At 39.9% G+C, this 57,671-nt stretch carries 55 protein-coding genes (2 of these 55 cut by a window edge); 29 read left to right on the top strand and 26 right to left on the bottom strand.

Features of this window, described 5'->3' with window-relative positions:
* Positions 1 to 100, top strand: partial view of a PAS domain-containing sensor histidine kinase gene (locus BUA60_RS22760; protein WP_084532551.1) — the 3' end only. The gene continues 2,387 nt to the left of window position 1, outside the view; only the last 100 of its 2,487 coding nucleotides appear in the window; its start codon lies off the left edge, out of view; it ends in the stop codon at positions 98 to 100.
* A gap of 152 nt (positions 101 to 252) precedes the next feature.
* Here the strand turns inward: BUA60_RS22760 and BUA60_RS09750 are convergent, their stop codons facing one another.
* The 7 genes from BUA60_RS09750 to BUA60_RS09720 all read right to left on the bottom strand — a co-directional run bounded on the left by BUA60_RS09750 (position 253) and on the right by BUA60_RS09720 (position 9,523).
* Positions 253 to 690, bottom strand: coding sequence for a response regulator (locus BUA60_RS09750; protein WP_072861539.1), 438 nt, complete (start codon positions 688 to 690; stop codon positions 253 to 255).
* A gap of 695 nt (positions 691 to 1,385) precedes the next feature.
* On the bottom strand, positions 1,386 to 3,194 hold the full coding sequence (locus tag BUA60_RS09745) for an acyl-CoA dehydrogenase family protein (RefSeq protein WP_072861538.1): 1,809 nt from the start codon (positions 3,192 to 3,194) through the stop codon (positions 1,386 to 1,388).
* 81 nt (positions 3,195 to 3,275) lie between these two features.
* Entirely contained in the window at positions 3,276 to 4,466 is a 1,191-nt protein-coding gene (locus BUA60_RS09740) for an acetyl-CoA C-acyltransferase (RefSeq protein WP_072861537.1), read from the bottom strand.
* A gap of 40 nt (positions 4,467 to 4,506) precedes the next feature.
* Entirely contained in the window at positions 4,507 to 4,608 is a 102-nt protein-coding gene (locus BUA60_RS23265; RefSeq protein ID WP_245802521.1) for a hypothetical protein, read from the bottom strand.
* A 149-nt stretch (positions 4,609 to 4,757) separates the two neighbouring features.
* Complete coding sequence (locus tag BUA60_RS09730) at positions 4,758 to 7,148, bottom strand: 3-hydroxyacyl-CoA dehydrogenase/enoyl-CoA hydratase family protein (RefSeq protein ID WP_072861535.1); 2,391 nt, start codon at positions 7,146 to 7,148, stop codon at positions 4,758 to 4,760.
* A 34-nt stretch (positions 7,149 to 7,182) separates the two neighbouring features.
* Entirely contained in the window at positions 7,183 to 7,614 is a 432-nt protein-coding gene (locus tag BUA60_RS09725; protein ID WP_072861646.1) for a MarR family winged helix-turn-helix transcriptional regulator, read from the bottom strand.
* A gap of 136 nt (positions 7,615 to 7,750) precedes the next feature.
* Positions 7,751 to 9,523 carry an AMP-dependent synthetase/ligase gene (locus tag BUA60_RS09720; RefSeq protein WP_072861534.1) on the bottom strand — a complete coding sequence of 591 codons (1,773 nt, stop codon included), beginning with the start codon at positions 9,521 to 9,523 and terminating at the stop codon, positions 7,751 to 7,753.
* Between the two features lie 487 nt (positions 9,524 to 10,010).
* Here BUA60_RS09720 and BUA60_RS09715 point away from each other — a divergent pair, with 487 nt between their 5' ends.
* Complete coding sequence (locus tag BUA60_RS09715) at positions 10,011 to 11,120, top strand: glycoside hydrolase family protein (RefSeq protein ID WP_072861533.1); 1,110 nt, start codon at positions 10,011 to 10,013, stop codon at positions 11,118 to 11,120.
* A 99-nt stretch (positions 11,121 to 11,219) separates the two neighbouring features.
* Here BUA60_RS09715 and BUA60_RS09710 read toward each other — a convergent pair whose 3' ends face one another.
* From BUA60_RS09710 to BUA60_RS09700, 3 genes are all read right to left on the bottom strand, one after another.
* Positions 11,220 to 11,672, bottom strand: a complete 453-nt coding sequence (locus BUA60_RS09710; protein WP_072861532.1) for a GNAT family N-acetyltransferase — start codon at positions 11,670 to 11,672, stop codon at positions 11,220 to 11,222.
* 5 nt (positions 11,673 to 11,677) lie between these two features.
* Positions 11,678 to 15,364 carry a phosphoribosylformylglycinamidine synthase gene (gene purL, locus BUA60_RS09705; RefSeq protein WP_072861531.1) on the bottom strand — a complete coding sequence of 1,229 codons (3,687 nt, stop codon included), beginning with the start codon at positions 15,362 to 15,364 and terminating at the stop codon, positions 11,678 to 11,680.
* A 138-nt stretch (positions 15,365 to 15,502) separates the two neighbouring features.
* Positions 15,503 to 16,369 (bottom strand): cation diffusion facilitator family transporter, encoded by an 867-nt coding sequence (locus BUA60_RS09700; protein ID WP_072861530.1) that lies wholly within the window; start codon positions 16,367 to 16,369, stop codon positions 15,503 to 15,505.
* Positions 16,370 to 16,579: 210 nt separating this feature from the next.
* On the opposite strand from BUA60_RS09700, the gene BUA60_RS09695 reads away from it, so the two are divergent.
* Positions 16,580 to 18,391, top strand: coding sequence for an acyl-CoA dehydrogenase family protein (locus BUA60_RS09695; RefSeq protein WP_072861645.1), 1,812 nt, complete (start codon positions 16,580 to 16,582; stop codon positions 18,389 to 18,391).
* Between the two features lie 103 nt (positions 18,392 to 18,494).
* Positions 18,495 to 18,935, top strand: coding sequence for a hypothetical protein (locus BUA60_RS09690; protein WP_072861529.1), 441 nt, complete (start codon positions 18,495 to 18,497; stop codon positions 18,933 to 18,935).
* A gap of 69 nt (positions 18,936 to 19,004) precedes the next feature.
* Here the strand turns inward: BUA60_RS09690 and BUA60_RS09685 are convergent, their stop codons facing one another.
* Positions 19,005 to 20,222 (bottom strand): RsmB/NOP family class I SAM-dependent RNA methyltransferase, encoded by a 1,218-nt coding sequence (locus BUA60_RS09685; protein WP_072861528.1) that lies wholly within the window; start codon positions 20,220 to 20,222, stop codon positions 19,005 to 19,007.
* A 71-nt stretch (positions 20,223 to 20,293) separates the two neighbouring features.
* On the opposite strand from BUA60_RS09685, the gene BUA60_RS09680 reads away from it, so the two are divergent.
* Positions 20,294 to 21,325: a WD40/YVTN/BNR-like repeat-containing protein gene (locus tag BUA60_RS09680; protein ID WP_072861527.1), complete on the top strand. Its 1,032-nt coding sequence runs from the start codon at positions 20,294 to 20,296 to the stop codon at positions 21,323 to 21,325.
* 60 nt (positions 21,326 to 21,385) lie between these two features.
* Here the strand turns inward: BUA60_RS09680 and BUA60_RS09675 are convergent, their stop codons facing one another.
* From BUA60_RS09675 to BUA60_RS09665, 3 genes are read right to left on the bottom strand one after another with little or no spacing between them, the layout of a single operon-like run.
* Positions 21,386 to 21,838 carry a hypothetical protein gene (locus BUA60_RS09675; protein ID WP_245802520.1) on the bottom strand — a complete coding sequence of 151 codons (453 nt, stop codon included), beginning with the start codon at positions 21,836 to 21,838 and terminating at the stop codon, positions 21,386 to 21,388.
* Positions 21,828 to 22,349 carry a hypothetical protein gene (locus tag BUA60_RS09670; RefSeq protein WP_072861525.1) on the bottom strand — a complete coding sequence of 174 codons (522 nt, stop codon included), beginning with the start codon at positions 22,347 to 22,349 and terminating at the stop codon, positions 21,828 to 21,830. Before BUA60_RS09670 ends, BUA60_RS09675 begins: the two co-directional genes overlap by 11 nt.
* Positions 22,350 to 22,382: 33 nt before the next feature.
* Entirely contained in the window at positions 22,383 to 22,946 is a 564-nt protein-coding gene (locus BUA60_RS09665; protein WP_245802519.1) for an RNA polymerase sigma factor, read from the bottom strand.
* A gap of 210 nt (positions 22,947 to 23,156) precedes the next feature.
* Here BUA60_RS09665 and BUA60_RS09660 point away from each other — a divergent pair, with 210 nt between their 5' ends.
* A complete protein-coding gene (locus tag BUA60_RS09660; protein WP_072861524.1) occupies positions 23,157 to 23,822 on the top strand; it encodes a uracil-DNA glycosylase in 666 nt (221 codons plus the stop codon).
* A gap of 134 nt (positions 23,823 to 23,956) precedes the next feature.
* The gene (locus tag BUA60_RS09655) at positions 23,957 to 24,373 is read left to right on the top strand and encodes a response regulator (protein WP_072861523.1); all 417 of its coding nucleotides are present in this window, start codon (positions 23,957 to 23,959) and stop codon (positions 24,371 to 24,373) included.
* A 40-nt stretch (positions 24,374 to 24,413) separates the two neighbouring features.
* On the opposite strand, the gene BUA60_RS09650 is transcribed toward BUA60_RS09655, so the two are convergent.
* The 6 genes from BUA60_RS09650 to BUA60_RS09625 form a co-directional block, all read right to left on the bottom strand.
* Positions 24,414 to 25,268: a substrate-binding domain-containing protein gene (locus BUA60_RS09650; RefSeq protein WP_072861522.1), complete on the bottom strand. Its 855-nt coding sequence runs from the start codon at positions 25,266 to 25,268 to the stop codon at positions 24,414 to 24,416.
* A 142-nt stretch (positions 25,269 to 25,410) separates the two neighbouring features.
* Positions 25,411 to 26,277: a nucleoside phosphorylase gene (locus tag BUA60_RS09645; RefSeq protein ID WP_072861521.1), complete on the bottom strand. Its 867-nt coding sequence runs from the start codon at positions 26,275 to 26,277 to the stop codon at positions 25,411 to 25,413.
* A 1-nt stretch (position 26,278) separates the two neighbouring features.
* Entirely contained in the window at positions 26,279 to 27,211 is a 933-nt protein-coding gene (locus tag BUA60_RS09640) for a DUF1835 domain-containing protein (RefSeq protein ID WP_072861520.1), read from the bottom strand.
* A gap of 73 nt (positions 27,212 to 27,284) precedes the next feature.
* Positions 27,285 to 27,614: a translation initiation factor gene (locus tag BUA60_RS09635; protein ID WP_072861519.1), complete on the bottom strand. Its 330-nt coding sequence runs from the start codon at positions 27,612 to 27,614 to the stop codon at positions 27,285 to 27,287.
* A gap of 109 nt (positions 27,615 to 27,723) precedes the next feature.
* Positions 27,724 to 28,329 carry a DinB family protein gene (locus tag BUA60_RS09630; protein ID WP_072861518.1) on the bottom strand — a complete coding sequence of 202 codons (606 nt, stop codon included), beginning with the start codon at positions 28,327 to 28,329 and terminating at the stop codon, positions 27,724 to 27,726.
* Between the two features lie 81 nt (positions 28,330 to 28,410).
* Positions 28,411 to 29,361 carry an isopenicillin N synthase family dioxygenase gene (locus BUA60_RS09625; RefSeq protein ID WP_072861517.1) on the bottom strand — a complete coding sequence of 317 codons (951 nt, stop codon included), beginning with the start codon at positions 29,359 to 29,361 and terminating at the stop codon, positions 28,411 to 28,413.
* Positions 29,362 to 29,487: 126 nt separating this feature from the next.
* On the opposite strand from BUA60_RS09625, the gene BUA60_RS09620 reads away from it, so the two are divergent.
* From BUA60_RS09620 to BUA60_RS09555, 14 genes are all read left to right on the top strand, one after another.
* Positions 29,488 to 31,464, top strand: coding sequence for an alpha-ketoacid dehydrogenase subunit alpha/beta (locus BUA60_RS09620; protein ID WP_072861516.1), 1,977 nt, complete (start codon positions 29,488 to 29,490; stop codon positions 31,462 to 31,464).
* Between the two features lie 29 nt (positions 31,465 to 31,493).
* Positions 31,494 to 32,591 carry a sensor histidine kinase gene (locus tag BUA60_RS09615; RefSeq protein WP_317043191.1) on the top strand — a complete coding sequence of 366 codons (1,098 nt, stop codon included), beginning with the start codon at positions 31,494 to 31,496 and terminating at the stop codon, positions 32,589 to 32,591.
* 4 nt (positions 32,592 to 32,595) lie between these two features.
* A complete protein-coding gene (locus tag BUA60_RS09610) occupies positions 32,596 to 33,930 on the top strand; it encodes a sigma-54-dependent transcriptional regulator (RefSeq protein ID WP_072861643.1) in 1,335 nt (444 codons plus the stop codon).
* A 360-nt stretch (positions 33,931 to 34,290) separates the two neighbouring features.
* Positions 34,291 to 35,574 carry a Glu/Leu/Phe/Val family dehydrogenase gene (locus BUA60_RS09605; RefSeq protein WP_072861514.1) on the top strand — a complete coding sequence of 428 codons (1,284 nt, stop codon included), beginning with the start codon at positions 34,291 to 34,293 and terminating at the stop codon, positions 35,572 to 35,574.
* 22 nt (positions 35,575 to 35,596) lie between these two features.
* Positions 35,597 to 36,016 (top strand): GreA/GreB family elongation factor, encoded by a 420-nt coding sequence (locus tag BUA60_RS09600; RefSeq protein ID WP_072861513.1) that lies wholly within the window; start codon positions 35,597 to 35,599, stop codon positions 36,014 to 36,016.
* Positions 36,017 to 36,018: 2 nt separating this feature from the next.
* A complete protein-coding gene (locus BUA60_RS09595) occupies positions 36,019 to 36,396 on the top strand; it encodes a hypothetical protein (protein ID WP_072861512.1) in 378 nt (125 codons plus the stop codon).
* 333 nt (positions 36,397 to 36,729) lie between these two features.
* Positions 36,730 to 37,233, top strand: coding sequence for a lipocalin-like domain-containing protein (locus BUA60_RS09590; protein ID WP_245802518.1), 504 nt, complete (start codon positions 36,730 to 36,732; stop codon positions 37,231 to 37,233).
* 123 nt (positions 37,234 to 37,356) lie between these two features.
* Complete coding sequence (locus tag BUA60_RS09585; RefSeq protein ID WP_072861511.1) at positions 37,357 to 38,052, top strand: YiaD family glycine zipper/OmpA-like lipoprotein; 696 nt, start codon at positions 37,357 to 37,359, stop codon at positions 38,050 to 38,052.
* A 76-nt stretch (positions 38,053 to 38,128) separates the two neighbouring features.
* Positions 38,129 to 39,250, top strand: coding sequence for an NAD(P)/FAD-dependent oxidoreductase (locus tag BUA60_RS09580; protein WP_072861510.1), 1,122 nt, complete (start codon positions 38,129 to 38,131; stop codon positions 39,248 to 39,250).
* Positions 39,250 to 39,981: a methyltransferase domain-containing protein gene (locus BUA60_RS09575; protein WP_072861509.1), complete on the top strand. Its 732-nt coding sequence runs from the start codon at positions 39,250 to 39,252 to the stop codon at positions 39,979 to 39,981. Before BUA60_RS09580 ends, BUA60_RS09575 begins: the two co-directional genes overlap by 1 nt.
* Positions 39,968 to 41,023, top strand: coding sequence for a type III polyketide synthase (locus BUA60_RS09570; RefSeq protein WP_072861508.1), 1,056 nt, complete (start codon positions 39,968 to 39,970; stop codon positions 41,021 to 41,023). The genes BUA60_RS09575 and BUA60_RS09570 overlap by 14 nt, the downstream gene beginning before the upstream one ends.
* Positions 41,024 to 41,105: 82 nt before the next feature.
* Positions 41,106 to 41,555 carry a 3-hydroxyacyl-ACP dehydratase FabZ family protein gene (locus tag BUA60_RS09565; protein ID WP_072861507.1) on the top strand — a complete coding sequence of 150 codons (450 nt, stop codon included), beginning with the start codon at positions 41,106 to 41,108 and terminating at the stop codon, positions 41,553 to 41,555.
* Positions 41,552 to 42,829, top strand: coding sequence for a beta-ketoacyl-[acyl-carrier-protein] synthase family protein (locus BUA60_RS09560; RefSeq protein ID WP_072861506.1), 1,278 nt, complete (start codon positions 41,552 to 41,554; stop codon positions 42,827 to 42,829). Before BUA60_RS09565 ends, BUA60_RS09560 begins: the two co-directional genes overlap by 4 nt.
* A 2-nt stretch (positions 42,830 to 42,831) precedes the next feature.
* Complete coding sequence (locus BUA60_RS09555; protein WP_072861505.1) at positions 42,832 to 43,089, top strand: phosphopantetheine-binding protein; 258 nt, start codon at positions 42,832 to 42,834, stop codon at positions 43,087 to 43,089.
* 9 nt (positions 43,090 to 43,098) lie between these two features.
* Here the strand turns inward: BUA60_RS09555 and BUA60_RS09550 are convergent, their stop codons facing one another.
* On the bottom strand, positions 43,099 to 44,043 hold the full coding sequence (locus BUA60_RS09550) for a TerC family protein (RefSeq protein WP_072861504.1): 945 nt from the start codon (positions 44,041 to 44,043) through the stop codon (positions 43,099 to 43,101).
* Positions 44,044 to 44,288: 245 nt separating this feature from the next.
* Here BUA60_RS09550 and BUA60_RS09545 point away from each other — a divergent pair, with 245 nt between their 5' ends.
* Entirely contained in the window at positions 44,289 to 44,636 is a 348-nt protein-coding gene (locus BUA60_RS09545) for a hypothetical protein (RefSeq protein ID WP_072861503.1), read from the top strand.
* 108 nt (positions 44,637 to 44,744) lie between these two features.
* Here the strand turns inward: BUA60_RS09545 and BUA60_RS09540 are convergent, their stop codons facing one another.
* The gene (locus tag BUA60_RS09540) at positions 44,745 to 45,047 is read right to left on the bottom strand and encodes an HPF/RaiA family ribosome-associated protein (protein ID WP_072861502.1); all 303 of its coding nucleotides are present in this window, start codon (positions 45,045 to 45,047) and stop codon (positions 44,745 to 44,747) included.
* Between the two features lie 106 nt (positions 45,048 to 45,153).
* A complete protein-coding gene (locus BUA60_RS09535; RefSeq protein WP_072861501.1) occupies positions 45,154 to 46,704 on the bottom strand; it encodes a M20/M25/M40 family metallo-hydrolase in 1,551 nt (516 codons plus the stop codon).
* A gap of 170 nt (positions 46,705 to 46,874) precedes the next feature.
* Between BUA60_RS09535 and BUA60_RS09530 the strand changes: the two genes are divergently transcribed.
* The 4 genes from BUA60_RS09530 to BUA60_RS09515 all read left to right on the top strand — a co-directional run bounded on the left by BUA60_RS09530 (position 46,875) and on the right by BUA60_RS09515 (position 51,438).
* The gene (locus BUA60_RS09530; RefSeq protein ID WP_072861641.1) at positions 46,875 to 48,233 is read left to right on the top strand and encodes a DEAD/DEAH box helicase; all 1,359 of its coding nucleotides are present in this window, start codon (positions 46,875 to 46,877) and stop codon (positions 48,231 to 48,233) included.
* A gap of 53 nt (positions 48,234 to 48,286) precedes the next feature.
* Positions 48,287 to 48,508 carry a VF530 family protein gene (locus BUA60_RS09525; protein ID WP_072861500.1) on the top strand — a complete coding sequence of 74 codons (222 nt, stop codon included), beginning with the start codon at positions 48,287 to 48,289 and terminating at the stop codon, positions 48,506 to 48,508.
* A gap of 191 nt (positions 48,509 to 48,699) precedes the next feature.
* Complete coding sequence (gene lpxD / locus BUA60_RS09520; protein WP_072861499.1) at positions 48,700 to 49,692, top strand: UDP-3-O-(3-hydroxymyristoyl)glucosamine N-acyltransferase; 993 nt, start codon at positions 48,700 to 48,702, stop codon at positions 49,690 to 49,692.
* 186 nt (positions 49,693 to 49,878) lie between these two features.
* Entirely contained in the window at positions 49,879 to 51,438 is a 1,560-nt protein-coding gene (locus BUA60_RS09515) for a DEAD/DEAH box helicase (protein ID WP_072861498.1), read from the top strand.
* Positions 51,439 to 51,556: 118 nt separating this feature from the next.
* Here the strand turns inward: BUA60_RS09515 and BUA60_RS09510 are convergent, their stop codons facing one another.
* The gene (locus BUA60_RS09510; RefSeq protein WP_084532550.1) at positions 51,557 to 53,029 is read right to left on the bottom strand and encodes a c-type cytochrome; all 1,473 of its coding nucleotides are present in this window, start codon (positions 53,027 to 53,029) and stop codon (positions 51,557 to 51,559) included.
* A 145-nt stretch (positions 53,030 to 53,174) separates the two neighbouring features.
* Positions 53,175 to 53,885, bottom strand: a complete 711-nt coding sequence (locus tag BUA60_RS09505) for a pirin family protein (protein ID WP_072861497.1) — start codon at positions 53,883 to 53,885, stop codon at positions 53,175 to 53,177.
* Positions 53,886 to 54,119: 234 nt separating this feature from the next.
* On the opposite strand from BUA60_RS09505, the gene BUA60_RS09500 reads away from it, so the two are divergent.
* The 3 genes from BUA60_RS09500 to BUA60_RS09490 all read left to right on the top strand — a co-directional run bounded on the left by BUA60_RS09500 (position 54,120) and on the right by BUA60_RS09490 (position 57,529).
* Positions 54,120 to 54,680 (top strand): LemA family protein, encoded by a 561-nt coding sequence (locus tag BUA60_RS09500; RefSeq protein WP_072861496.1) that lies wholly within the window; start codon positions 54,120 to 54,122, stop codon positions 54,678 to 54,680.
* Positions 54,680 to 56,374, top strand: a complete 1,695-nt coding sequence (locus tag BUA60_RS09495; RefSeq protein ID WP_072861495.1) for a DUF2207 domain-containing protein — start codon at positions 54,680 to 54,682, stop codon at positions 56,372 to 56,374. Before BUA60_RS09500 ends, BUA60_RS09495 begins: the two co-directional genes overlap by 1 nt.
* Positions 56,375 to 56,590: 216 nt before the next feature.
* Positions 56,591 to 57,529 carry an EamA family transporter gene (locus tag BUA60_RS09490; RefSeq protein WP_072861494.1) on the top strand — a complete coding sequence of 313 codons (939 nt, stop codon included), beginning with the start codon at positions 56,591 to 56,593 and terminating at the stop codon, positions 57,527 to 57,529.
* Between the two features lie 132 nt (positions 57,530 to 57,661).
* Here BUA60_RS09490 and BUA60_RS23370 read toward each other — a convergent pair whose 3' ends face one another.
* A protein-coding gene (locus BUA60_RS23370) for a hypothetical protein (RefSeq protein WP_258364888.1) crosses the window boundary here: on the bottom strand, positions 57,662 to 57,671 show its 3' end. Its footprint extends 122 nt past the window's final position; only the last 10 of its 132 coding nucleotides appear in the window; its start codon lies beyond the right edge, outside the window; the stop codon is at positions 57,662 to 57,664.

Genomic DNA, 57,671 nt, shown 5'->3' with positions numbered 1-57,671 from the left:
AATAAAACGTATCGTAGAAAACCACTATGGCGTTATTACGGCACAGGGTGAATTGGGCAAGGGTGCTACTTTTAATATATATCTTCCTGTGGACGACTAAAAGGCGCTAATTTGATCTGTAGTACCCTGAAGCTATGGGGTAGTTGGGATTGGAATATACCTTCTTTTGATTGGGGTTAAATACCATTCCATTAAATTTAACCAATGCGATTAGTTTAGACAGTAGGAACCAGGTGTACAATTGTTGCAATTCTAGACAATAACCATAAAATTTAAATCGCCATTCGTTTTTGAGGTTGTATTTTGAAACGGTTTTAGAGATTTATATAAGACGGTTTTTAATTGATTGTACGAGTTGGGTTTCTTTATATAAAGATTCGCCCCACTCTCTTTCAGTTGTTCTACTTCATTTTCATTAAAGGATGTGGAATAAATGATTATTTGAATTTCCGATAATTCGGGAATGCTACGAATATCCGTTAGGCATTCAAAGCCGTCCATAAGTGGCATACGCAGGTCCAAAAAAATAGTGTCTGGCTTGGGGTTGCTAGAGTAGAGTTCAGCCATTAGATCAACGCCGTTTTGAAATTGTTTTACCGAAGTTTCAATGGGTAATTCGGACAAAGCGTCCATAAAAAGTTCTCGATCATCTTGATCATCGTCTGCTAGAAAAATGTTAATAGGATTCATAACTGTATATTTTAATTGATTATCTACCGACTAAAAATATTTTATTTAAACTGATTTATGAACTTAAATCCTGAATATCACCCTATGGTTTGTCACCATTTCAACCTGGCTTATTGGTTTCCCATTATAGCATTCTCAATTTTTGTAGGGCCCTGAAATTTCTTATAAGCTGTTTAATTACCACATAATCATAAATTTAAGGAAATTCTAAATAATGTATGTGCCAAATGAATTGAATATTAACTCGATAAATATTTTGGTCTAACGGTATAAATACAAAGGATTGGGAAAATGGGCCGATTAATAGTCGTTAGTCTTCACTTTTATGTTTGATAATGGATGTAGCTTACCAGCTGTTGTTTTAGGTTATTTGATAAGTATTTGGATTATGGCCCTTTGATAGTTCAGGGCTGAATGGATCTACTAATTTGAGCTCCTAACCAAAGATTGTGTTCTTTACCAAGGAACCTACACTAACGATATTCAACTGTACAAAGGCCAATCATATGTCTCTTGTGGTATATAAAACATAAAGGAAGGGACAGTTAGGGAGTATCAACGTCTTTAGACTACAATTGGAAAGTATTGATGAATGAAAGGGAAAAAGTGGTCATAAAATAAAGAACCGCTCTGAAAAGAGCGGTTCTTCGGTTTCGCTTCATTACGAAGCATGAGCTTGAGTTAGTCAATCTTCACTAAAAACAATACTTGTTTTCAGCCTTGAGTTTATCGGCAATTATATTTCGCAGTTCAACTACGTTGGGTTGGTTTGTATATTTCGTAAAGCGCTTTAGGCCCATAAGCATCATACGTTGCTCATCACCCTCGGCCATTGAAACTATAGCTTCCTTGCCATTTTTAATAACAGTGTCCACGGCATTGTACAGGTACAATTTGGACATAGCTATTTGTTCTTTTTGGGCCTCTTCCCCAAATCGTTTTACATTTTTTTCAGTTCTTAGGATTGCAGATTCTGCCAAATAAATCTCTATTAAAACATTGGATGCAGCCAGCAGCAGCATTTGATGTTCGTCTAGGGCAGGTCCATATTTTTGGACCGCTGACCCCGCTACCATTAAGAACACTTTCTTAAGTTTTGCAACCATTTCTTTCTCTTCGGACAATAATTCCGAATAGTCGGGGATGTCAAAAGAGGGGATGCCCATTAGTTCATTCCCTACGGCCGTGGCCGGGCCTAGTAGGTCTACATGACCCTTCATGGCTTTTTTAATCAACAGACCAACAGACAACATTCTGTTTATTTCATTGGTGCCCTCATAAATCCTGGCTATACGTGCATCTCTCCATGCGGCTTCCATTGGGGTTTCTTCCGAGAAGCCCATACCACCAAAAATTTGGATCCCCTCGTCCGAGCAGTTCTGCACGTCTTCGGATACGGCAACTTTTAGGATGGAACACTCAATGGCATATTCTTCCACACCTTTAAGTTCGGCTTCTTGATGACTATTACCAGCTGCCATACGCAGAGCAATGCGGTCCTCAATGTTTTTGGCAGCTCTGTAGGAAGCAGCTTCCCCGGCATACAAACTGGTGGCCATTTCCGCCAATTTGGATTTAATTGCTCCAAAATCTACTATGGCCGTTTTAAACTGCTTACGTTCCGTAGCGTACTTTAAGGCATTGGTAGTGATTCGCCTTTGCGAATCCAAACATGCGGCCGCCAATTTAATACGTCCAATATTTAGGGCGTTCATGGCAATTTTAAAACCGTTTCCCCTTTCAGAAAGCATATTTTCAACGGGAACTACGGTATCGTTAAAGAATACCTGTCTGGTAGAGGAGGCGCGAATTCCCAATTTATGTTCTTCTTCCCCTAAGGTAATGCCATTACTTGGGTCGTTTTCAACAATAAACCCAGTAATATTTTTGTCATTTTCTATTCTTGCAAAAACGATAAATAATTTACAGAATCCAGCATTGGAAATCCACATTTTTTGGCCATTGATCTTGTAACTCTTGCCATCAGCGGAAAGGGTAGCCGTGGTTTTGCCCGAATTGGCATCACTACCGGCACCTGGTTCCGTTAAACAGTAAGCTCCGAACCATTCACCAGTGGCCAATTTTGGGACATATTTTTGTTTTTGGGCTTCCGTACCGTATAGTGTAATGGGCATGGTCCCAATACCGGTATGTGCACCAAATGCTGTACTAAAAGATCCACTTCCACTAGAAATATATTCGCATACGATCATGGTTGATATAAAGCCCATTCCCAATCCCCCATAAGCCTCAGGAACGGCAACACCCAAGAAGCCCATTTCTCCAGCCTTGGTCATTACCTCCTGTGTTAGGGCATAATCCTTGGCTTCAAACCGATCCCTGTTGGCCACAATCTCCCGATCGTTGAACTCAATAACGGAGTCGCGCATCATTTTTTGCTCCTCGGAAAAATCCTCGGGCGTAAAAATATCCTCACAGTTGGTTTCCTTTACTAGGAATTGTCCACCCCTTAATATCTCTTTAGTTGTTGTTTCTGTACTCATTGTTCGTGTTATTAAGTTTTATAATAGGCATTGAAGGGTATGTCGCAATAACAATAGCCTCAATATATAAGTCTTGTATTTTTAGTTCAAAAATTCAAAAATCCCCGCTGCTCCCTGACCAGTACCTACGCACATGGTCACCATGCCGTATTTCCCTTTCATATCCCTCTTTCTCATCTCATCAAAAAGCTGAACGGACAACTTGGCTCCAGTACAGCCCAATGGGTGGCCAAGAGCAATGGCACCACCATTTACATTGACAATATCATTGTTTAGGTCTAGCTCTCTAATTACAGCCAATGACTGTGAGGCGAAAGCTTCGTTTAACTCTATCAATTCAATGTCGTTCTGTTTAAGTCCTGCTTGTTTTAATGCCTTGGGAATGGCTTTTACAGGGCCAATACCCATAATTCTTGGTTCAACGCCGGCAGCGGCATAGTTGACCAATCTGGCTATAGGTTCCAATTTTAGCTCTTTTACCATATCCTCACTCATGACCAGTACAAAAGCAGCTCCGTCGCTCATCTGTGAGGAATTACCGGCAGTAACACTTCCTCCTGCCGCGAAAACAGGTCGCAGTCCTGCCAAAGCTTCCTTGCTGGTTCCTTTACGAGGTCCCTCATCTTTGGTCACTGTGTATTTTTTTGTTGCCCTCTTTCCGTTATCGTCAACGTAGGTCTGTTCCACTTCAATAGGTACGATCTGACTTTGAAAACGATCCTCTGCTTGCGCCCTAAGTGCTTTCATATGCGAATTATAGGCGAACTCGTCCTGATCTTCACGGGATACATTAAATTGTTTGGCTACGGCTTCCGCAGTATTTCCCATGCCCCAGTAATAATCTTCGTGTCCTGCCTTTGCCAGGTCATAGTTGAGTTCCGTTTTATATCCGGTCATGGGAACCGCACTCATGCTTTCCGCACCACCGGCAATAATACAGTCGGCCATACCAGCTTGGATTTTCGCGGTGGCAATACCGATAGTTTCTATACCAGAGGAACAAAATCTATTTACCGTAACTCCTGGCACATCAACAATATTAAGCCCCATTAAGGAGATTAATCTGGCCATGTTGAGACCTTGGGAACCCTCGGGCATAGCGTTTCCAACAATAACGTCATCAATGCGTTTTTTGTCCAATTGTGGCAATTCATTCATCATGTACGCTATGGTTTCGGCAGCCAGTTCATCCGTTCTTTTAAAACGGAAAACACCTTTCGGAGCTTTCCCTACCGCAGTCCTATATGCTTTTACTATAAAGGCTTGTTTCATTTTATTTTAGTATTGAGTATTGAGATTTTAGTATTGAGAATTATAATTTTCTTTGAAATGAATAGTTCATTTTTTGGATTTCAATACATGTTTCAATAACTGGTTGTACTTTTTCTTTTGTAACTATATTTAAATCTATCAATAATATTAATTGAGTTTGGAGTTCATAGTTCAGAGACAAGAGGAAATACAGTTTTAGCCAATTCTATAGACTTCTTCCATATTTTCAAATCCTCAACTTTATACATTGATCTCTAATTACTAAATACTCACACCTCAATACTTGAGCACTTAATTTCGCAACGGCTTTCCTGTCTTCAGCATGTGTTGTATCCTTTCCAAGGTATTTCTTTCCGTACAAAGGGATAAAAACGCCTCCCGCTCTAGATCCAAAAGGTATTGCTCTGTGACCAAAGTTGGCTCGGACAAGTCGCCCCCGGCCATTACATAAGCCAATTTGTTGGCAATCTTATGGTCGTGTTCACTTATATAATTGCTGTCTTCCATGGCATCTGTTCCTACCAAAAACATTCCTAGGGCTTGTTTACCAAGCACTTTTACGTCTTTTCTCTTAGGAGGTTGTGTGTAGCCCTGTTCTGCCATTAGTTTGGCGTAGGCCTTTGCCGTTGCAATTTGTCTGTCCTTGTTAACGACCACTATATCCTTCCCTTTTTCAAGTACGCCCATATCAAAGGCCTCGTAGGCCGAAGTAGAAACTTTTGCCATTCCAATAGTGAGGAAATATTCTTGAAGCACATTGAGCTCCACATCATTTTTCCTAAAGGTATCCGATGCCCTTAAGGCCATTTCCTTGGATCCTCCACCTCCTGGTATAACCCCCACTCCAAATTCTACCAATCCCATGTAGGTTTCAGCTGCGGCAACAACCTTGTCCGCATGCAAGGACAGCTCACAACCCCCACCCAAGGTCATCCCGTGTGGGGCCGATACGGTAGGAATGGCAGAGTAACGCATACGCATCATGGTATCCTGAAACATCTTTATGGCCATGTTAAGCTCATCGTATTCCTGTTCTACGGCCATCATAAATATCATTCCAATATTGGCGCCGACAGAAAAATTGGGTGCTTGGTTGCCCACCACCAGACCTTGAAAGTCTTTTTCTGCCAAATCTATGGCCTTGTTCAGTCCGGCTAGGACATCACCCCCAATGGTATTCATTTTGGACTGGAATTCCACATTTAATATACCATCGCCCAAATCCTCAATGACAACACCGGAGTTTTTCCATACCTCGTTGGATTTTCTAATATTGTCCAAAATGATAAATGAATCCTGACCTGGTATTTTCTCCATCGCCTTTTTAGTGATGTCGTAATAATAGGTTGCACCGTCTTTAATGGTGTAGAAAGATTTATTTCCTGTGGATATCATTTCGGTAACCCAGGCGGCCGGTTGAAAGCCTTCTGCCTTCATCATCTCTATGCCTTTTTCAACCCCTATGGCATCCCAAATTTGAAATGGACCGTGTCCCCAGGCAAAGCCTGCTTTCATGGCGTCATCTATCTTATATAATTCTCCAGTTATTTCGGGAATCCTATTGGACGCATATTCGAATAATGAAGAAAAACTTTTTCTGTAAAAGGCACCTGCTTTGTCCTTACCCGTCACCAATACCTTAAATCTGTCTATTACATTCTCTATGGATTTGGTGAGTTCAAGAGTGGCAAAACTAGCCTTTTTACTGGGCCTGTATTCCATGGTGTTAAGGTCTAGGGCCAATATTTCCCGACCTTCCTTTTTATAAAAACCCTGCCCAGTCTTACTTCCGAACCATTTATTTTCCATCATTTTTCCGATAAAATCGGGAAGTGTAAATTGCTCCCGTCTTTCATCATCCTTGCAATTTTCTGCAATACCATTGGCAACATGTACCAATGTGTCTAAACCAACAACATCTACCGTACGGAAGGTGGCCGATTTTGGCCTGCCTATTACCGGACCGGACAGTTTATCTATTTCCTCAACGGTAAGGTCCATTTCCTTTACAGCATGAAACAAACTCATAATGCTAAAGGTCCCTATTCTATTACCGATAAATGCTGGAGTGTCTTTGGCTATCACGGAGGTCTTGCCTAAAAACTGTTCCCCATAGCCATTTAAGAAATCCAATACTTCGGGGGAAGTTTTTGGACCAGGAATTATTTCAAAAAGCTTTAAATATCTAGCCGGATTAAAAAAGTGTGTTCCACAAAAATGTTTTTGGAAATCCTCACTTCTGCCCTCACTCATAAATTTAATAGGTATTCCCGAGGTGTTGGAGGTAATTAGAGTTCCTGGTTTTCTGTGTTTGTCCAGTTTTTCAAAAACTATTTTTTTGATATCCAAGCGTTCCACAACCACTTCAATGATCCAATCTACCTGTCCCACTTTGGAAATATCGTCCTCAAGATTGCCCGTAGCGATTCTCTGGGCAAATTTTTGATGATATATGGGGGAAGGTTTGGATTTTAACGCCGCGGCCAAGGAATCGTTTACCAATCTATTTCTTACAACCTTATCCTCTAGGGTAAGGCCATTTGCCTTTTCTTTATCATTAAGTTCCCGTGGTATAATATCCAAAAGCAATACTTCCACTCCTATGTTGGCAAAATGGCAGGCTATACCACTTCCCATAATACCAGAACCAATAACTGCTACTTTTTTAATGTGTTTGTTCATCAATAAAAAGGTGTTAACTAGTTTTTTAACTTTCTTAATAAATTTTCTTTTCTGTAATCAATTTGTTAATGATCTCCGTTACCTCAAAAAAGGTATTCAATTTTTCTGTGGGCACATGTGCCTTGACCACATCATTAAAACGAAGTACAACGTCTTTTGAATCCTTCCTCTTTTCCAGTCCAAATGCCGTGAGGTGGATAAGTACACCCCTACCATCATTGGGGTTGGGCCTACGTTCAATGAGTCCCTTTTCCTCCATACTTTTCAATATTCGCGAGAGACTTGTGGCCTCCATACCCATTTTTGGGCCAAGGGCGGTAGATGGCGTTCCAGTTTTTGGGTCTATACTTAACAAGGTAAAACCTACGGCCATGGTACTATTGAATTTCCTCGCCTCCTCGTTATACATCTTTGTTACCGCTTGCCAAGTTGCCCGGAGCGCGTAATCTATCGTTATGTCTTGCATGTTGTTTTGTTGGTTCTTCCAAAGATAGGAAAATATATTATGCATGCATAATATATTTAAAAAAAAATAGGGGTCCCCATAAAATAAAACAGCTTCCGGTTAAAGAAGCTGTTTACGATTTAGTATTGGACAATCCTCAATGCCCGTATATGTCATTATAAAGATCTAGATACTTCTCTTTGACTATTTTTCGTTTTAGCTTCATGGTAGGGGTAAGGTGCCCTTCATCTATACTCCAAATATCCGGGGTAAGTCTAAATTGCTTTACTTTTTCCCATTTGGCAAAACTTTCATTGGCAGCATCCACTTCCTCTTGGAACCTTGCAATTACTTCTTTATTTTGGACCATTTTTTTATTGTCGCCAACCTCTATATTGTGTATTTTGGCCCAATTGCGTAAAAATTCGAAATCTGGTTGTATCAAAGCTGCTGGCATTTTTTCCCCTTCACCTATTACCATTATTTGCTCGATGAATCTGGATTGTTTAAAGCGGTTTTCCAAAAGTTGGGGCGCAACATATTTACCTCCAGAGGTTTTGAACATCTCTTTCTTTCTATCGGTAATCTTAAGAAATCCGTCGGCATCTATCTCTCCAATATCGCCTGTATGAAAATATCCATCCTTAATGACTTCAGCTGTTTTTTCGGGATCCTTGTAATAGCCTAGCATTACCTGTGGTCCCTTTACACATATTTCGCCGTCTTCGGCAATTTTCACTTCGGTGTGATCTAAAAGTTTACCCACGGTGCCAATTCTAAATCCACCGTTCCTCATATCGTTGACCGAAACAACCGGGGAAGTTTCCGTAAGGCCATAACCCTCCATGACCCCAAATTCGGCAGCATTGAAAATACGGGCCAAGCGAGGTTGTAAAGCCGCACTACCAGATGCTATTAATGAAAGATTTCCTCCCAGACCTGCTTTCCACTTACTGAATATCAATTTTCTGGCTAGGGCCAATTTCCTTTCGTACCACCAACCATTTTGTCCATATGGTTCGTATTGCAGGCCAACTTCAACGGCCCAGAAAAATAATTTCTTTTTTATGCCGGTAAGTTCGGTTCCCTTGGCAATGATCTTATCGTACACTTTTTCCAATAGCCTGGGGACGGCGGTCATTACATGCGGAGCACATTCTTTTAGATTGTCACTTATTTTATCCATAGACTCTGCAAAATAGATGGTGACACCAGCGTATTGGTAGAGGTACATCATCATTCTTTCATAGATATGGCATACGGGCAAAAAGCTTAAACATGAGATATTGCCATAATCTATGGGCAAGCGTTTAGAGCTTTCTATGGCATTGCAAACCACATTGTGGTGGGTGAGCATAACCCCTTTTGGTCTACCAGTGGTCCCGGACGTGTAAATCAAGGTCGCCAAATCATCCGGCTTAACCTTATTTTTGAGTCTTTCCACCTCATTTTGGTTGGAGGTATCCGCACCCATTTCCAAGATTTCGCTCCAGTTTTTACAGTTTTCCAGTACATCAAAAGAGTATACGTCCTTTAAATGTGGGGTATTTGCTTTTACCGCATTAACCTTGTCAAAAACTTCCGTACAGGACACAAATACATATTTGGCCTCTGAATGGTTTAGAACATATTCATAATCTTCTTCGGATATAGTAGGGTAAATAGGCACATTTTGGGCACCTAACTGAAGTATTCCAATATCCATTATGTTCCATTCCGTTCTGTTGGCCATGGAAATAAGGGCAATCTTGTCATTAGGTTTTACTCCAAGTCGCAACAAAGCCCTGCTTATAGCATTTGCCTTGTCAATATATTCCTGGGTAGATGTTGCAACCCATTCTCCGTTATACTTTGTTACTAGTGATTCTTTTAAATTGAATTTCTCTAATTGATAGTAAGGAAAGTCAAAAAGGCGGGTGATTTCTTGCATATTTAATTTACTGTTCGTAATCGCAAATTAAGAAAAGGGAACGGTATTTTAAAATCACATTCGTATAAAAAATGTAAAAAAATTATGGAGTCTTCATTTTAACTACTAATATATGTACTTCATTGGCTTTGTTTATACGGGCTGATGAGTTGTAATTGAGGTGTTTTAAATTAGTATTTTGATCTTGGAGGGCTTAAATTTATGTGTGATTTTTGTTCATTTTTGAATAAGGTTCCATGAATTTTGGTAAATACCTGCCCTTATTAAAGTGTTTCCAAGTAGAATTAATTATGGGGTATAATAATGTTGTTTGTATTAATTCTGAGGTTACTTAGCTAAGATTTATAGCTTATAAACTACAAAATGATTAAGTTCAATCTTTAATGCACCATTTTCCAAAATATACGTTTCAACCTTTTAAAATCAACAGAAATGTTTTTGGTGCTTAATTTTATTTGTAACAATTACTAACAATTAAACTAAACCAATGAAAAAGCTTTTTGTAACGGCAGCAGTTATTTTTACCATGATTTCCTGTGCCGAAAAATCCAAAATCCCTGTTTATGCATGGACTGGTGGTCCTGGAGAGGCTACCGATCAAGAACTGATGGCAACTTTTAAGAACTATAAGGAAAAGGGGATTGATGGACTAATGTATAATGGCGGACATAATCCGGAAACGTATAAGCGGGTAGGTAAATTGGTGAAGGATGCAGGAATGGAATTCCATACTTGGGTACCCACAATGGTTCAGGGAGACAATCCAAAATTGCCAAAGGATCTTTATGCTATCAATAGAAATGGCGAATCGGCTTTTGATAAACCGGCATATGTTTCCTATTATAAATTTCTTTGTCCCAACAAGGAGGGTTCTTTTACCTTTTTGTCCGAATTGTATGGCAATATTGCCGCTGTGGAAGAGGTAGACGGAATACATTTGGATTACATCCGTTTTCCGGATGTAATATTGGCGGAAGGCCTTTGGGATAAGTATGGACTGGTAATGAACGAGGAATATCCCGTAGCCGATTATTGCTATTGTGATAAGTGTGTTGCTGATTTTAAAGAACAATCAGGAATAGACATCAAAGAGGTGGAAGACCCATCTAAAGTTCAGGAGTGGAAGCAGTTTAGATATGATTTGATTACCAATATCGTAAACCGTTTGGCCAAGGTGGTCCATGAAAAAGGTAAAAAGATAAATGCTGCAGTTTTTCCAGGCCCTAGCAATGCTATGAAAATGGTTAGGCAGGAATGGAACAAATGGGATCTGGACGCTTTTTATCCCATGAACTATAATGATTTTTATTTAAAAGATCCTGAATGGGTGGGTGAAATAACCAAGGAGGAAGTGGCTTCCGTTAATGGTGAAAAGCCAATTTTTAGTGGACTTTTTATATGTCCAAACCCGGAGAACAAAACAAATGAAAATGACCCTGAAAATCACGGATTATTACCTTCAGAAATAGAAACGGCCATTAGGACTTCCATGGAGAATGGAGCTGCCGGAATATGTCTTTTTACTCCCGAAAGAATGAAACCTGAGCACTGGGAGGCCTTTGATAAGGCAATCCATGCCGATTATTCCAAGAAATAAACAATTTCATTAGCTTCCATTAGGGGAGTAGGAATCTTTTTATTGAAAATCCCTTGACTAAAAGTCCAACTTTTAGTCAAGGGATTTTAATTTGAGATATTATAGGTGTAGCTTAAATCCTTCGTGCGTTGCCTTGAATCCAATGCCTTCATAAAAACGAATTGCATTGGGGCGTAGTTTGTTGGAGGTCAACTGTATCAAATGGACGTTTTTTTCCTTTGCCCTTTCAATAATCCATTGAAACATTTGTTTGCCAATTCCCTTGCCCGTTTGGTCTTCCCGTACATGGACGTTTTCCACAAGACAGCGTATGCCGCCTAAATAGGTTAGGTATTGGAGAAAGCTTAATTGAAAGGTGGCTACGACTTCGCCCTGGGAATTCTCTATAACGATCAATTCCTGATTTTTGTCCGTATTAATTCTTTCAAAGGCACTATAATATTCCTCGGGAAGCGGGTCCTCAAACCTTTCCCGCAACTGGCCCAAGGCATCATTGGCAATCATTTCTATTATTGCAGGCAGATCTTCCTTTGTAGCTTTTCTATAAACCATGATGATTATCCATTATTAATTTCCAGCCATTTCCTGGCATTGACAAATGCCTCCAACCATGGTGAAACCTCATCTTTTCTTCCTTCAGGATAATGTGCCCAGTTCCATTGGAAAATGGAACGTTCAATATGGGGCATTGTCACCAGATGTCGGCCAGAGGTGTCACATAGCATAGCTGTATTAAAATCGCTGCCATTAGGGTTTGCAGGATAACCTTCATAACCGTAATTGGCTACTATATTATAATTTTCCTTGGCCAAGGGCAATATAAATTTTCCTTCACCATGGGATATCCATACCCCTAAATTGGCTCCTTCCAAACTTGAAAGCATAATGGAATTGTTCTTTTGAACAACCACGGAAGTAAATCCGCTTTCGTGTTTATGGGAATCATTAAAGGTCATTTTTCCGTGTTCAGAGTGCTCTGGATTAATCAATTCCAATTCCATAAATAATTGACAACCGTTACAAATACCTATGGATAGGGTATCCGGTCTGGCAAAGAAATTCTTTAATGCCTTATTGGCTTTTTCGTTGTATTTAAAGGCGCCTGCCCAACCTTTGGCACTTCCCAATACATCTGAGTTTGAGAATCCGCCTACTGCACCAATAAATTGAATATCTTCCAAGGTCTCCCTGCCAGATATAAGATCGGTCATATGTACATCCTTTACATCAAAACCGGCCAGGTACATGGCATTGGCCATTTCACGTTCCGAGTTACTGCCTTTTTCACGTAGGATGGCCGCTTTTGGACGGGAAGTTGCCTTACTTGGCAGCTTGCCATCAAAATGGGCAGGGAATGTATAGGATAAGGGTTGGTTTTTATAATTACTGTACCTTTCCTGGGCCAGGTTGTTGGCCGTTTGTTTTTTATCAAGAAGGTAGGAAGTTTTAAACCATGTATCCCGAAGGGAATTAATGTTCAGTCCCATTTCCATACCTTGATTCTTAATGGTCAGGGTAGCTTTTGTGCTCACCGATCCAATTTTGAAATGTTCAATTCCGGCATTGGCCAACACCTTTTCTGCACTGTTGTCCTTGGCTTGAAAAACAATTCCTGCATTTTCTGAAAACAATAATTTAATGGTATCGGATTCACCTATGGCGGTTAAATCCAATATGGCACCCAAATCCAGGTCGGCAAAACAAAGTTCTAAAAGTGTGGTAATCAATCCACCTGAAGCTACATCGTGTCCGGCAAGAATTTGTCCGTCTAATATCAAACCTTGTAGCGTATTGAATACGTTCTTAAAATTATCGGTATTGTTTATAGTAGGCGCTTCGTCACCAATGGTATTCAAAATTTGGGCAAAGGAGGATCCGCCTAATTTATAGGAGTCCTGGGATAAATTGATGTAATATATATCCCCGCCATTTTTTTGTAAGACCGGTTCCACTACCTTGGTAATATCGGTACAGTTTCCGGCAGCGGAAATGATTACGGTTCCAGGGGCTATAACTTCAGCGTCCTTGTAACGTTGTTTCATGGACAGGGAGTCTTTTCCAGTAGGGACATTGATACCCAGGCCGATGGCAAAATCCGAAATGGCCTGCACAGCTTCATATAGCCTTGCGTCCTCCCCGGGATTTTTACAGGGCCACATCCAGTTGGCTGAAAGTGAAACCGAGTCCAAACCGTCTTTTAAAGGTGCCCAGACTATATTGGTCAATGCTTCCGCAATACTATTTTTACTTCCAGCAGTGGGGTCTATTAATCCTGAAATAGGGGAGTGGCCAATAGAGGTGGCAATTCCTTCCTTTCCTTTATAATCCAACGCCATAACGCCACAATTGTTCAAGGGTAACTGTAACGGACCGGCACATTGCTGTTTGGCAACCTTGCCTCCAACACAGCGGTCTACCTTGTTGGTAAGCCAATCTTTGGCGGCTACAGCTTCCAATTGCAGCACTTGGTCCAAATAATCATGGAAGTGTTCCAAGGAATATGACGGGGCCGAATATTTTCTTTTTATTGTGGAATCGTTCATTACGGTTTTAGGGGAACTCCCGAACATATCGGAAAGTTCCATGTCCATCGGACTTTCTCCCGTTGTGGCAGATTTAAAGGTAAAACGGTTGTCTCCAGTAACATCACCAACCTCATACATGGGCGATCGTTCCCTATCTGCAATTCGGTGCAGCATGTCGACATCCTTTTTTCCTATGACCAATCCCATACGTTCTTGGGATTCGTTCCCTATGGTTTCTTTAGCCGATAGGGTTGGGTCTCCAATGGGCAGTTTGTCCATATCTATCAATCCCCCCGTATCCTCGACCAATTCGGAGAGACAATTTAAATGTCCGCCCGCTCCATGATCGTGTATGGAAACAATTGGGTTATGGTCGCTTTCTACCATACCTCTTATGGCGTTCGCTGCCCTTTTTTGCATTTCAGGGTTGGAACGCTGAATGGCATTCAATTCTATAGTTGCTCCAAATTCTCCGGTATCCGCACTGGATACGGCCGCCCCGCCCATACCAATACGGTAGTTGTCACCACCAAGTATAACGATTTTGTCGCCTGTTTTGGGCAGATCCTTTATGGCTTGTTCGGCCTTTCCATAACCAATGCCTCCCGCCTGCATTATTACCTTGTCATATCCTAATTTCCTAGCCTGGTCCGTTGCAGAATTTTCATTGGCTTCATCATGTTCGAAAGTAAGTACGGATCCGGCTATTAAAGGTTGCCCAAATTTGTTTCCAAAATCGGATGCTCCGTTGGAAGCCTTTATTAAAATATCCATTGGGGTTTGGTACAACCATTGCCTTTCGGGCATTCCTTTTTCCCAAGGTCTATTTTCCTCCAAGCGGGAATAGGCGGTCATATACACCGCGGTTCCTGCCAAGGGCAAGGAACCTTTTCCCCCAGCCAAACGGTCCCTAATTTCTCCACCGGCCCCAGTGGCTGCACCATTAAAAGGCTCTACTGTGGTTGGGAAGTTATGGGTTTCTGCCTTCAAGGAAATAACCGATTCAAAAGGTTTTTCCTGATAGAAATCTGGCTTGTCAGCACTTTTTGGGGCAAACTGCACCACTTTTGGCCCTTTAAGAAAGGCCACATTATCCTTATAGGCGGAGACGATATCCCCTGGATGTTCCTGGGATGTTTTTTTAATAAGCTTAAAAAGCGATGATGGTTTTTCAACTCCGTCGATGACAAAGGTCCCGTTAAAAATTTTATGCCTACAGTGCTCAGAATTCACCTGACTAAAGCCAAATACTTCAGAATCTGTAAGTTTGCGACCAATTTTTTCTGAGACATGTTTAAGGTATGCAACTTCTTCATCGCTCAGGGCCAATCCCTCCTGTTCATTATATTTGGCAATATCCACTATCTCCAAAATAGGTTCGGGCATTATATCAACCTTAAAAATATCCTGCGAAAGGCCACTATATTTTTGGGAAAGCATGGGATCGTACCCTTTTTCATCTTGGTCCACTGCGGTAAATTCCTCAATTCTAATAATACCTGAAATTCCCATATTTTGGGTTATCTCCGTGGCATTGGTGCTCCACGGGGTAATCATTGCTGCCCTAGGACCAACAAAAAAGGCGTCCAATGACGCCGCGTTCAACTTAGGTTGGTTGCCGAACAACCACGTAAGTTTTACGCTATCTTCCTGGGTAAGGTCGTTTTTGGTTTGAACCGCAAATATCTTAGTGCTAAGGTCTCCGAAGAAATGAATCATCTAATATGTAAATTGTAAGGTTGAGAAAGGTGCAAATTTACGGTTTTAATGTGTAATTTTTAATTAGAATAGTTAACAGTTTTGGACAACAATTGTTAATTTCTGTATGTGGTCCTTTTAAAAACCCGCCCTACTCAATTATTTTGGTTCTATATGAATCAATACATGTCCAATGTTGGGTATATCCCTATGTAGCCTATCTTTGAGTTTATGGGAGAGGTCATGCCCTTCTTTAACACTAATGCTGCCATCTACCTGGGCATGCAGGTCTATATGATACTTTGTGCCCGCCTTTCGGATAAAACATTTTTCGGTTCCCAATATACCATCAACGGTTGAGGAAACTTCGCGAATTTCATCTATGAGGTCATCATAAAGATGTTCGTCCATGATCTCCCCAAGGGCAGGTCTAAAGATTAGATATCCATTGTAAAAAATAAAAAGTGAGGCCGCCAAAGCTGCCCAATCATCGGCTGTTTCATAACCCTTGCCAAAGATCAAGGCAATGGAAATTCCTATGAATGCCATAACGGAGGTGATGGCATCGCTTCTATGGTGCCACGCATCTGCCTTTAGGGAAGAACTGTTGGTCTGGATACTTTTTTTGAGAACTACCCTATATGAAATCTCCTTCCAAAGAATAATAGTGCCCAAGACCAACAGTGTCCAGGATTTGGGTGTTTTATGCGGAGTCAAAATGTTCATTATGCTTTCATAGGCTATGATCGTAGCCGAGGTAATTAAAAACCCTACTACCAAAAAAGTAATCAGGGGTTCAATCTTGCCATGTCCGTAAGGGTGATTTTCGTCTGCCGGTCTTTTGGCATATTTAAGTCCGAACAATACCAAAAGGGAAGAAAAAATATCGGTTGTGGATTCAATGGCATCTGCAATTAAAGCGTAAGAATTGCCGAAAATACCCGCCAAACCTTTGATTACGGCCAAAACAATATTTCCAGCTATGCTAAAATAAGTGGTCCTTATGGCCGACTGCTCGTTGTTCATTCTTTTCCTAAGATGGATAAAAAATTAAAGGTAAGAAACTAAGGTAAGAAACTTATGATTGCTTTTGGATATAGGAAAGCAGAATATTGGATACCGGATTTTAGCGCCCATATTTCTCGAATAGCTCCATTTTTTACTAGTGGCATTTAATAGCTGAGTAAATTGTATCTTAGGAAGGTAGTACCAATATTCATTAAATATATAAATACCATGGCAAAGGAATATGTAGATATCGCAACATTAAAATTTTTGTTATACCAAGTACACAAGGTAGAGAATTTGCTATCGGCAGAACGTTTTCAAGATTACGACAAGGATTCCCTGGACCTATTTTTAAATGCAATCAAGGAGTTTTCCGACCGTGAATTGTTTCCCTATTTCAAAGAGATGGATGAAACTCCGGCCATGTATAAAAATGGGACCATCATGGTACATAAACAGGTTGATGTAATGATGAGGAAGGGCGGGGAAATGGGAATTATTTCCGGTCCTTTTGATTATGGGGATGGGGGATTGCAGTTACCGTTTATAATCCATACTGCTTCGGCCTATATTCAGGAGGCCGCCAACAATCATTTGCCTGGTTATGCTGGATTGACCCAAGGGGCTGCTGAGCTGATAGTTCATTTTGCCAATAGAGACCTTAGGGAAACCTATGTTCCCAAAATGTTATCCGGTGCCTGGGGAGGTACCATGTGCCTTACAGAACCCCAGGCAGGTAGTTCTTTGTCGGATATCACTACCAAGGCAACCCCTACACAGGAAGGATATTATAAGATATCCGGACAAAAGATATTTATATCGGGCGGGGATCATCAATATGCGGAAAATATAGTCCACCTATTGTTGGCCAGAATAGAAGGGGCTCCGTCGGGAACCAAGGGCATATCCTTATTTGTGGTGCCCAAACTTAGATTGGATAAAGATAGGAATTTAATAAATAACGATGTAATGACGGTGGCCGATTTTCAGAAAATGGGTCAACGGGGTTATGCCACCACACATCTGGGATTTGGAGATAAGGACAATTGCCATGGCTGGCTTGTAGGGGAGGCTCATAAGGGACTTAAATATATGTTCTTAATGATGAACAGTGCCAGGATAAGTGTAGGACGTGGGGGTGCGGCTATAAGTATGGCAGCTTACCAGGCATCATTGGAGTATGCCAATGAACGACCCCAAGGACGAAAGCTTTCCAGTGACGGAAAAAAAGATCCAGATGAAAAACCTTGTCTAATAATAGAACACCCCGATGTAAGGCGCATGTTGTTATTACAAAAATCGATTGCCGAAGGGTCCTTAAGTTTGGTGCTATTGGCAGCCAAGTATTATGATATCATTGCATCCACCAAGAATCCGGAAACCAAGGAAAAATACAGCTTATTATTGGAAATGGTCATTCCTATTGTAAAAACCTATCCCACAGAAGCTGGAACTTTGTCCGTGAGCAATGGGGTGCAGGTATTGGGCGGATATGGATTCTGTTCAGATTTTATTCTTCAGCAATATTATCGAGATATTCGGATATTTAGTATTTACGAGGGCACCACGGGTATACAATCCCAAGATTTATTGGGGCGTAAGGTTCCCATGGAGAATGGCAGGGCTTTGGAATTATTGTTGACTGAAATTTTGCATACCATTACCACGGCAATGGAGTTTGATGACTTACGCTCTTCGGCCAAAATATTGGGGGAAAAGATTAAGTTGACAAGGAGTGTTCTTGAATTTCTGATGCCTTTTGCCAAAAAGGGGAACTACGAACGCTATTTGTCCGACGCCAATTTATTTATGGAATTTTTGAGTCATGTCGTAATAGGATGGCTATGGTTGGATATTACTGTAAATGCACAGCGAAATTTGCAGGAGGGGGACACAGCTTATTCCAAAGCATTCTATGGAAGTAAGATACATACAATGAAGTTCTATTTCAAGTATGAGTTACCAAAGACCAACAGTTTGGCAGAATCGCTGATGCATCCTGACGTACTTACCATAAATACCAAGAAGGAGGTTTTTTAAATATCTTTTTTTGCTAAACTAGGTAGGGTAATTCTTCATTTGGTTGTTCTATATACAAACAGTGCTATTAAAAGAAACACAGTTTAAATAAAACAATTAAGTTATGAAGAGACTACCATTTTTAAGTTTAGCGATCCTACTTTTTTCTTTTGTTGGGTCTATGGCCCAAGAAGTAGAATCCACCGAACAGGAAAAACTTACTTATTACGAACAAAGAGCCAGGGAGGACGCACAATTTGAACAATCACAAGAATTGGCTGAAGAAGAGGAGGAAGAATTCTGGGAATCACAGAAGGATTATGAAAGACAATTGAAAAAAAGGGATAAAAAGGCTTACAAAGCGTATATGAAAGGTAAGAGGGATGCCTATGCGGAACACCGCAGTCATTGTGATGATCACTGTCACCATAGTGACCATTACCATACCCATGCCAGTTTCTACTATTACCACAACGAGCCTTATCGCTATAGAAGCTATTCCAGGGGGACAACTATCCGTACTGGAGTTGGGATAAGTGCACCAAGTGTTAGAATAGGCCTTTAGGATCCAGAAATAAAAAAGAGGCTGTCCGTAGACATGGACAGCCTCTTTTATTTAATCATTTTTTATTTTCTAAGCTGGTTTTTTTTCCAAAAGGGCCATATAGAATCCGTCAAATCCAGTTTTACAGGCATAAATATTGCTATCCTTGATAAGACTAAAGTCCTTACCCGCCTCCGAACTTAGGAATTTTTTTACTTGTTGAATATTTTCTTGGGGCAATATGGAGCAGGTGGCATAGACCAATTTCCCACCTGGTTTAACTATTCTACTGTAATCCTGAAGAATTTGTTGTTGCGTAACCATTATTTTTTCCAAGAAATCTGGTTGCAATTTCCACTTGGCATCGGGGTTTCTCTTAAGGACCCCTAATCCAGTACAGGGGGCATCTATTAGTACCCTATCGGCTGTATCGTATAGTTTTTTAATTACCTTGGTGGAATCTATGGCCCTAGTCTCCACATTATGGGCTCCGTCTCGTTTCGCCCTTCTTTTTAATTCCTTTAGTTTGTTGCCATAAATATCCAGTGCAATCAGTTGACCCTTGTTTTCCATTAGTGCCGCCAAATGAAGTGTTTTTCCACCAGCTCCTGCACAGGTGTCTACCACACGTTGACCAGGTTTAACATCCAAAAATGGAGCCACCAATTGGGAAGAGGCATCCTGTACTTCGAACCAACCGTTTTTAAAGGCTTCGGTAATAAACACATTGGAACGCTCCTTTAACCTTAAAGCATCGGGATACCCTTTAATGGATTCCGTTTCAACTCCGGCCTCGTGGAGAACACTGCTTAAATTATCCTTGGTTGTTTTTAAGGTATTTACCCTTAAAATTACTTCTGCCTGTTCATTTAGAGCATGTATTTCTTTGGTCCAAAGGGCCTCGCCCAAAGATTTTGCACAGAGCTCGTCCATCCAATCCGGTACGGATTCCCTATATTTTCTTATTTTGGAGAGTTCGTCAAATTTTCCTTTGATCCTTCTTTCCGGAGTAGGCTCTATTTGTTTCCAGTCCGGTAGCTTAATACCTTTAAGAACGGCCCAAACGGCGAACATTCTAAATAGGTTTTGTCTACTATATGGGGCCTTTACCTCTGCAATCTCTGCATATAATCGCCTCCAGCGTACCATTTCGTAAGTGGTTTCTGCAATAAAACCTCTATCCCGGGCACCCCATCTTTTGTCATATTTTAATACTTTTTCTACTACCTTGTCTGCATATTCACCTTCATTAAATATATAATTCAACGCATCAACAACCGCAAACACTAGATTTCTATGTAATCGCATTTTTAAAAATTAAGATTGCAAAGGTATTGTATTAGAACCTATTCCTCTTATTTTTGGGGAAAATTATAAGCATGCGCAGTTATTTGGTGATTCTAATTCTATTTGTTTTGGGCTCCTGTTCCGAAATGGAAGAAAAGAGAGTGTTTAGCACGGTAAAAATAGAGACCATTTATACCGATTCATTAAGCTTTAGGGCCATCGAAATTATGGACGGTGGCAATATGGCATTTGCGGCCAACAAGGGAGCTTTTGGGTTGGTAGACCTTAGGTCCAACAAAGTAAGGGTAAATACCCAAAAACACGACAGTATACTTCCGGAGTTTAGGGCCGTAGCACAAAATTCAACCGATTTTTTTATGCTTTCCATTGGTAATCCGGCCTTATTGTACAAAACCGGTGATCAGGGCAATATGGAATTGGTATATAAGGAAGAGGATGAGAAGGTGTTCTATGATGCTATGACCTTTTGGAACGATCAGGAGGGGATTGCTGTTGGGGACAGTATGGATGGGTGTCTATCCATAGTCATTACTAGGGATGGCGGCAATAGCTGGAAAAAAATCCCATGTTCCTCTTTGCCAAAGTCCGAAACCGGGGAGGGGGCCTTTGCGGCCAGTAATACCAACATAAAGGTGTTGGGTACCATGGCGTGGATAGCAACTACACATGGAAATGTATATTACACCAACGATAAAGGGGTGAATTGGGAAGTTGTAAAAACCCCAATAAGCAGTGAAAAAACTACGCAAGGTATCTTTTCCGTTGATTTTTATGATGAAAACCTTGGCGTTGTTTTTGGCGGGAATTATACCGACCCGGAAATAAATAACGGCAACAAAGCGGTTACTACGGACGGAGGTAAAACTTGGAAATTGATCGCCGATGGCAAACTACCAAATTTTAGGAGTTGTGTGCAGTTTGTGCCAAATTCCAAGGGGAAATCCCTCGTTGCCATAGGCTTTGAGGGAATAGCTTATTCCCATGACACTGGTGAAACCTGGAAACAACTATCCGATGAATCTTTTTATACCCTTAGGTTTATGAACGACACTATTGCGTATGCCGCCGGAAAGGAAAGGATTGCGAAACTTATTTTTCGCTGAGAGGTCATGAAAAAGATAATGCTTTAATCCTGTTCCTTTGGCATTGAGCCTGGATGAAAATTACTGGCCACCCTTTTTCTGTCTATATTGTTTGATAAGCTGACGTTTAAAATCCTCTTCCGAACGCATCAACAGAATGGTCTTCTTGGCCGAAATGGTCTTGGATATTTTTTCTATATAGGATTTTTCCACCTTATATTTTTCTTCTTCCAACCTTTGCATACGGGCCAAAAGTTCGACTGCTTTTGTGTCAGATAGGGCATCCAGATTCTTTATCTCGGAACCTATTTCAAAGCGCTCCTCCCTAAACAAACTTTCTCTTTTGGATTGATGTTCGTTATAAATAGGCCAGAAGCTTTGGGCCTCTTTTGGGGTGAGGTTCAATCTTTCTGTAATGAAAGCTATTTTTAGGGACTTTATTTTATCCCAATCCTGCCTTTCCTGTGAGCTTAATGAAAGGGTAGCTGCAAGGAATAGGAGGGAGGCAAGTATATTTATTTTCTTAATCATCATTGTGCATATTTAATTCTTCAAAATCTTCAATATGGGAATCCAAATAATCTATGATATTATCATTGTCCAGTCTACTTTCCAATATATCGTTTAGGTCCAAATCATGTATTGGAAGTATTTCTGCCAAATCATAGGAGGAAAGTTCCAAATCGTTAAATTCAAAATATTGTTCTATGTCGGAATTGGCCAAATCCGAATAGGATGGCGTTTTATCGTTATTAAATTGAACCAAAATGAACAACAATACAACAGCAGCTACGGAAGCGGCCGCATAAAGGTGTTTTTTATAAGATTTTAAAGGGATTACCTTGATCTCCTCCGCCTGAATGTTTTCCAGCTGCCCAGAAAGCCTTGCGTTGAAAGTTTCAAAATACCCATCCGGAACCTTGAAACCTTCATTTGGAGGCATGGAAAAATCTTCCTTCGCTATCTTTTTCATGATATCGCTGGAAAGGGTGTCGAAATACCCATCCGGAACCTCAAAGTTTTTATTTTTATTTAATTTATCCATTTCAATAGTTTGACCTTGAACATTATAAAAGGTTTAATTCTCTTTCAAAAAAGCTTCAATCTTTTTTGTAGCCAAATGATAGGAGGCTTTTAATCCACCTACGGAGGTCTCTAATATTTCTGAAATTTCTTCATACTTCATCTCCTGAAAATATTTCATATTAAATATTAATTTTTGCTTTTCAGGAAGGGTGGCAATGGCCATTTGTAATTTTAGTTGAATTTCATCGCCTTCAAAATAAACATCGGCCCTCAAATCTTCAACGGCCTTGGTTATCAACTTCTCGTTGTTGATCTTAAGTTTTTGTGATTTGGATTTCAAAAATGACAACGCCTCATTGGTGGCTATCCTATACATCCAAGAGTATAATTTACTATCCCCTTTAAAGCTATCGATATTTCTGAAAACCTTTATAAAGGTATTCTGCAATACATCATCGGTGTCATCATGGTTCAAGACAATCCGTCTTATATGCCAATACAAACGTTCCTTGTAGGTGTTTACCAACACCTCAAACGCTTTGGCCTGATGGTCCTTTTGCTTTAATTGTATTACTAAAGTTTCTTCCGCAATCAACATTTTGGACTTAAGTTCCATTATTGGACTATAAAAATGGGAAAAGGTTTATTTATAGCTTTATTATTTTTTTGTAACCTATTGCAAAGGTAAGGAAGTTTGGGTATTGCCCTATTTTTTTAGGTTATGGTCTTTTAAAGAAAATTATTTTTATTTTTTGGCTATTTTTGATGTTATTCCTTGCAATAAGGTATCAGTTCTTTGTTTAATAATTATAAAATGAAATCATAAGTGACCATTAGTGTGCATGATAGTTGGCACAAACTTTTACTGGACGAGTTTAAGAAACCTTATTTCGAATCCCTTATGGCATTTGTCCGGGAGGAATATGCAAAGAAGACCTGCTACCCAAAGGAGAACAATGTTTTTGCTGCTTTTAACCATTGTCATTTGGAGGAAACCAAGGTGGTTATTATTGGTCAGGATCCGTATCACGGACCAAATCAGGCCAATGGACTTTGTTTTTCCGTAAATACGGGCGTAGCGCACCCACCTTCTCTGGTAAATATATTCAAGGAAATTGCCTCCGATTTGGGGACGGCCTATCCGGAAGATGGAAATTTGGCACATTGGGCGGACCAAGGGGTTCTTTTGCTGAACGCCACATTAACGGTACGGGCAAGTGAAGCTGGGAGTCACCAGAACAAAGGATGGGAGACCTTTACGGATACTGTTATTCAAAAACTATCAGAAGAAAAAGAGGGCTTGATATTTTTGTTATGGGGTGGTTTTGCAAAGAAGAAGGCTAAGTTGATCAATGCCAAAAAGCATTATATTTTAACTTCCGGACATCCGTCCCCTTTAAGTGCCAATAGGGGGTATTGGTTTGGGAACAAGCACTTTAGTAAAACGAACAAAATATTATTGGAAAATGGAAGACAAGCAATTAATTGGTGATAGGTATACATTTATGTTACTTTTTTGTCCAAAAGCGAAAATGTACTATTAACTAAATCTATATTTGTACTTTTTTTTGAATCTGAATTATTAAACTTACACGAACATTTGTGATATTAAATATTAATAGGTTAATGAATTCTACTAGATTAAAATGGGTATTGTTGGTTGACGACGACGGAACGACCAATATGCTGAATAAACTATTTTTAAAAAAACTTATTCCTGACCTGGATATTGATACTGTTACGGATGGTCATAGGGCATTGGATTTTATAGAGGCCAATATTAATGATATAGACCAAGGTAGTTTTCTTTTGATTTTGGATATTGAAATGCCAATAATGAACGGATGGCAATTTTTGGAGGCTTTTGACATACTTTTTAGAAAGGAAGAAAAAGAAAAAATTGTAATAGCCGTATTAACAGCCAATAGTTGTGAAGAAGTGACTTACAAGGCCCTGGCCAATCCACGTGTTAAGGAATGTCTTCAAAAACCACTGTCGGATATCAATTTCAGAAGTATCATCCAAACCTATTTTTACGACTAGGGCGATCTGCAATCGAAAATAATAAAATCTGTTTGTTCCTCTAAGTTTCCTTGTACAATATCTCCATGCTTGGGCTTACCTTTTCAATAAGCTTTAAGTCCTTTAAAGTATTTTGTACCAATTCCAAATTCTTTTTGCTGATATTATTTTGTCCCCATTCCGTAAGGGATAGCCAATGTTTAATATCTTCCAATTGTTGGTTGTAAGTGTTGGCCAAGGTCCGGTCTATGCTGGGAATTCGTTTAAAATCGGAGGTATATATATTGATGACATCCAAAACATGTTTCAAGGTTCCAGGATTTTCGGTTATAAACTTATCCGTTGCGGCAATAACGAAGCAAGGCCATGGGGTAGGGCAGTCTGTAATTCTTCTAAATACCCCTTGATCGACCAAAGGTTTTGTGGTAAATCGCTCCCACATAAAATAATCTGCCTTACCCTCTGTTAAACTGGCCACCGCACCATTTAAATTATCGATTACCTCAAATTTTAATTCTTGGGTGTCCCAACCTTGGTTTTGTGCGTTTACGTATGCCATAAGATGGCTGCCGCTTCCATATCTGCTTATAGCCCCGGTTTTATTTTTTATATCGGCCAAGGTTTTATAATTGCTTTTGGCCGCTACGTGGATGCCCCATAAGAGGGGAGTAGCTATATATTCCTGAACTATTTTCGAAGGATTCCCTTCGCTTATACTTTTTACGATCCCTTCGGTCAAAATAATAGCCAGATCAGTTTCGTTATCTTTTAATAATTGAGCCATTTTACCGGTTCCTTCCGGAATATCTGTCCATTTTAGGTTTATTCCACGGGCTCCGAAAGCGCCTTCTTCTATGGCTAAATGCCAAGGAAAATTAAAGTGTTCGGGAACGCCAACGATATCTACATTTTTCAAATCAATATTTTTTATTTGGTTTGGAAACTAATTAAGGATTCGGGTTTTGTTGATGCTTTTAACTATTGTTTTATATGGAATAAAATATATTGTTTGTAATCAATTAGTTATCATTTTAATTATCATTTTAATTATTACGCTTTTAGGCTATCTTGCTCAGGGTATATTTAATGAGTTCGTCTATCGCCGAATCCGGTCTTGATGAAAACTGTCCATTGGGCCTGTTTGCTACAATACAGTTTAAGGAAACAGCCCTGTGCCCCAATAATTTTGCCAAGCCATAAATTCCGGAGGTCTCCATTTCCATATTGGTAATACGTTTATTATTGTAATTAAAACTGGCCAGTTTGGCATTCATGTTTTCATCTTCCAATTTTAAACGTAAAATTCTACCTTGGGGGCCATAGAACCCAACATTGGTAGCGGTAAATCCAAGTTGCATTTTGTCCGAGATGAACTGGGTTCCCAAAGTTTTGTCATATTCCACAACATAGGGGTTGGACTTATCTTTCGACCAATTAGTGTGTTTTAAAAATGCTTGCTGAATCTCCGGGTGTTGAATATGGGCACTGTCGTAAAAATGCATAAGACTATCCAAGCCAATAGCGTACTCGCTTAACAAAAAGGAATCTATGGGAATATCTGGCTGAATGGCGCCGGAAGTGCCTATTCGAATAATATCCAATTGGGTTTTGTCTTTCTTTATGGTCCTCGTATCTAAATCAATATTGACCAAAGCATCCAGCTCATTTAGTACGATATCTATATTGTCCGTGCCGATACCTGTTGAAATTACGGATATGCGCTTATTGTTCAGCCAACCTGTATGGGTTAGAAATTCCCGTTTTCCTTTTTTTAAATCAATTTTATCAAAATACCGCGAAACGTGTTTAACCCTGTCCGGGTCTCCAACGGTAATTACGGTATTTGCAAGGTCTTGAGGAAGTAGATTAAGATGGTATACGCTATGGTCTGCGTTTAGGATTAGCTCTGAAGAACCAATTTTCATTTTACAATTTTAGTATGCGGTTCGTTTCAGAGTTATATAAGAAATTGTATTTTAAGGCTCCGCCCAAATAGGCATCATTTTCTTGAATACAGGAATAATAGCTGGTTTTGCCTTCCAGGATTTCCATACCTTTTTTAGAAAGCTTAACAGGGTTGAAATTGGTAAAAAGTGGTTTTAACTTGGTTATTACACGTTCATATTGAGTGTCACCAAAACCATAACGCCCTTGATTTCTCAAGACGGTGTTCAATAACTCCAATTTGGTCTTTGGTTTGGCATTGCGCGCCAAACGTAATATATTGTTTTCTACTTCATTGAGTCCGTTTCTAATGGTAGGGAAACGCATCAAATGGGCTTCTATAGCACCGGAAAGGTGGGAGAACTGAAAACTGTCAAAATCCTTAAGGTTTTCCAATCTGATGGGGTTGTCGCTACAGTACAACTGCCAGACATAATCTGCATATTCAATATCGTCCTGAGTTAAAAGAGTGCGATTGGTATATAATTTACGAAGTTGTTCATCTGTTAATTCTCCTAGTCCCATTATATCCAAGGAATCTTCATCTCCTTCACTGGATACCAAAGATATTTCGGCATATGGCCTATGGGTCTTTAACCAACTGATTACCGCCAACATGTTTATTTGATCAAAAAGATCGAAATCGAACCAGAGAACAATACGGTCTTCCTGCTTGTGATTACAAAGGGTGCGGTATTCTTTTAACGTCTTATCAATAAACCATGATTTGGAAATCTTATAGTTCTTATTTAAAAACTCGAACCTTGTCTTCCAAAATGATTCGCTGCCAACATTGGTTTCGGTCTTACCTTCACATAACATTTCGCGCCAGGTAATAATATCCCCTTCCAATTTAAGGGTGCTTAATTTGTTGGTGAGTACATCACCGTTTGTTATGTGTAATTGGGAACTCATTGTAATGGTGGTTTAGGTTGTGGCTAATAAATGTAGTGTTTTATCTTAATATCAAAAAATAATTAACAAAAATCTAACCTCCAACGCGTTTTACTTTAAATCCTTTTTCCTGTAATATTTTCATTATTTTATCTCTATAATCTCCTTGTATGATTATAGAATTTTCCTTAAAACTTCCGCCTACACTAAGTTTGGTTTTAAGCTCCTTGGCCAATTTTTTAAAATCTTCGTCTGCGCCGGTATACCCTTCTAAAATGGTTGTTGGTTTTCCCTTTCTTTTTTCATACTTGCATATTATAGGTTCTTCCTGCATCCAAATATCCTTGTCTACATCCTTTTTCGGTTCTTCCTCCGTTGGTTTATGATCCGGAAATAGATTCTTCAATTGATCCTTTAAATCCATCTTACATTTTAAAAATTATGCTAAAATAATATTTCAACGCCAAAATCAAAACCCATCCTTCACAAATTGGGATTGTGGTAAGAATGGGTTCTTTTATTTTAGGTGCTGTTTAATCCATTGGAAAGTCCTCGTCGTCCATAACCTCCTCCATTTGTTTTATGTGCCTTTCCGTATGACCGGACATGAATAGAAGTATTTGATAGGCATCAACAGTCCCAAAAGGAAGCTGTTGGTAACGGTTTCGAAGGTCGTCCTGAGTACTTTTAACATATTCTATATGTTCCTTCCTCTTGGTTTTAAATTCATTTACCGTTTCTTCAAAATTGCCATATTTCCCGGATGGTTCAAAAGGCTCGCTTGTTTTTACTTTGTTGCTGCGGTCTTCTATCATGGCAATTAATCCTTCATCAGTAACTTTTACTTCTGAGCGTTTGGAAGAGTCTGGCTCTTGGGCCAAGGTACCCTGCATCATGCCAAAGATCATGTTTTCTGAAATTGCAATATGCTCTGCACATTCGGCTATGGACCAAGAATCATCCGTTACCTTGTAATTGAGTTGTTCCTCATTTAGGCCCTCCAAGGTGTTTAAAAAATGATCATGGGATTTTGTCAATTCTTTTACGGCAAATTCCCTTTCGGCGTCTGTCAGCGTAGATTTAACTACTGTAAATGCAAAAAGCGCCAAAAATACGATTGGTAAAATTACTTTTTTCATAGTGTCCAAGGTTAAATTGTTAATACTAACTGTCTATTCATCAAAGGTATAGGCAATAATTAAGCTTGGATTACTTCTAATCTACTTCGTAATTAAGCCTAAGTCGATCAGTCTTTCATGCAAAAATTCACCAGCGGTAATATCCTCAAATTGTTTTGGATGGTCTTTGTCAACACAATTCTCCAAACAATTTAAAGGCATTTCGCTAATGGGATGCATAAAAAACGGTACGGAATACCTAGAGGTACCCCATAGTTCCTTGGGAGGATTAACCACCTGGTGAATGGTGGATTTTAATTTGTTATTTGTCAATCTGGATAGCATGTCCCCAACGTTGATCATCAATTGATCTGGCTGGGCAATTGCATCTACCCATTCCCCGTCGTGGTTTTTTACCTGAAGTCCCTTTCCATGGGCCCCCATCAATAGGGTAATTAGATTAATATCTCCATGGGCTGCAGCCCTAACGGCATTTTTGGGTTCTTGCTGAATTGGAGGGTAATGTATTGGCCTTAATATGGAATTTCCATTCTTAATATAATTGTCAAAATAGGTTTCCTCCAGGTTTAAATGTAGGGCTAGGGCGCGCAATACAAATTTTGCCGTTTTTTCCAACATTTTATAGGTTTCCTTGCCAGTGGCATTAAAATTATCCAACTCTTGTACCTCTACATTGGCAGGATATTCTTTTTCCAATTTTGGATTGTTTTCCACATACTGGCCAAAATGCCAGAATTCCTTTAAATCACCTTCCTTTTTTCCCTTGGCATGTTCTTTACCAAAAGAAGTATAACCTCTTTGTCCCCCTATACCAGGAATTTCATATTTATCCTTGACCTCTTGTGGCAGGTTAAAAAATTTTTTGATTTCAGAATAAAGATCTTCCACCAATTTTTCGGACAAAAAATGACCACTTAATGCTACGAATCCAATATTCTCGAAGGCACTTCCTATCTCTCTTATGAATTTTTCTTTTCTGGTTTTATCGTTGGATATAAAATCTTCAAGATTTACACTTGGTATTGCACTCATCATCATTATTTTTATGAAAATCAAAGTTAATAAATATGGGCAATCTTCTTGAAATATTATTCGACTTTGTTTTTCCGTTTTGTTACATTTATAAATTATTTAAGCCGAAAAGTATAAAAACATAACATGCAATATAAAGGAGATAGTGTTGATAAGGCAATGCAATTGAAACTTTATCAACGGATGCTAAAACCGCGCTTGATAGAAGAGAAAATGTTGATTCTTCTACGTCAAGGGAAAATATCCAAATGGTTTAGTGGTATAGGTCAAGAGGCAATATCGGTAGGTGTTACCAGCGCCTTAAAACCTGATGAATACATCTTGCCCATGCACCGTAATCTTGGAGTTTTTACATGCAGGAATATACCATTGTACCGACTGTTCTCCCAATGGCAGGGGAAAGGCAACGGCTTTACCAATGGTAGGGATAGAAGTTTTCACTTTGGCACCCAAGAATATAAAATTGTTGGAATGATATCCCATTTAGGTCCCCAGTTGGGGGTGGCCGACGGGATAGCTATGGCAGACCTCTTAAAGCACAATAATAAGGTAACTGCAGTTTTTACGGGAGAGGGGGGTACTAGTGAGGGCGATTTTCATGAAGCCTTAAACATTGCAGCGGTCTGGAATTTACCAGTTTTGTTTTGTATAGAAAACAACGGTTATGGTTTGTCTACCCCGACAAACGAGCAATACAAATGTGAAAATTTGGCCGATAAGGGAATGGGTTATGGAATGGAATCCCATATTTTGGAGGGCAACAATATCTTGGAAGTGTATTCACAGGTCGATCTTATTTGCCAGAGTATGCGGAAAAACCCTAGGCCTGTTTTGTTGGAATTTAAAACCTTTAGAATGCGCGGTCATGAGGAGGCCAGTGGTACCAAATATGTCCCACAGCAATTGTTGGACAAATGGGAAGAAAAGGACCCCATAGTTAATTTTGAAAACTTTCTTTTGGAAGAAAAGATTCTTTCACCCCATTTGATAGAAACATTCAAAAATGAAATATATGCCGAAATAGACTACGATCTAAAAAAGGCGTTTGCCGAAAATGAGATCGATGTAGATGAAACCAAGGAATTAAAAGATGTTTATAAAGATTTTGATTATCAGCAAATTAACCATAATTCTATAACTAAAAACATTAGGTTGATAGATGCGGTTTCCCAAGGATTAAAACAGTCTATGGAAAGACACGGGAACTTGGTGGTGATGGGGCAGGATATTGCAGATTATGGTGGAGTATTTAAGATTACCGAGGGTTTTGTGGAGGTCTTTGGCAAGGACAGGGTTCGGAATACCCCAATATGCGAATCGGCAGTGGTTTCTGCTGCAATGGGCCTTTCCATTAACGGTGTAAAATCGGTAGTGGAAATGCAATTTGCCGACTTTGTAAGTACTGGTTTTAATCCTGTGGTAAACTATTTGGCCAAGGTTCATTACCGATGGGGCGAGCATGCAGATGTTGTAATAAGGATGCCCTGTGGGGCGGGGATGGGGGCAGGACCTTTTCATTCCCAGACCAACGAGGCCTGGTTTACCAAGACTCCGGGTTTAAAAGTGGTCTATCCGGCCTTTCCTTATGATGCAAAAGGCCTTTTGGCCACTTCTATTAATGATCCCAATCCGGTATTGTTTTTTGAACATAAAGGACTCTATAGGAATATTTATCAAGACGTACCCGAGGATTATTACACCTTACCTTTTGGCAAGGCTTCCTTTTTGAGGGAGGGCGGGGATATAACAGTGGTTTCCTATGGTTTGGGTGTGCATTGGGCCTTGGAAGCTCTAGATGACAATCCGGATATAAAGGCCGATTTAATTGACTTGAGGACGTTGCAGCCCATGGATATGGATGCAATTTACAACTCTGTAAAAAAAACCGGTAAACTTATTATCTTACAGGAGGATAGTTTGTTTGGGGGAGTGGCCAGTGACATTTCAGCCTTGGTGGTGGAAAACTGTTTTGAGTACTTGGATGCACCCGTGAAGCGGGTTGCCAGTTTGGACACTCCCATCCCTTTTGCGAAAAATTTGGAAAATAATTATTTGCCCAAAGATAGATTCGTAAAGGAGCTTATAAATTTGTTGACCTATTAAGTATCTCGCAAAATTTAAAAAGGATTAATATGCAGATGATTACAGCAGAAGAAAAACTTAAAGAGCGCATAAAGGAGCTTACTTGTTTATATGAAGTAACCTCCATAATTGTGAATTGCGACTATGACCAAGTTGAAGATGCCCTAAAGGGAATTCTGCATTGTTTGCAGAAAGCTTGGCTTTTTAGTGACGCTGCCCAGGTAAAACTCATATCTGACCAGTACAATATTGTCACACCGGATTTCCCGGATGATCCTGTGTGTTTGGAGTCCAATGTTATGGTATTTAATAAAAAGGTGGGTGAAATACACGTAGCCTATCCCAGGCCAAAATATAGCGAAGATGATTTTTTGAAGGAAGAAGAGAAATTGCTTAGCAACGTGTGTTTGGAGGTCGGCAATCTTTTGGAAAGAAAACAGATCAAGGACAATGAGATAATTATAAAACGTAAAATGGAAAGGGCGGACCGCCTGGGTATTTTGGGTGAAATTACAGCAGGAATCGCCCATGAACTAAATACCCCTTTGGCCAATATACTTGGATTTGCCGAATTATTGAAAACTAGGATAACCCAAGATACCCAAGCCTCCAAGGATGTTGATAAAATTATTAACAGCGCCATATTTTCCAGGGAAGTGGTTAAAAAGCTAATGTTCTTCGCTTGTGAAATGCCCCAACAAATGTCGTTGGTGAATATAGGGCCCATAATTGCCAATGCCGTTAACTTAATGGAACCCAGTTTTAAGAAAAAGAAAATTGTTCACAAGCTCAACATAAGTGCAGAACCAATTTTACTTAGGGTAGATACGATTCAGTTGACACAGGTAATCTTTAATTTGGTGCTCAATGCCATATATTTTTCCCCGGTAAAAGGTGAGATTAAGATCGATGTTAAGGAAACTGAAAGTATGGTGGAGATAACCATAACGGATGAAGGACCAGGTATAGATCGTAAAATTAGAGATAAGATCTTTGAGCCGTTTTACAGTACCAAACCGGTTGGTGAGGGTTCTGGATTGGGTTTAAGTGTTGTGCATGGTATTGTAAAAAGTCATAAAGGGACCATTAAGTATAGATCCAACAAACCTAAAGGAACTATCTTTACCGTTGATTTCCCGAAAAATTAAATTTATGGGCCTTAATAAAGAGAACGTATTGATCGTAGATGACGATGTAAATATATTGGAACTGATCCATAGGCACCTTCAATCCTTTAATTACCACACCTACAAAGCCGTATCCGTAAAGGAGGCCTTGGTGATTTTAAAGGATTCCAAAATAGACCTTTTGATTACGGATCTTAAAATGCCGGATGTGGATGGACTGCAGTTGGTCAAATACGTTTCAGAACATTATCCCAAATTGCCAAAATTAGTGGTTACCGGCTATCCTTCGGTAGATGACGCAATGAGTGTTATAAAATCAGGAGCCTTGGATTATTTGGTCAAACCTTTTACCAAAGAGGAATTAAAGCAGGCAGTACTAAAATCCTTCACGGGCAGTTCCCTAGGAAAGGTAGCTGCCAGTGGTCCATCGGTATCCAAAAATAATAAGGTTGATGCTTATGGGGAACTCATTGGTAGATCTGAGGCCATAAAAAAAGTGACTGACATTATAGATAGGGTTAAGGACAACAAGGCAACGGTACTGATAAATGGGGAAAGTGGCACTGGAAAGGAATTGGTTGCCCGATCCGTACATTATATGGGAAAATTTTCCAGGGCTCCGTTTGTTGCGGTGAACTGTGGGGCCATTCCTGAAAGTCTATTGGAAGCCGAGCTTTTTGGTTATGCCAAGGGGGCTTTTACAGGGGCCAATGAAAACCGCAACGGTTTTTTTCAGGCTGCGGACAAAGGGACCCTATTTTTGGATGAAATAGGCAACGCATCCCTCTCCGTACAGTCCAAATTGCTGAGGGCGTTGCAGGAAAAGGAAGTGATAAAGGTAGGATCACAAAAAATAGAAAAAATAGACATCCGGGTCATTGCGGCCACCAATAGCAATTTATATTCCCAGGTACAAAAAAAATTGTTCCGGGAAGACCTTTATTATAGGTTAACGGTTGTGGAGATCAATGTTCCTTCCCTTCGGGAGCGCAAAGAAGACATTCCTTTGTTGGTAGACAAATTTCTTTTAAAATATGGGGTAGAGTACAAAGATAGATTGGTGACCATTGCACCCGAGGCCTTGGAGCTTCTGATGCGTTATCCGTGGCCGGGGAATATTAGGGAATTGGAAAACGTAATTCAGAGGGCTGTAATTATGTGCGATAAAAGAATCGAAATCGACAATTTGCCTGACAATTTGAAATTTAAGATAGATTTTCCCGAAGACAATCTTTTGCCATTAAGGGAAGTTGAAAAAAGATACATATTGAAAGTTTTGGAAGCTACCGACAATAACAAATCCAAGGCGGCAGAAATTCTACAGATCGATCGCAAAACGCTGCGTCAAAAAATTCAATAATCCCCATGTTCCAGATGGGTAATTCCTACCCATCTGGGGAAAAAATCCCAAATGTATATTGGAGTAAAAATGCTTTTACGTAATTTAAAATACTGATTATCAGTTGTTTAAATTAATTATAAGCAATACTACGGTTTTATGGCACTCTAGTTGCCCATGCTGTGTAACTAAAATACACGGTTATGGAAAACAGCACTAGTTTATGTCCAAGTTGTGAGTATTTCAAAACATGTGTACTGACAAAAAATAAAAAACATATCTGGAACTGCAATGAATTTGAATCCGCGGATTCAAGGGCGGTACCTGGAGGAAATCAAATGGTTTTTAAGAGAGAAGTGAGATTGTTCTAAACAGAAATTTATGATTACAAAATCAAAAACACAATTGAAACAGGGCATGTTGGAGAACGTGATGCGTCAATTCAATCATGCTGCCGATATTATTGGCCTAAATAGTAATATCAGAAAAATACTAAGCATTACCAACAATGAATTACTGATACATTTCCCGGTTAAAATGGACAATGGGGATGTTGAAGTTTTTACAGGATACCGGGTGCAGCACAATAATGCCTTAGGACCATATAAGGGTGGACTTCGTTATCACCCTACCGTAGATATTGATGCGGCAAAGGCGCTTGCCATGTGGATGACCTGGAAAACCTCTTTGGCAGGTCTGCCCTATGGTGGTGCTAAAGGAGGGATTCAAATTGATCCCTCCAAATATTCCAATGCGGAATTGGAAAGGATTACCAGAAGATTTACATATGCATTGGGCGATAACATAGGGCCGGAACACGATATACCTGCTCCGGACGTAAATACAAACTCACAAACCATGGCTTGGATCGTGGATACGTATATGTCTACAAAGTCCCCGGCGGAGAGGTCCAAAAATCAGCATGTGGTAACAGGGAAACCCTTGGGTTCCGGAGGTTCTGAAGGTAGGGACAGGGCTACGGGCTACGGTGTTTTTCTCAATATAAAACTGTGGGCCGAAAAGAAAAAGGTAGACCTAAAGAACAAGAGGTTTATTGTTCAGGGATTTGGGAATGTAGGTTATTGGACTGCCCATTTTTTGGAAAACGAAGGAGCTAAATTGGTGGGGGTGCAGGATGCCTATGGAACCATTGCCAATAGCGATGGAATTGAAGTATCCCAGTTGTACCATTATATGCAGGGCAACAAGGGCAGTATTGTAGGCTATACGTTGGCGCAAGCTGTAGATAAGGACCATTTTTTTGAATTGGATTGCGATATATGTATTCCTGCTGCCTTGGGAAATCAAATTACAGCTGAGAACGCTGCTAAGATCAAGGCATTTTTAATAGCGGAAGGTGCAAATGGACCAACCGATGTGGAAGGTGAGGAGATATTGTTGAAAAATGGAGTGGGAATCATACCGGATATACTATGTAATTCAGGGGGGGTAATAGGTAGCTATTTTGAGTGGCTACAGAACAGAAACGGGGAGTTATGGCAATTGGAGGAAGTGATGGCCAAGCTGGAAAAGAAGATGAAGGAAGTCTTTGAGAAGGTATATGAAACTGCCGAAAATAGGGATGGGGATATGAGAACTGCAGCCTATATCATTGCTATTGAGAGAATAGAAAAGGCTTATGTTCAAAGAGGGATATTTCCATAAATAAAATAAAAAATACAGAATTATGAAGTACGGAAATCTAGTGTTGGAGGAGAAGGAGTTCGTCTTGTTAAAGCGTCTGGTAAATGTATCCGGGTTTTACACGGATAATACTTATAAGAGTTCCATTGAAAAGTTGACCGAAGAGCTGAAGTCTGCGGTAGTTTATAATGAGGAGGAAATGCCCAAAGATGTGATCAGGTTCAATTCTATCGTCACCATCCAGGCAGTCAATGGATGGTCCAAACAATTCCAATTGGTCATTCCTTCCCAAGGTGACTTCAAGAACAGTAAAATTTCAATTTTAACTCCTATGGGGGCCGCAGTTATAGGCTATGCCAAAGGGGATGATATTGTATGGGAATTTAGGAACGGGGAGCAGACCCTTAAGGTTGCGGATGTGAAGCAAGAACTTAATACCATTAATTCTGATATTTTATTGTAATTATGGAAGTGTTTTATGAACATGATTCGGACGATAGGTTAATTGCCAAAAAAGATGCCCTGGAGCTCAATAATTGGATAGATCATTTGGTTGACAACGGCAGGGAGTTGGAAATTTTGATCAACATTGCCAAAAAATTATCGAATGACGATGATATGGGCAGTAGGTTGAAAGAATTGGCCATGGAAAACAAATTGCATCTTGGTGTATTCTTCAGGTATAAGAGCTCTATGGTAAATTTACATGAATGCGAAGATATGGAGTGCGATATATACTATGTTAACAAGCACGAAGAGTATCGTAATCTATACAAGGCTATTTTGCAGGAGTCGCACAAATTGAAAGAAGAACTATATACGAAGATTTTGATAAAATTATGAGGTTGTTTTGTTAGCAGTCTGTTTGTTGGTTTTAATATTAGAGTTTTGGCTGTTAATGCACAAGGGGAAGCAATGCTTCCCCTTGTTTTTTTTAGGAACATGGAGTAAAATATTTAGGTAGGTACCTTTGGATTCTAAATGTTCCCCAATTGGGGTAAAGTCAATTATTTTTGGATAAGAGCAAAGCCACTTTTGTCATTTACAATAGTTTTGGGAAAAATAAGTTGTTCGGAGTATTCTGTGCCTGAGGGTATTAGTTTTTATCTTCTTAATTAAAAGAGGTGCATCATACTTTTTTTACACTTTCAACGTATATATGTTCAAATTATAAATATGAAAACAATGCATTTAAAAAAGCTTTTAGTTTTAATGTTAATTTCTGCCGGTATTGTTACCTCCTGTTCCGTATCCAAGGCGGCAAGACAGGACAGAAGTGTTTTGAGCGGTAACTGGATTTTGAACAGTGTTTCCTATCAAGGCGGCCAGGGAAAATTCAAATCGGTTCTTTTTAATGATTCCGATGCCACTTGTTTTGAGGGCAGTACCTGGTTTTTTAGAAATAATAACAGTACAGGGAGTTATATGTTGGGCAATGGTGCTAATTGTGATGGCGCTGAGCGCTTTATCCGTTGGTCTGTTGTGGATAGGCCAGGGATGAACAGTCAGTTGCAATTTAAGTTTATAGACGAGAAGTATAAGGATATTTCAGGAGGTTTGGGATATAGGTTGGACATTGAACAACTCACCGATCAACAGTTGAGAATGACCTCAAAAGTATCTGTGGATGGACAGCCGTTGACAGTAGTTTATGAATTTACCAAAAACGACCTGCCTTAATTTCTAATTACCTGAAATATATAATCAAGCCGATACGCAAATAAGTCGGGATTGGCATGATTTCTGTTTTAAGGGATATTCGTCCTTGAAATATTTGGGATTAACATTAAACAATAAAATCAAATGAAAAAAATAATAGTAAGTAGTTTATCCGTAATTATGATTCTTGCTACGTTCAGTAGTTGTCAAGCAGTAAAGAACACCAATCACAAGCAAAGGGGTGCGGCAACTGGTGCTGCCGGTGGAGCGGTAATAGGAGGAGTTCTTGGCAATAATGTTGGAAAAGGTAATAATACGGCCTTGGGAGCAATCATTGGTGCAGTGGTAGGTGGTGTTGCCGGTGGTTATATCGGGGATAGAATGGACCGTCAGGCAGAACGAATTGAAGAAGAGATTCCTGGAGCTGAGGTTGTTAGGGTAGGTGAAGGAATAAATGTAACCTTTAATGAGGATGCCGGTGTTTACTTTGATACCAATAAATCCGATGTTAAGGGTACTTCGGCAGCAACATTGGATAGATTGGTAGGGATTTTAAAAGAATATCCGGACACCAATATATTGGTGGAAGGCCATACCGATAGTGCCGGACCCGATGACTATAATCTTAACCTGTCCAAGCAACGGGCACAGTCTGTAACCAATTACCTAATTACCAATGGTATTTCAGGGAGTAGGTTAACAACAACCTGGTATGGTGAGACGCAACCAAAAGCCGACAACAGTACGGCTGCCGGTAAAGCTAAAAACCGTAGGGTAGAATTGGTAATTGTGGCCAATGAGGCTTTACAACAGGAAGCTTTACAAAAGGCGAAACAATAAATAAAACAAAAACACCCTTGTGTAAAACCCGACGTATATCGTCGGGTTTTTTGTTTATTTTCAGTACCTTTTGTTAATGGATAATTTTGATGTCATTATTGTAGGGGGAGGCCTTGCAGGTCTAACTGCCGCCATACACTTGCGAAGGGAAAACTACGATGTGGCTGTTTTTGAAAGCAAACCATATCCCCACCATAAAGTGTGTGGAGAGTATATCTCCAACGAAGTGAAACCTTATTTAGAGTTTTTGGGGGTTTCTTTGCCGCGAACCTTTCAATTTAATGAAATGCTCCTGAGTATTGAGCAGGGGAAAGCCTTGAAGGCTAATTTACCCCTGGGAGGGTTTGGTCTTAGTAGATATACTTTTGACCACCTTTTGTATCAGAGGGCATTGGAATTGGGAGTCAATGTTTTTGTTAATAGTGTAAACTCCATAAGATTTGAAAACGACATATTTAGGGTCGGTTTGGAATCGGGTCAGGAATACACCAGCAAATTTGTTATTGGAGCATATGGGAAAAGGGATGTGTTGGATAAGGATCTAGGGCGTTATTTTATTCAGAAAAAATCCCCATGGTTAGCTGTAAAGACCCATTATAAATTAGACTCCTTTCCAGATAATTTGGTAGCTATCCATAATTTCAGAGGCGGTTACGGCGGGCTGTCCAAAACGGAAAGTGGGGCGGTAAATTTTTGTTATCTGGTTTCTTATGATAGTTTTAAAAAAGAGAAGGGTATTGCTGGCTTTAATCAGAATATTATTGCTAGGAATCCTTATCTAAATAAATTTCTTAATGATGCGGAGATGTTATTTGAGCAACCACTCACCATAGGGCAGATTTCATTTCATAAAAAGAAAGCCGTGGAGAATCATGTTATCATGTGCGGGGATACAGCGGGTCTTATACATCCGTTGTGTGGCAATGGAATGGCTATGGCCATCCATAGCGCCAAAATTGCCTCGGAGGCTATCAATTCTTATTTTAAGACCGGATTATGGAATCGATCCCAGTTAGAGATGGAATATGAAACCCAATGGAAGCATTTGTTTGCCAAGAGGTTATGGATGGGTAGGCAGCTGCAGGCTATTTTGCTGAACCCAAGGCTATCCAATTTATCCATGGGGATATTGGCTAATTCTCCCTATATTGTAAATAAGCTTATCAAAAATACCCATGGACAAATTATCCAGAATTAATGAATTTCAAAAGACGTAGTTGTAGCAGAGAGCTTATGGACGATCCTTTATTGGATACCATTTTGTTGCAGAAAGTTTATACGGATATAAATAGGGTCAATACCGTTTTGCAGGGTTTTTCACTTACTTTACGGGCCATTGAAAAAATAATTGAAGAAAACCCTCGGAATTCATATACCATAATGGATATGGGGTGTGGGGATGGGGCCATGTTGACTAAAGTTGCTGCGTATTACAAAAACAAACCTGTGAGCCTGGATCTAATAGGGGTAGATTTAAATTCCAAATCCATTGCGCTGGCCAAAGAAAATGCTAAGGAATTTTCCAATATAAGTTTTTTGGAATTGGATATTTTGGGGCCGGAAGCAAAGAACCTACAATGTGATATTCTACTCTGCACCTTAACCATGCATCATTTTGATTCTAAGGATATACCCCTTTTTCTGGATCAATTTGTAAAACTGAGCAGATTGGGCATTGTTATTAATGATTTGCAGAGAAGTAAAGTGTCCTATTATCTTTTTCAGCTGTTTAGCCTTATTTTTATAAAAACAAAGATTGCGAAGCATGATGGTTTGGTTTCCATAAAAAGCGCGTTTACCAAATTGGATTTGGAAGCTTTTTCCATTAATCTACCCCATGTGGAACACGATATTTGTTGGAGATGGGCATTTAGATACCTATGGATAATGAGAATAAAGGGAAAACAGTTGCCATATGGAAGGGACTAGGATAGTTGCAGTAACCAAATCATTGCCACAATACAGTAGGAACACAAAGGATATTTTACCCTTTGTGGAGCAATGGTTGCACGGTCAGGATGTACGGTTTCAGCGTAAGGTGCTTAAGATTTTTGAAGGGGCCGCTGTAGACAAACGCTATAGTATAATGAGTCCTGAAGAGGTTTTTGAAGCTACCTCTTTTGAAGATAAAAACAATGTCTTTATCCGTGAGGTCAAGAAGTTGGGAAGAACTGTCCTTCAGAGGGCCCTTGATAAAAGTGGGTGGCCGGCAGACAGTCTGGATTATATAATTACGGTTAGCTGTACGGGAATTATGATTCCGTCCTTGGATGCTTATTTGATTAATGATCTGGACCTTAGAAAAGATATTGTTCGTTTGCCTGTTACGGAGATGGGTTGCGCTGCAGGTGTTTCCGGTTTAATATATGCCAGTAATTTTTTAAGATCCAACCCAGGGAAGAGGGCAGCCATTGTAGCTGTTGAAAGTCCAACTGCGACCTTTCAACTCAATGATTATTCCATGGCCAATATGGTAAGTGCCGCTATTTTTGGAGATGGGGCAGCCTGTGTATTGGTATCTTCGGAAAAGGACGCCAAGGGACCAAGAATCGTTGGGGAAGAAATGTACCATTTTCCCGATGCTACACAAATGATGGGTTTCGATTTAACCAACTCGGGCCTAAAAATGATTTTGGATCCCCTGGTGCCGCAGGTGATTTCCGAACATTTCCCAGAAATCATCCATCCATTTTTAAAACGGTATGGAAGTAGTATTGAAAAAGTGGACCATTTAATTTTTCACCCTGGTGGAAAGAAAATAGTAGAGACTGTAGAGCAGTTGTTTGGTAATTTGGGCAAGAATTTGGAGGATACCCGGGAAACCCTACGGCTATATGGTAATATGAGCAGCGCCACGGTACTTTATGTGCTGGAACGATTTATGGAAAAGGATATTCCGGAAGGGGAGCAAGGTTTATTATTGAGTTTTGGCCCTGGATTTTCTGCCCAACGGATATTACTGGAATGGTGATATAACCTGAAATTTAAAAAAAGTATTGGATATTGCTTCAACCAATATGTGTAAAGTAATAGTTTAATTAAAGTATTGTTGGATGCTTATTATAAATGATATAATAAATAAATTACCGTATACAGATCCCTTTTTATTCGTTGATGAAATAAATATGGTGAGTGATAATGCCATTGAAGGTCGCTATACTTTTAAAAAGGATGAATCCTTTTATAAGGGACATTTTAAGGAACAACCTGTTACGCCGGGAGTGATTCTCACAGAATGTTGTGCTCAAATCGGATTGGTATGTTTGGGGATCCATTTACTCAATTCGGAAAAGGTGGGAACAAGGGATTTCCAGGTAGCGCTAAGCAGTTCCGATATGCATTTTCTCTTGCCTGTCTTTCCACTGGAGACGGTAATTGTAAAAGCGAACAAGCTTTACTTTCGCTTCAATAAGTTGAAATGTGAGGTTAAAATGTACAACCAGGAAGCCCAGTTGGTTTGCAAGGGTGTTTTGTCTGGGATGATAAGGAATAATAGCATATGAATAGGAGGGTAGTGGTAACCGGACTTGGTATATGCGCGCCTAACGGGGTGGGGCTAACCAATTTTTATGAGTCAATGCTCAATGGTAGTAGTGGAATTACTTTTCATCAAGAGTTGGCCGACTTGGGATTTGGATGTCAAATAGCAGGAAAACCGGAAATACGGGAAGGTTTAAAGGAATCTTATTTTACTTCATTACAACTTAGGGGTTTAAACTCAAGCGGTATTGTTTACGGTGTTATGGCCGGATCGGATGCCTGGAAGGATGCGGGTCTGGAAAAGGCAGATAAGGATCTACCTGACTGGGACAGCGGAATTATTTTTGGCACTGGAATTTTGGGAATAGACAAACTAAGGGAATCCATCCATTTAATAGATAATAACAATGCCCGCCGTTTGGGCAGTAATTCTGTAATGCAGACTATGGCCAGTGGTATCAGTGCTTATCTCGGTGGCATTTTGGGATGTGGAAATCAGGTGACCACCAATTCATCGGCATGTGCTACGGGCACTGAAGGGGTAATTATGGGGATGGAGCGGATAAGGGCAGGAAAAGCAGAAAGGATGTTGGTAGGGAGTTGTAACGACAGCGGACCGTATATTTGGGGTGGTTTTGATGCTATGCGCATTTTGCCCTCCAATTACAATGATAATCCCCAAGAGGCCAGTAGGCCCATGAGCTCCAGTGCTTCCGGGTTTGTTCCTGGTAGTGGGGCAGGTGCCATGGTGTTGGAGTCATTATCGAGCGCTTTGGAGAGAGGGGCCAAAATATATGCGGAGGTTTTGGGAGGTGCAATCAATAGTGGCGGACAACGGGGTGTAGGAAGTATGACCGCTCCAAACAGTCAAGCGGTACAGAAATGTATTTTGGAGGCGCTTATGGATGCGGGAGTGGATAAATCCGAAGTGGACGTTATTAATGGACATTTAACGGCTACATCAAAAGATGTAGAGGAAATTAGAAATTGGAGCGAGGCTTTGGGACGAACAGGTGTCGATTTTCCCATAATAAACGCTACAAAAGGGCTGGTAGGCCATTGTTTGGCCGCTTCCGGCAGTGTTGAATGTGTGGCTGCCTTGCTACAATACCGCGAGGGATTGGTTTTTGGGAATCGAAACTGTCAGGACCTACATCCTGAGATCTTGGCATTGGTAGATGCCTCCAGAATACCCTTAAAAACCATTTCCCATACACCGGGAATAATGGCAAAAGCAAGTTTTGGTTTTGGAGATGTAAACGCCTGTGTTATCTTTAATGATTATAAAGTGAAATAACTGTGGAGAGTGATCAACATTTTGGGCAATTGAAGGATATCGTTAAGATGTACCTTCCTGATGATGTTTCTGTGGATGCCATTGAGGTGGATAGTAATTTCGTGAAGGAACTCAATATTAATTCGGCCAATTTGGTCGATATTGTCCTTGATGTAGAGGATGCGTTTGGGATACGTTTGGAAAATGAAGATATGGACAAAATGCAAACCGTACAGGATGCCCTAATTATTATTGCCCAGAAATTGCAGGTTAAAAAATAACTGGCACTTTCACTTCCCTTTTTCTTCGGTGATGAGTAGTGAGAAAATTATTCCCCCAACCAAGGATACGGATATCACTGTAAGGGATACCCACTCTGGGATTTCTATGTGGTGGGAAAACATCATTTTTAAACCTACAAAAGCTAAAATCACTACTAGGCTATAGTTGATATACCTGAATTTCTCCAGCATTCTGGAAATTAGGAAATACATGGATCGCAATCCCAATATGGCCAAAATATTGGAGCTAAAAACAATAAAAGGGTCGGCCGTAATGGCCAAGATAGCAGGGATGCTGTCCATTGCAAATAGAATATCCGTTAATTCAATAATTACCAAGGCAACAAATAGTGGGGTAGCGGCAGTAACGCCCATACGTTTTACGAAAAAATCATGGCCATTAATGCTTGCCGTAATGGGGTATATTTTTTTTAATCTTTTAAATATGAAGGACTTTTTTGGATCAAATTCGCTGTTGTCCGATTTCAGCATTTTAAAGGCCGTATACAATAGGAATACTCCAAAGACATAAATAATCCAATCAAACTTGGTAATCAGGGCAACCCCGAACACTATCATAATGGCCCTAAAAACTATTGCCCCCAATATTCCCCAGAACAGTACCCGGTGCTGGTAAATGGCCGGAATCTTGAAAGCACTGAATATTACGGCAATCACAAAAACATTATCTACACTAAGCGATAGTTCAATAAGATAGCCGGTTATGTATTTTAGAACAGCATCGTTTGGGGTTAAACCGGTAGGGTTGTCAATGATATTATTGGAGAACAGCCAATAGATAACCCCACTAAAGCTTAGTGCCACGGTTACCCAAACTGCGGTCCAAATACTGGCTTCCTTGGTTTTAATTACGTGTTCATGTTTGTGAAAAACACCTAAATCCAGAGCCAAAAAAATAATGATCAGACCAATAAAAGAACCCCAAACCAACATACATTTTTGTATTTAAAGGCACAAATGTAAGTATCATTTTTCAATCACTAGTGCGAACATATAACATTCTTTTTTTGGGAATAGAGTATTGCATTTTGCCGGATTTTGAGGTTGTTGTAACAATGGATGGATGTGGATTATCGATAGAAGGTTATAAAACACGATATACTGTAAGTCTGGGCTGGATTTATGGTGCGGCAGGATGAATAAAATGTTATAACTTTAAACAGACACTTTTATGAAACATGATTAAAGATATATACAGCGCTGTAATTGTGCTTGTTATGGTTTTTTTCTTGGTGGATGGCAATGCCCAATCCAAGGAGAGTGACACTTTGGGAAAAAAGCTGAAGGTGGAAAAATGGACGGTATTGGAGGAGTATGAGCCAGACATGATTTTATCTGCCGAAGATCGGATGGCTTTAAAGAAGAAGCGGTTTGTTGAGGTCAAAAGGAGAAAAGGTATTTTGGATACTATGGACATTTCAGATCGTAAAAGAAAAAGGTTGATGAGGGATTTGTACAAAAACCCTTTCTCGGATAGATTGATGAAAACCTTGGCCGATACCCAATTTGAGGACGATGGGGATTAAAAAAAGGAAGCTTATAATTTATCGTCATAAAATGATAAATAAAAATGCCCCGGGAAGATTCAACTCTTTACCGGGGCATTTTTTGTGTTTTAATTGTAATTAATTAGGCTAATGTGTTTTCATTTTGCCTTTTCTTTTTTCCAATTGCCTTTCAAGTTCTTCTACTGAAGCGGCAATGGAAACTTCAAATTTAGAGTTGTTGGACTCTGCAAATAATCTGGGGCCAGGTGCACTTAGCCGTATGTTACAAATTAAACCGGTATCAGGTGAGGAAGTGTTCTCTTTTTTAAAGAAAACATCGGCGCGCACTATAAAATCATATTTGTCTTCTAGTTTTTCTAACTTCTTGGTAGCCAATTCTTCTAAACGGGCACTGGCTTTTACATCATCATATACAAAATTGATATTCATATTTAATTGTTTTTAGGTTAACAGACCTAGCAAGATCTGGTATAAATTCTGGAATTTAAGTTAGTCTTTATTTTTAATAAACCCAAGGGAAATTAATGGGAAATTCTTACAATCCTCCTTTCCTTTCGGGAGAACGCTGTGCTGGCCAAATGGATTGTTCCCCAGTTTTAGGGTTGACCGGCAATATTCTTTTTTCCCTAGAGGCCATTTCCGGATCTTCACTTGCCATATAGGCCAATATTGCTGTAAGAATTACATTGTTCTTTAAATCGTCAAAAACAATTTTATCATAAGTATCCCTATTGGTGTGCCAAGTATAATTCCAATAGGACCAATTTAAGGAACTAAGTCCAAAAGCAGGGGCTCCGGCAGCTATAAAGGAAGCGTTGTCCGACCCTCCGCCAGCAGGCATTCCAGGAAATGTGGTCTCTATATGTTGGGTAATATCGTCCGGAACGGCGGATAACCATCTTGGAATGTAATTATAGGAATTGGCAAACCCGCCTCCGGATATTTGCACCACTCTCCCCGTACCATTGTCTTGATTAAAAACGGCTTGTACATTACCCACAATTTCAGGGTGGTCCTCTACATAAGCCCTGGAGCCGTTCAATCCCTGTTCTTCGCTTCCCCAATGTCCGACCAAAATGGTCCTTTTGGGATTGGGATATAATTTTTTGAGCACGCGCATGGTTTCCATCATTACCAAGGTGCCCGTTCCGTTATCCGTGGCCCCCGTACCGCCATCCCAAGAATCGAAATGAGCCGATAGTACAACATATTCATTGGGTTTTTCTGAACCCTTTATTTCTGCTATGGTATTAAAAGTGGGTACGGCACCAAGCTCTTTGGACTCTGCCAAAATTTTAATTTTGGGGCGATCTCCATGCTCCACCAATCTGTAAAGCATGGTATAGTCTTCCAGTTCCAAATCGATAATTGGAATTTTGTCCGTATTGGCTCCAAAAATTTTGTTGGCGCCAAACCCCTTGGACCAATAGGAACTAACTATTCCCGCTGCTCCAGCTTTTTCCAGGGCAATAGGGAGCGAACGCCTATCGTATCCTATGCGTTGCATATTTGTTGACCATTCATTTTCTTGGGCCTCCCTATCTTTTTTCATTTTATAATAAGACTCCGGCGTTGCAAATTCTTCCCAGTTATAATCCGGTCTACCGGTAGGTTCCTTCATAGAGATCATTACCAGCTTACCTTTAACAGTAGGTAGCCAATTGTTGAATTCAGCGGAATCGGCAACGGTAGGCAATACCATTAACTCTGCCGTAATACCTTTACGTCCGGTACTTGGGCTCCATGCCAGTTGGGTTCCTTTTAAGGTTTGTACTCTAGGTGATACCATGTCTATATGTGTTATTCCCCGTTCCCAGCCCCTCCATTGGCCCCATTGTTCGTTTGTTGCTGCGATTCCCCAGTTGGTGTATTGGTTCACTGCCCAATCATGGGCTTGTTGCATCTGCGGTGTGCCGACCAGCCTAGGGCCAATGACATCCAATAATTGGTGCGCCAAGGCTTCCAACTGCGAATTTTCATGGACTTCGGATACTATTTGAGCTACAATTTTATCGGTAGTCTGAGTAAATCCGGTCTGGATGAAGCTTAATAGGGACAAAGTAAATAGAAGGTAGGTTTTTTTCATTTTTTGGAATTTAAATTAGTAAGCGGCATCAAAATAATAATAATCGCATAGTTAAACTCTGGAATTAAGTTTTAATTATGAATCTACGGTTGCCTTTGAATTATATCAACAATTGCAAAAACGGTAGTAATCAAGATTATAAACTCTACCTTTGTCCAAAAATATTGGGAATGAGTACTTTTTCGGATTTTAATATATCTAAGCAATTACATTATGCCATAGAGGATTTGGGATTTGGTTCCCCGACACCTATTCAGCAAGAGGCCTTTTCCGTAATCATGTCAGGTAAGGATATTGTAGGGATTGCACAAACAGGTACGGGGAAGACATTTGCCTATATGTTGCCTCTTTTGCAGGAGTTGAAATTTTCGAAACAACCCAATCCCAGAATATTGATATTGGTACCAACAAGGGAGTTGGTGTTGCAGGTGGTAGCCAACATTGAAGCCTATTCCAAATATATGAGTGTTAGGGTTTGCGGTATTTACGGTGGGGCAAATATAAATACACAGCGACAAGCAGTTGCACAGGGGTGTGATATCTTGGTGGCTACACCCGGTAGATTGTATGACCTAACACTGGATAGGACAGTTAAGCTCAAGGATATCAAGAAATTGGTCATCGATGAGGTCGATGTTATGTTGGATCTTGGTTTTCGATTTCAGATTACCAATATTTTTGAGTTAATGCCACAGAGAAGGCAGAACATCATGTTTTCGGCTACCATGACCGAGGAGGTTTCCAAATTGATAGAGGACTTTTTTATTGCTCCGGTAAAAATATCGATTGCAGTAAGTGGCACCCCATTGGAAAATATTGAACAAGTGGTCTATGCCGTGCCAAACTATTATACCAAAGTAAACCTTTTGGCTTTTCTTTTGAAAGATAAAACCATATACAAAAAGGTGTTGATCTTTGTTTCCAATAAAAGAAGTGCCGATAGATTATTTGAAGCTTTAAAGGAAGATTTTGGGGATGAGGCAGCAATAATACATTCCAATAAAACACAGAATTATAGAATTAGGTCCATCAAACAATTTGATGAAGGTAAAAATAGGATACTGGTCTCCACAGATGTAATGTCCAGGGGATTGGATCTAGAGCAAATTACCCACGTTATAAATTTTGATACCCCAACATTCCCGGAGAACTATATGCACCGTATAGGTAGAACGGGAAGAGCGGAGAAAAAAGGAAACTCTTTGTTGTTGTATACCGAAAAGGAAGAGGAGTTTAAAAATGCCATTGAGAAATTAATGGATTACGAAATACCGTTGTTGGAGTTACCAAAGGAGGTAAAAATATCAGAGGAGTTGGCGCCGGAAGAACGCCCCAAAAATTTGGAACACAACAATCCTGTGAGCGCGTCCGAAGCAGAGGCCCGTGGCGCCGCCTTTCATGAGAAAGCGGAAAAAAATAAAAAGGTAAACCAAGGGGGGTCTTATAAAAGGGTAATTGCAAAGAAGTATAAAAAACCGATTACTAGGGGCGATAAAAGATTAGCCCAAAAAAACAAAAAAAGAAAATAACATTTAACTTAAATTGAGTTATATAATTAATTCTATTTAATGTATTGCTTTAAATGAATAACGATAAGAACCCTTTACATGGCATTACCTTGGCCGATATTTTGGAATCCCTGGTGTCTCAATATGGTTGGGAGGAAATGGGTGAAAGAATCAATATTCGCTGCTTTAATCACGACCCCTCTATCAAATCCAGTTTAAAATTCTTAAGACGGACTCCTTGGGCACGGGAAAAGGTAGAACAATTGTATATTAGGTCGCAAAGGAAAAGTAAATAACAGTTATTGGTAAAGGGTATTTGGCGCAAGAGAATATACAATTTAATCATTGCTGTCTATAGTCTTGTTTAATGTTTTTGTCCCAGCAACCTTAATAATTAACAATATAGTTTGAAATTTAACGCTATATTTAAATATTTGACAGAAAATAAATCAATGTTTTAGAAATAAAACAATTACAAAAATATTATATGAAATCATTTACCGTTGCAGAAATAAGTGACCTTTTGAATGGGGAGCTTATAGGGGAATATAATAAGTCGATTATTGGCGCCGAACAAATGGACAGGGCCAAAGATCAGCAAATTACGTTCATCTCCAGTAATAAATATGCGCGACAATGGGATTCATGCAGTGCTAGTGCTGCCATTGTGACCAATGCAGTAAAAATACAGCCAGGTGCGGATAGGGCTTTTATCAAGGTGGCAAATGCGGATTTGGCCATGGCCAAATTGCTGGAGGCATTTCAGCCGGAACCACCTGAAATGATTGAAGAGATACATCCTAGGGCGGTAGTGCACGAAACTGCGGTTTTGGGTAAAGGTTGTAAGATTGGAGCCGGTAGTTATGTGGGTAAAAATGTAGTTTTGGGAGATGGGGTTATCCTTTATCCCAATGTTACTGTTTTTGATGAGAGTACCATTGGCCATCATACCGTGGTATGGTCGGGTACCGTTATCAGGGAGCGCAGCATCATAGGGAATAACTGTATTTTTCATACCAATGTGAGTATTGGTGCCGATGGGTTTGGCTATAGGCCAAGCGAAGACGGCAGGGGTTTGGTGAAAATTCCCCAAATAGGAAATGTGGTGATTGGCAATTATGTGGAAATTGGGGCCAATTCCTGCGTGGACCGCGGAAAATTTAGTTCCACAATAGTAGGTGATGGATGTAAAATCGACAATTTGGTCCAAATAGCCCATAATTGTGTGTTGGGAAGGTCCTGTATTATGGCCGGGCACAGTGGTTTGGCTGGTTCGGTGACCCTGGGCGATGGTGTAATCATAGGGGGGAGCGCTTCCATTAAAGATCATACGACCATCAATTCGGGTGCCGTAGTGGGGGCTGGTTCGGGTGTGATGAGCGACGTTCTTCCTGGAAAAACCGTACTGGGATATCCGGCTACGGATTCAAGGGAAATGCTCAAACAATGGGTGGCGTTAAGAAACCTTGTCAAAAACTAATATAATGCGGGGTCAAGATTTTATTAGGCACTTAATTTTTTAGGTATTTTGTTTTGAAATGTGGCTTAATAACCACTTTAATTGGCCGGTGATGATGATGTTCAAAAAAAATAATCCTTAAATTTTCTAAAAATATTCGTCAAACACCCAACAAAGGGCTTAGTTTTGCAATCCAAAAAAGAGATTATGTCGGAGACTTTGATTGCCAATGCCATTGTAGAAAGAAAAACGGATAAGGAGCTGTACAGCTATCAAAAAGGAGCAATAGACCAGATTTTTGATAAATTTGAAACTGCCCCCGATGATTATCATCTTTTGTATCAATTGCCCACTGGCGGAGGTAAAACCGTCATTTTTTCTGAAATCGTAAGGCAATATCTCAAGCACCACAATAAGAAGGTGCTTATCATGACCCACCGTATAGAGCTTTGTAAACAAACTTCTACCATGCTTACCAGTTTTGGGGTAACCAATAAAGTGGTGGACAGTAAGGCAAATTTGGATGATCAGGAGCAGTACAGTTGCTTTGTGGCCATGGTGGAGACATTGAATAACAGGCTTCAGGACGATAAATTGGATATTTCCGACGTTGGGTTGGTAATTATTGATGAGGCACATTATAATTCCTTTACAAAACTGTTCAAGTTTTTTGAAAATTCATTTGTTTTGGGCGTTACCGCAACCCCTTTGAGTTCCAACAAGGACTTGCCCATGAAGGACAACTATGATGAATTGATTGTAGGGGAGACCATTGAATCCCTTATTGAGAATGAGTTTTTGGCAAGGGCGGAATTTTATTCCTACAATATGGGGCTAACTTCTTTGGAAGTGGGTTCCAATGGGGATTATACGGTTAAATCTTCGGAGGATCTTTATAATAATAGTCAAATGCTCAGTAAGCTTTTGGAAGCTTATGAAAAACACTCCAAAGGTAAGAAGACCTTGATTTTCAATAACGGTATTAACACTTCCCTGCACGTTTACGAGACTTTCAGAGCTGCAGGCTATCCAATTGCACATTTGGACAATACCGCCACCAAGAAGCAGCGTAAGACCATCTTAAAGTGGTTTAACATGACTCCTAATGCTATTTTGACGTCCGTAAGTATTTTGACTACCGGTTTCGATGAACCTACCATAGATACCATTATATTGAACCGTGCCACTAAATCCTTGACCCTGTATTACCAGATGATAGGACGTGGTTCCAGGATTTTAAACAATAAATCTACCTTTTCAGTAATTGACCTCGGAAATAATTTCCATCGATTTGGTCCGTGGGGGGCAGATTTGGATTGGCAGACTATTTTTAAATCACCAAATTTTTACGCTGATAGACTTCTAAGTGATGAAGAGCTGGAAAGCAATTTTAAATGGGAAATGCCCGAAGAATTGCGGGCAGAGTTTGCTAAATCCGATGAAGTGTATTTCGATATCAAGGAAACCTATGTAGACTCCATTAAGAATGGGGAGTCATCAAAGGTGGTGTTGGAGCGTTCCATAGCCCAACATGCCAGGATATGTGTTGAAAATAGTGAGGATGTATATGATGCCTTGGCACTTTCCAAGATGTTGGGCCCGGACATTGATGATAGAATACAACGTTATGCCAAGTGTATTAGTAAAAGCACTTATAACTTTCTTAAGTGGCTAACGGATGACTATCATAAGAAGTTAAGTACTCATCTACGTCAAAACTTCGATACCATTTACGAAGATATTCACGGTAGACCACCAGAGGAATAATAGTTATTTGGTTGGTTGCACTAAAAGAAAACACCAATATCTACGCTTGTTAATTTACTTGATGCAAGGTGTATCCAGTTACCTTTTTGGTTTAAATAATAGGTTTCAAGGTGTTGAATTACAGTGTTTTTAAATATTCCAATAAGGCTGATCTTTCTGAATCTGTCAAATGGTCGCCAAAGGTGTGACCTGAATTTCCATATCCCTTTAAAGTAGTATCGTAGGTGTTTTTGTCAACTTTGGTCTGTTCATTGGTGTAGATCCAGCCTACTTTTGATTGATCGTAATCGGTATTGTCAAAAGACCTGCTCCATCTGGCGGGCCTGTTCTTACTGTTCAAGACATCTTCCAGGGTGGGAACCGATCCATTATGAAAGTAGGGGGCCGTGGCCCATATGCCATCCAAGGGCGGGGCAATATAACCGCCTTCCGCTTTTATCTGTAAATTATTTCCATAAGTACCGAACCATCCTGTATTGAACCAATCCATAAAATAATCGTTCATTGTGGAGGATTTTGTGTAATGGTTGGATAGTTCCGGGTCGGTCCCAACAGACTCCAGGGTTACTAGTAAATTTGGATAGGTTGGGCTGTCCCCATAGGTGCCATGGCAGGTTGCGCAAGTATTTTCAAATATTTGTTTACCTTGTAGTGATAAATCTGAATCTACGGAAAATGGATACTCAGGTGCTTCCAAAGTCTGTATATAGGCCAGTACATCTACCATTTTAGCGTCTATTTCAACGGCCTTGGTTGCGTCACCTAGGGTTAGAAGACTGGAGCCAATAAATGACTTGCAATAATCAAGTCGGCCTATTGCGTGGTAAAACATAGCATTCTTTTTCTTTAGCAGCCACCATGCCGGCACATCTGAAGGAATCACCTCTTCCGGTATTTCTACTAAAGGTGTATCCTGCCAGGCCAATGTATTCTTATCCCGATGTGCTATTAATACCTGGGTAATTTTATCAGCGGGATTGGCGCCCCTGGTTTCTGTAATAGTCCTAGGGCCAATAGCTACAATGCTTTTCCTAAATTGGTCGTATGCCAGCCATTCTGCGCTTTCCTCACCGCCGTACAATGCTCTAATGCCGGAATTTAATAGAGCAATATTGCTTGCCCGGTTAACTGTAAAATCCGCGTCATGGCTTCCTAGGCCAATAATAAATTCATTGTTTATGGTGGAGGCATGGCATGCCATGCAATTAGGGGCAACGACTCTTGCTCCGTTGGAAGCTGTTATAGCCGTGTAATCATATGGCAAGTTTGCATTGTCCCCGGTTCTGTTGAGGCGGTTATCCGGATTTACGCTGGTCCCCAGTAAAAATGCATCATAGGGAACCCCAGAACTCATATAATTGCCGGAAATTAAATATTCGTATCCTACCGAGGCGTTCCCCGTTCTTTGGGGATTGTCAGGGATTGGGCTACTTTCTATTAAAGGTGCTTCCACCTCGGGCTCTTCCTCCGGTTGATCGGTAGGTTTTTCATTGACCACAATATCTATCAGTTCCTCCTTGCCCTCTTTAGAGCATGATATAGCAAGGAGAAACAGAAATACGACGGAAAGAAGGAGTTTATTTTTTTTCAAAACACAGGTCTTATGGATAAAACTAGTACCCTTAATTTAGGGATAATATAGGATATATAGTCCTGTGCTTATACTAAATTCGATAAACCACCGACCACCTCGCCAAAAGGCAGAATGTATTGGGTAGGGTAATGGAGTTTAGGTGTTAGGCCATTGGAACTTCCATTAAGAGCAACTTGCTGGGTAAATTTGCCGTAACTGTAATTTGGTCCGTATCCCAGATTCCCAGTGCATCCCGCCTTTTTAGTATTTGACCTTCAATAATAACTTCTCCTTCCAGAACAAACACATACAATCCATTACTGTTATTATTTAAAGTATAAGTTGAAGTATTTCTTTTTTCAAAATCACCCAAGGAAAACCAGGCATCCTGATGAATCCATACCCCCTTATCGGTTTTTTGGGGTGATAGGATTTGGTAAAAGGAATTTTTGGTGGCCAGATCCCGGGTAGAAATTTGATCGTATCTAGGATTTACATTTTGGGTTTTTGGAAGTACCCAAATCTGTAAAAATTTAACCTCTTCATTTTTGTTTTTGTTATACTCGCTATGAAAAACACCGGTCCCTGCGCTCATAACCTGAACATCCCCTTCTTTGATAACGGTAGTGTTGCCCATACTGTCCTTATGTTCCAAATCCCCTTTCAATGGAATGGAAATGATTTCCATGTTCTTGTGGGGATGTTGCCCAAAGCCCTGCCCGCCTGAGACGGTGTCGTCGTTTAAAACCCTAAGAACCCCAAAGTTCATTCGTTCCGGGTTGTGATAATTGGCAAAACTAAAGCTGTGGTATGAATTTAACCAGCCATGATCGGCATGTCCTCGGCTCTCTGCTGTATGTAATATAGTTTTCATGATATCTTTTTTGTTTGCTCAAAATTAGGGTTCATACGCCATATGCACATTGACCTATGTTAAGTAATTCATAAGCGCCTTTATGTTGTTTGGCGTGAAATGCTTTATAAAGTCGGATAAGGTTTCTAATTAAGTTCATCAATATGTCCCTTAATTTATGAACGGCCTGCTGTGTGAATAAAAAAATAAAGTAACTTAGTGTAGCCATATTTATAACATCAAAAAAACCAGACCATGATTACGTTAATTATTTTTTTGGGAATCCTAGCATTGATCGCTTTGTTCTTAGTAAATGTTTTCAATCGTTTTGCCACACTTCGAAATCTTGTCAAGGATGCCTGGAGCAATATAGATGTGGCTTTAAAAAGAAGGTACGACCTTATACCAAATTTAGTAGAGACTGTAAAAGGGTATGCCAAACATGAAAAATCTACCTTAGAGGCTGTAATAAATGCCCGTAACGCTGCTATGGCAGTCCCATCTGGAGATATCAATGCCCAGATAAAGGCAGAAAACCAACTTCAACAAAGTTTGAGAAGTATTTTTGCTTTGGGGGAAGCCTATCCAGATCTTAAGGCCAACGCCAATTATTTGGATCTTCAACAAAAATTAAATGAAATTGAAGAGAATTTGGAGCGTGCCCGAAGATATTATAATGGTTCAGTAAGGGAAAACAACACTTATGGGGAAAGTGTACCAGGAGTGCTTGTGGCCAGTTTATTTAAATATCAACATTTCGATTATTTTGAGGCTGAGGAGGCTAGTAGGGCGAATGTCAAAGTAGATTTCTCTTAATGAAAAATAGCTATTACTTACTTTTATTACTTCTAACCTTAAATACGGGATTGGCCCAGGATTTTACGGTTAAAAATTACACTGTAGACATTACGGTCCATAAAGAAGGTTATTTTGATGTAGTTGAAAACTACGATCTTAACTTCGAAATCCCAAAACACGGAATTTATAGGACTATCCAAACAAAATATGACCTTGTCGATTCCGAGGGTAATGAATCTACAAGAAAGATCAGGATCAGTAAAATAAAGGTTCCCGATTATAAATTTGAAGCTCCGTTCGATTTTGTACAAAAGATGCAGGACCAAATGGAAATCAAAATAGGGGATAAGGATATTACTCTCGTAGGGCCCCAGCATTATGAAATAAAATATAGGGTCCATAATGCCTTTCTTTTTGAGGATTCGCAAATCAGGTTTTATTGGAACATTAAACCGGAAGATTGGTTGGCCGAATTTCATCAGGTCAGTTTTACTATTGGACTTCCAGAAAATGTATTCCCTAGCAAGGAAAACAGCTTTGTTTACGCAGGGGATAGGGGTACTTCCACCACCACTACGGAAATGCAATTATATTATGCAAATAATGAATTTTCGGGAACGAGCAAGGCTGGATTTGTATCCCACCCAGGGCAAAGTGTAACCGTATTGATCAATCTTCCGTTAGGATCTGTTAAGGAAGAAAAGCCTTTCTGGCCATTTTGGGATAATTATGGTTGGGTCTTCCTAATCGGGATAATGCTTTTTGCTTTTTTTAGGGTATGGTGGAAATTTGGAAAGGATCAACGTGTCATTGCTGCAACCAGTTATTATCCACCGGACAGTTTGGATCCTGCCATGGTAGGTTTTTTGATCAATGATAAGGATGACAATTCCGACCTAATAGCTCTGATTCCGTATTGGGGCTCAAAAGGATTGATAAGACTGGAGGAAATCCCTAAAAAAGGCCTTTTTGGATCTAAAGACACTAAAATTATACGGTTGCAGTCACTGCCATTGGATTCGCCCTCGTACGAATTGGAAATATTCAAGGGGCTATTCGGAGACAATAATAATGTTGTTGGCACGGAAGTGCTGGTGAGTAGTTTAAAGGATACCTTTTATACCAAAATGATAAAGGCACGCAGCCAATTAAAGGAAAGTGCCCAACCTTATTACGAGGCTGAATCAAAAAAAATGCAAGGTATTATGTATGTGGCCTTGATTGCTTTGGCGATCGGACTTACTATGGTGGGCCTATTCTTTTGGGGACCTTTGGCCGCAGTGGCCATTGTAGTTTTCTGTGTAATACTGATTTTTGTTAATCGATTTATGGTAAAAAAGAATGCCAAGGGCAATGAGTTGCTTTCGGAATTAAAGGGATTTAAAAGATTTATCAAGGTTGCCGAGGAAAACAGATTAAAAATGCTTTTAAGGGATGATCCACATTATTTTGAAAATACCCTGGGATATGCACTTGCCTTTGGTTTGTTCGTTCAATGGGCCAAAAAGTTTCGAGATCTAAATATACCGCCCCCGGACTGGTATACGTCCACTTCAAGTAGCAGCCTTACAATGAATCAGTTTTCCAAATCTTTTTCCCACGCCATGGCCAGCACTAAATCCAATATGGTGAGTTCTCCTTCCAGTAGCGGAAGTTCGGGAGGAGGTTCCTCAGGCGGCGGTTTTGGCGGAGGCGGAGGCGGTAGCTGGTAAGCTGTAGGGGATCGTGTAAAAGTGGACGGAATCATAATGGTAGTACTTGCCCTTGCCATATGTTGAGCTAACCATGTAAGGGTTTAAATATGAAGTTCGTAACTTAACGATCAGGTAAAGTGCTTTGTTGATTCTTAAAAATAACATGGCTACCTAGATGGACACAATTAATAAAAGTTATACTTACTTTTGTGGTTCATTGGAAAAGTTATTTTTATGTCCAAATCCCAGAATGCACTTTTAATAATACTCGCTTTTTTTGCCATATATGTGATTTGGGGATCTACTTATCTGATGAACAAGATTGCAGTGCACGAACTACCCCCATTTATGCTGGCTTCCGTACGCTTTTCGGTTGCTGGAATTTTGATTTTTGTATTGTGTAAACTCATGGGGATTCCACTTAATATCACAAAAAAACAACTACTGAATTCTATGATTGCAGGATTTCTATTCCTTGCATTTGGCAACGGATTTGTAGTATGGGCACTGAAGTATGTAGACAGTGGTTTTGCAGCTTTGGAAATAGCGGCACAACCCTTGGTAATTCTATTGTTAATGCGCATTCTTGAAGGGAAAAAGATTCAGACCATGTCCGTTGTAGGTGTTATAATCGGCATATTGGGTATCTATTTATTGGTTAGTCAAAACCAAGTAATAAGTCAAGAGAACTCGGTCTTAGGGATGGTCATGATCTTTTTTTGTATGGTTAGTTGGGCTTATGGTAGTTTGTTTGTAGCCAAGGCCGACCTACCCAAAAATTATTTTGTTAATACGGGATTTCAAATGTTTACTGCGGGCATCATGCTAATGGTAGGGAGTTTGCTTATTGGGGAAACTTGGACCCTGCCTACCGCTTGGAGTAGTCCGGTACAATATGCCATGCTTTTTCTAATTATTTTGGGAAGTATTGTTGCCTTTACTGCATTTAATTATTTATTAAAAGTGGTCTCTCCGGAAAAGGTCGCCACTTCCACCTATGTAAACCCTATTATAGCGCTATTATTGGGCTGGTTTTTTTTGGATGAACAAATAACCACTCAGTCTACAATTGCGGCGATAGTGCTTTTGACCGGTGTATATTTCATCAATACCAGAAAAAAATTGGTTTTGTTTTCAAGATTCTCAAGTCGGTATTCGCCAAAAGAGGAGTAGAAGCGCGTTTTAAGAGAGCCAGCTTTCTCTGGATAACAGGTAAAGGGTTAGGTTGGACTAATATAAAAAAAGCAGGTGATACCACATCAACTGCTCTTAATTCTAGAACCCTTTCCCTGTAAATATTAGGAATTAATTTAAA

This window comes from Arenibacter palladensis (assembly GCF_900129275.1).
Taxonomy (GTDB): domain Bacteria; phylum Bacteroidota; class Bacteroidia; order Flavobacteriales; family Flavobacteriaceae; genus Arenibacter; species Arenibacter palladensis.
The sequence above is the reverse complement of the archived record's forward strand: the minus strand, read 5'-3'. Positions and strand labels throughout refer to the sequence as shown.

Excerpts from the sequence above, each read along its gene's own strand:
- BUA60_RS09750 (WP_072861539.1), bottom strand. The coding sequence starts at position 690 with ATGAATCCTATTAACATTTTTCTAGCAGACGATGATCAAGATGATCGA.
- BUA60_RS09745 (WP_072861538.1), bottom strand. The coding sequence starts at position 3,194 with ATGAGTACAGAAACAACAACTAAAGAGATATTAAGGGGTGGACAATTC.
- BUA60_RS09740 (WP_072861537.1), bottom strand. The coding sequence starts at position 4,466 with ATGAAACAAGCCTTTATAGTAAAAGCATATAGGACTGCGGTAGGGAAA.
- BUA60_RS09730 (WP_072861535.1), bottom strand. The coding sequence starts at position 7,148 with ATGAACAAACACATTAAAAAAGTAGCAGTTATTGGTTCTGGTATTATG.
- BUA60_RS09725 (WP_072861646.1), bottom strand. The coding sequence starts at position 7,614 with ATGCAAGACATAACGATAGATTACGCGCTCCGGGCAACTTGGCAAGCG.
- BUA60_RS09720 (WP_072861534.1), bottom strand. The coding sequence starts at position 9,523 with ATGCAAGAAATCACCCGCCTTTTTGACTTTCCTTACTATCAATTAGAG.
- BUA60_RS09715 (WP_072861533.1), top strand. The coding sequence starts at position 10,011 with ATGAAAAAGCTTTTTGTAACGGCAGCAGTTATTTTTACCATGATTTCC.
- BUA60_RS09710 (WP_072861532.1), bottom strand. The coding sequence starts at position 11,672 with ATGGTTTATAGAAAAGCTACAAAGGAAGATCTGCCTGCAATAATAGAA.
- purL (WP_072861531.1), bottom strand. The coding sequence starts at position 15,364 with ATGATTCATTTCTTCGGAGACCTTAGCACTAAGATATTTGCGGTTCAA.
- BUA60_RS09700 (WP_072861530.1), bottom strand. The coding sequence starts at position 16,369 with ATGAACAACGAGCAGTCGGCCATAAGGACCACTTATTTTAGCATAGCT.
- BUA60_RS09695 (WP_072861645.1), top strand. The coding sequence starts at position 16,580 with ATGGCAAAGGAATATGTAGATATCGCAACATTAAAATTTTTGTTATAC.
- BUA60_RS09690 (WP_072861529.1), top strand. The coding sequence starts at position 18,495 with ATGAAGAGACTACCATTTTTAAGTTTAGCGATCCTACTTTTTTCTTTT.
- BUA60_RS09685 (WP_072861528.1), bottom strand. The coding sequence starts at position 20,222 with ATGCGATTACATAGAAATCTAGTGTTTGCGGTTGTTGATGCGTTGAAT.
- BUA60_RS09680 (WP_072861527.1), top strand. The coding sequence starts at position 20,294 with ATGCGCAGTTATTTGGTGATTCTAATTCTATTTGTTTTGGGCTCCTGT.
- BUA60_RS09675 (WP_245802520.1), bottom strand. The coding sequence starts at position 21,838 with ATGATGATTAAGAAAATAAATATACTTGCCTCCCTCCTATTCCTTGCA.
- BUA60_RS09670 (WP_072861525.1), bottom strand. The coding sequence starts at position 22,349 with ATGGATAAATTAAATAAAAATAAAAACTTTGAGGTTCCGGATGGGTAT.
- BUA60_RS09665 (WP_245802519.1), bottom strand. The coding sequence starts at position 22,946 with ATGGAACTTAAGTCCAAAATGTTGATTGCGGAAGAAACTTTAGTAATA.
- BUA60_RS09655 (WP_072861523.1), top strand. The coding sequence starts at position 23,957 with ATGAATTCTACTAGATTAAAATGGGTATTGTTGGTTGACGACGACGGA.
- BUA60_RS09645 (WP_072861521.1), bottom strand. The coding sequence starts at position 26,277 with ATGAAAATTGGTTCTTCAGAGCTAATCCTAAACGCAGACCATAGCGTA.
- BUA60_RS09640 (WP_072861520.1), bottom strand. The coding sequence starts at position 27,211 with ATGAGTTCCCAATTACACATAACAAACGGTGATGTACTCACCAACAAA.
- BUA60_RS09635 (WP_072861519.1), bottom strand. The coding sequence starts at position 27,614 with ATGGATTTAAAGGATCAATTGAAGAATCTATTTCCGGATCATAAACCA.
- BUA60_RS09630 (WP_072861518.1), bottom strand. The coding sequence starts at position 28,329 with ATGAAAAAAGTAATTTTACCAATCGTATTTTTGGCGCTTTTTGCATTT.
- BUA60_RS09625 (WP_072861517.1), bottom strand. The coding sequence starts at position 29,361 with ATGAGTGCAATACCAAGTGTAAATCTTGAAGATTTTATATCCAACGAT.
- BUA60_RS09620 (WP_072861516.1), top strand. The coding sequence starts at position 29,488 with ATGCAATATAAAGGAGATAGTGTTGATAAGGCAATGCAATTGAAACTT.
- BUA60_RS09615 (WP_317043191.1), top strand. The coding sequence starts at position 31,494 with ATGCAGATGATTACAGCAGAAGAAAAACTTAAAGAGCGCATAAAGGAG.
- BUA60_RS09610 (WP_072861643.1), top strand. The coding sequence starts at position 32,596 with ATGGGCCTTAATAAAGAGAACGTATTGATCGTAGATGACGATGTAAAT.
- BUA60_RS09605 (WP_072861514.1), top strand. The coding sequence starts at position 34,291 with ATGATTACAAAATCAAAAACACAATTGAAACAGGGCATGTTGGAGAAC.
- BUA60_RS09600 (WP_072861513.1), top strand. The coding sequence starts at position 35,597 with ATGAAGTACGGAAATCTAGTGTTGGAGGAGAAGGAGTTCGTCTTGTTA.
- BUA60_RS09595 (WP_072861512.1), top strand. The coding sequence starts at position 36,019 with ATGGAAGTGTTTTATGAACATGATTCGGACGATAGGTTAATTGCCAAA.
- BUA60_RS09590 (WP_245802518.1), top strand. The coding sequence starts at position 36,730 with ATGAAAACAATGCATTTAAAAAAGCTTTTAGTTTTAATGTTAATTTCT.
- BUA60_RS09585 (WP_072861511.1), top strand. The coding sequence starts at position 37,357 with ATGAAAAAAATAATAGTAAGTAGTTTATCCGTAATTATGATTCTTGCT.
- BUA60_RS09580 (WP_072861510.1), top strand. The coding sequence starts at position 38,129 with ATGGATAATTTTGATGTCATTATTGTAGGGGGAGGCCTTGCAGGTCTA.
- BUA60_RS09575 (WP_072861509.1), top strand. The coding sequence starts at position 39,250 with ATGAATTTCAAAAGACGTAGTTGTAGCAGAGAGCTTATGGACGATCCT.
- BUA60_RS09570 (WP_072861508.1), top strand. The coding sequence starts at position 39,968 with ATGGAAGGGACTAGGATAGTTGCAGTAACCAAATCATTGCCACAATAC.
- BUA60_RS09565 (WP_072861507.1), top strand. The coding sequence starts at position 41,106 with ATGCTTATTATAAATGATATAATAAATAAATTACCGTATACAGATCCC.
- BUA60_RS09560 (WP_072861506.1), top strand. The coding sequence starts at position 41,552 with ATGAATAGGAGGGTAGTGGTAACCGGACTTGGTATATGCGCGCCTAAC.
- BUA60_RS09550 (WP_072861504.1), bottom strand. The coding sequence starts at position 44,043 with ATGTTGGTTTGGGGTTCTTTTATTGGTCTGATCATTATTTTTTTGGCT.
- BUA60_RS09545 (WP_072861503.1), top strand. The coding sequence starts at position 44,289 with ATGATTAAAGATATATACAGCGCTGTAATTGTGCTTGTTATGGTTTTT.
- BUA60_RS09540 (WP_072861502.1), bottom strand. The coding sequence starts at position 45,047 with ATGAATATCAATTTTGTATATGATGATGTAAAAGCCAGTGCCCGTTTA.
- BUA60_RS09535 (WP_072861501.1), bottom strand. The coding sequence starts at position 46,704 with ATGAAAAAAACCTACCTTCTATTTACTTTGTCCCTATTAAGCTTCATC.
- BUA60_RS09530 (WP_072861641.1), top strand. The coding sequence starts at position 46,875 with ATGAGTACTTTTTCGGATTTTAATATATCTAAGCAATTACATTATGCC.
- BUA60_RS09525 (WP_072861500.1), top strand. The coding sequence starts at position 48,287 with ATGAATAACGATAAGAACCCTTTACATGGCATTACCTTGGCCGATATT.
- lpxD (WP_072861499.1), top strand. The coding sequence starts at position 48,700 with ATGAAATCATTTACCGTTGCAGAAATAAGTGACCTTTTGAATGGGGAG.
- BUA60_RS09515 (WP_072861498.1), top strand. The coding sequence starts at position 49,879 with ATGTCGGAGACTTTGATTGCCAATGCCATTGTAGAAAGAAAAACGGAT.
- BUA60_RS09505 (WP_072861497.1), bottom strand. The coding sequence starts at position 53,885 with ATGAAAACTATATTACATACAGCAGAGAGCCGAGGACATGCCGATCAT.
- BUA60_RS09500 (WP_072861496.1), top strand. The coding sequence starts at position 54,120 with ATGATTACGTTAATTATTTTTTTGGGAATCCTAGCATTGATCGCTTTG.
- BUA60_RS09495 (WP_072861495.1), top strand. The coding sequence starts at position 54,680 with ATGAAAAATAGCTATTACTTACTTTTATTACTTCTAACCTTAAATACG.
- BUA60_RS09490 (WP_072861494.1), top strand. The coding sequence starts at position 56,591 with ATGTCCAAATCCCAGAATGCACTTTTAATAATACTCGCTTTTTTTGCC.